The 56,747-nt window shown below is 70.9% G+C and carries 49 protein-coding genes (1 of these 49 running past the window's edge); 21 read left to right on the top strand and 28 right to left on the bottom strand.

Features of this window, described 5'->3' with window-relative positions; translation table 11 throughout:
- Positions 1-1,037, bottom strand: partial view of a glycoside hydrolase family 13 protein gene (locus tag H4N64_RS08825; RefSeq protein WP_186281567.1) — the 5' portion only. Its footprint begins 574 nt before the window's first position; the window shows 1,037 of its 1,611 coding nt (coding positions 1-1,037); the start codon lies at positions 1,035-1,037; its stop codon lies beyond the left edge, outside the window.
- Between the two features lie 143 nt (positions 1,038-1,180).
- Complete coding sequence (locus H4N64_RS08820) at positions 1,181-2,452, bottom strand: ABC transporter substrate-binding protein (protein WP_186281566.1); 1,272 nt, start codon at positions 2,450-2,452, stop codon at positions 1,181-1,183.
- A gap of 122 nt (positions 2,453-2,574) precedes the next feature.
- On the opposite strand from H4N64_RS08820, the gene H4N64_RS08815 reads away from it, so the two are divergent.
- The 3 genes from H4N64_RS08815 to H4N64_RS08805 are packed head-to-tail and all read left to right on the top strand — an operon-like array spanning position 2,575 to position 6,161.
- Positions 2,575-3,090 (top strand): helix-turn-helix transcriptional regulator, encoded by a 516-nt coding sequence (locus tag H4N64_RS08815; protein WP_186281565.1) that lies wholly within the window; start codon positions 2,575-2,577, stop codon positions 3,088-3,090.
- Entirely contained in the window at positions 3,087-3,839 is a 753-nt protein-coding gene (locus tag H4N64_RS08810; RefSeq protein WP_186281564.1) for an ABC transporter ATP-binding protein, read from the top strand. The genes H4N64_RS08815 and H4N64_RS08810 overlap by 4 nt, the downstream gene beginning before the upstream one ends.
- Positions 3,840-3,878: 39 nt before the next feature.
- Complete coding sequence (locus H4N64_RS08805; RefSeq protein ID WP_186281563.1) at positions 3,879-6,161, top strand: ABC transporter permease; 2,283 nt, start codon at positions 3,879-3,881, stop codon at positions 6,159-6,161.
- Between the two features lie 69 nt (positions 6,162-6,230).
- Here H4N64_RS08805 and pgi read toward each other — a convergent pair whose 3' ends face one another.
- The 12 genes from pgi to uvrC all read right to left on the bottom strand — a co-directional run bounded on the left by pgi (position 6,231) and on the right by uvrC (position 21,704).
- Positions 6,231-7,883, bottom strand: coding sequence for a glucose-6-phosphate isomerase (gene pgi / locus H4N64_RS08800; protein ID WP_186281562.1), 1,653 nt, complete (start codon positions 7,881-7,883; stop codon positions 6,231-6,233).
- 52 nt (positions 7,884-7,935) lie between these two features.
- Complete coding sequence (locus tag H4N64_RS08795; RefSeq protein WP_186281561.1) at positions 7,936-9,204, bottom strand: MFS transporter; 1,269 nt, start codon at positions 9,202-9,204, stop codon at positions 7,936-7,938.
- Positions 9,205-9,337: 133 nt separating this feature from the next.
- On the bottom strand, positions 9,338-9,625 hold the full coding sequence (locus H4N64_RS08790) for an RNA polymerase-binding protein RbpA (protein WP_004002138.1): 288 nt from the start codon (positions 9,623-9,625) through the stop codon (positions 9,338-9,340).
- Between the two features lie 246 nt (positions 9,626-9,871).
- Positions 9,872-10,102 (bottom strand): preprotein translocase subunit SecG, encoded by a 231-nt coding sequence (gene secG, locus H4N64_RS08785; RefSeq protein ID WP_015661252.1) that lies wholly within the window; start codon positions 10,100-10,102, stop codon positions 9,872-9,874.
- 102 nt (positions 10,103-10,204) lie between these two features.
- A complete protein-coding gene (gene tpiA / locus H4N64_RS08780) occupies positions 10,205-10,981 on the bottom strand; it encodes a triose-phosphate isomerase (RefSeq protein ID WP_186281560.1) in 777 nt (258 codons plus the stop codon).
- A 5-nt stretch (positions 10,982-10,986) separates the two neighbouring features.
- The gene (locus H4N64_RS08775; RefSeq protein WP_186281559.1) at positions 10,987-12,198 is read right to left on the bottom strand and encodes a phosphoglycerate kinase; all 1,212 of its coding nucleotides are present in this window, start codon (positions 12,196-12,198) and stop codon (positions 10,987-10,989) included.
- 134 nt (positions 12,199-12,332) lie between these two features.
- Complete coding sequence (gap, locus tag H4N64_RS08770; RefSeq protein ID WP_186281558.1) at positions 12,333-13,340, bottom strand: type I glyceraldehyde-3-phosphate dehydrogenase; 1,008 nt, start codon at positions 13,338-13,340, stop codon at positions 12,333-12,335.
- A 227-nt stretch (positions 13,341-13,567) separates the two neighbouring features.
- The gene (locus tag H4N64_RS08765; protein ID WP_186281557.1) at positions 13,568-16,522 is read right to left on the bottom strand and encodes a M14 family metallopeptidase; all 2,955 of its coding nucleotides are present in this window, start codon (positions 16,520-16,522) and stop codon (positions 13,568-13,570) included.
- A gap of 157 nt (positions 16,523-16,679) precedes the next feature.
- Positions 16,680-17,669: a DNA-binding protein WhiA gene (whiA, locus tag H4N64_RS08760; RefSeq protein ID WP_151478450.1), complete on the bottom strand. Its 990-nt coding sequence runs from the start codon at positions 17,667-17,669 to the stop codon at positions 16,680-16,682.
- Complete coding sequence (locus H4N64_RS08755; protein WP_186281556.1) at positions 17,660-18,709, bottom strand: gluconeogenesis factor YvcK family protein; 1,050 nt, start codon at positions 18,707-18,709, stop codon at positions 17,660-17,662. The genes whiA and H4N64_RS08755 overlap by 10 nt, the downstream gene beginning before the upstream one ends.
- Positions 18,706-19,662 carry an RNase adapter RapZ gene (rapZ, locus tag H4N64_RS08750; protein WP_186281555.1) on the bottom strand — a complete coding sequence of 319 codons (957 nt, stop codon included), beginning with the start codon at positions 19,660-19,662 and terminating at the stop codon, positions 18,706-18,708. Before rapZ ends, H4N64_RS08755 begins: the two co-directional genes overlap by 4 nt.
- On the bottom strand, positions 19,659-21,704 hold the full coding sequence (gene uvrC / locus H4N64_RS08745) for an excinuclease ABC subunit UvrC (RefSeq protein WP_186281554.1): 2,046 nt from the start codon (positions 21,702-21,704) through the stop codon (positions 19,659-19,661). The genes rapZ and uvrC overlap by 4 nt, the downstream gene beginning before the upstream one ends.
- A 209-nt stretch (positions 21,705-21,913) precedes the next feature.
- Between uvrC and H4N64_RS08740 the strand changes: the two genes are divergently transcribed.
- A complete protein-coding gene (locus H4N64_RS08740) occupies positions 21,914-22,900 on the top strand; it encodes a hypothetical protein (RefSeq protein WP_186281553.1) in 987 nt (328 codons plus the stop codon).
- 33 nt (positions 22,901-22,933) lie between these two features.
- On the opposite strand, the gene H4N64_RS08735 is transcribed toward H4N64_RS08740, so the two are convergent.
- A complete protein-coding gene (locus H4N64_RS08735; RefSeq protein WP_186281552.1) occupies positions 22,934-23,362 on the bottom strand; it encodes a Rieske (2Fe-2S) protein in 429 nt (142 codons plus the stop codon).
- A gap of 197 nt (positions 23,363-23,559) precedes the next feature.
- Between H4N64_RS08735 and H4N64_RS08730 the strand changes: the two genes are divergently transcribed.
- The gene (locus tag H4N64_RS08730; protein ID WP_186281551.1) at positions 23,560-24,603 is read left to right on the top strand and encodes a LacI family DNA-binding transcriptional regulator; all 1,044 of its coding nucleotides are present in this window, start codon (positions 23,560-23,562) and stop codon (positions 24,601-24,603) included.
- On the top strand, positions 24,600-25,523 hold the full coding sequence (locus tag H4N64_RS08725) for a PfkB family carbohydrate kinase (protein WP_186281550.1): 924 nt from the start codon (positions 24,600-24,602) through the stop codon (positions 25,521-25,523). The genes H4N64_RS08730 and H4N64_RS08725 overlap by 4 nt, the downstream gene beginning before the upstream one ends.
- 59 nt (positions 25,524-25,582) lie before the next feature.
- On the opposite strand, the gene uvrA is transcribed toward H4N64_RS08725, so the two are convergent.
- The gene (gene uvrA / locus H4N64_RS08720; RefSeq protein ID WP_186281549.1) at positions 25,583-28,621 is read right to left on the bottom strand and encodes an excinuclease ABC subunit UvrA; all 3,039 of its coding nucleotides are present in this window, start codon (positions 28,619-28,621) and stop codon (positions 25,583-25,585) included.
- A gap of 222 nt (positions 28,622-28,843) precedes the next feature.
- Here uvrA and H4N64_RS08715 point away from each other — a divergent pair, with 222 nt between their 5' ends.
- Together H4N64_RS08715 and H4N64_RS08710 are read left to right on the top strand one after the other, a co-directional pair.
- Complete coding sequence (locus H4N64_RS08715) at positions 28,844-29,530, top strand: maleylpyruvate isomerase family mycothiol-dependent enzyme (protein WP_186281548.1); 687 nt, start codon at positions 28,844-28,846, stop codon at positions 29,528-29,530.
- A gap of 9 nt (positions 29,531-29,539) precedes the next feature.
- A complete protein-coding gene (locus H4N64_RS08710) occupies positions 29,540-30,196 on the top strand; it encodes an MBL fold metallo-hydrolase (protein ID WP_186281547.1) in 657 nt (218 codons plus the stop codon).
- A gap of 237 nt (positions 30,197-30,433) precedes the next feature.
- Here H4N64_RS08710 and aroQ read toward each other — a convergent pair whose 3' ends face one another.
- On the bottom strand, positions 30,434-30,907 hold the full coding sequence (gene aroQ / locus H4N64_RS08705; RefSeq protein ID WP_186281546.1) for a type II 3-dehydroquinate dehydratase: 474 nt from the start codon (positions 30,905-30,907) through the stop codon (positions 30,434-30,436).
- 104 nt (positions 30,908-31,011) lie between these two features.
- Here aroQ and H4N64_RS08700 point away from each other — a divergent pair, with 104 nt between their 5' ends.
- Together H4N64_RS08700 and H4N64_RS08695 are read left to right on the top strand one after the other, a co-directional pair.
- Positions 31,012-32,058 (top strand): S66 family peptidase, encoded by a 1,047-nt coding sequence (locus H4N64_RS08700; RefSeq protein ID WP_186281545.1) that lies wholly within the window; start codon positions 31,012-31,014, stop codon positions 32,056-32,058.
- Between the two features lie 95 nt (positions 32,059-32,153).
- Complete coding sequence (locus tag H4N64_RS08695; RefSeq protein ID WP_186281793.1) at positions 32,154-33,425, top strand: MFS transporter; 1,272 nt, start codon at positions 32,154-32,156, stop codon at positions 33,423-33,425.
- Between the two features lie 109 nt (positions 33,426-33,534).
- On the opposite strand, the gene H4N64_RS08690 is transcribed toward H4N64_RS08695, so the two are convergent.
- From H4N64_RS08690 to H4N64_RS08665, 6 genes are all read right to left on the bottom strand, one after another.
- Positions 33,535-33,837, bottom strand: a complete 303-nt coding sequence (locus H4N64_RS08690; RefSeq protein WP_186281544.1) for a hypothetical protein — start codon at positions 33,835-33,837, stop codon at positions 33,535-33,537.
- 128 nt (positions 33,838-33,965) lie between these two features.
- Complete coding sequence (locus H4N64_RS08685) at positions 33,966-34,967, bottom strand: TerC/Alx family metal homeostasis membrane protein (protein ID WP_186281543.1); 1,002 nt, start codon at positions 34,965-34,967, stop codon at positions 33,966-33,968.
- Positions 34,968-35,221: 254 nt separating this feature from the next.
- The gene (locus tag H4N64_RS08680; protein ID WP_186281542.1) at positions 35,222-37,225 is read right to left on the bottom strand and encodes a TerD family protein; all 2,004 of its coding nucleotides are present in this window, start codon (positions 37,223-37,225) and stop codon (positions 35,222-35,224) included.
- Between the two features lie 62 nt (positions 37,226-37,287).
- Positions 37,288-37,866 carry a TerD family protein gene (locus tag H4N64_RS08675; protein WP_186281541.1) on the bottom strand — a complete coding sequence of 193 codons (579 nt, stop codon included), beginning with the start codon at positions 37,864-37,866 and terminating at the stop codon, positions 37,288-37,290.
- Between the two features lie 152 nt (positions 37,867-38,018).
- The gene (gene uvrB / locus H4N64_RS08670; RefSeq protein ID WP_186281540.1) at positions 38,019-40,151 is read right to left on the bottom strand and encodes an excinuclease ABC subunit UvrB; all 2,133 of its coding nucleotides are present in this window, start codon (positions 40,149-40,151) and stop codon (positions 38,019-38,021) included.
- A 39-nt stretch (positions 40,152-40,190) separates the two neighbouring features.
- Positions 40,191-41,057: an MHYT domain-containing protein gene (locus H4N64_RS08665; RefSeq protein WP_186281539.1), complete on the bottom strand. Its 867-nt coding sequence runs from the start codon at positions 41,055-41,057 to the stop codon at positions 40,191-40,193.
- A 278-nt stretch (positions 41,058-41,335) separates the two neighbouring features.
- On the opposite strand from H4N64_RS08665, the gene H4N64_RS08660 reads away from it, so the two are divergent.
- The 3 genes from H4N64_RS08660 to fdhA all read left to right on the top strand — a co-directional run bounded on the left by H4N64_RS08660 (position 41,336) and on the right by fdhA (position 44,101).
- Positions 41,336-42,208: a glycerophosphodiester phosphodiesterase gene (locus H4N64_RS08660; protein ID WP_186281538.1), complete on the top strand. Its 873-nt coding sequence runs from the start codon at positions 41,336-41,338 to the stop codon at positions 42,206-42,208.
- A gap of 72 nt (positions 42,209-42,280) precedes the next feature.
- Positions 42,281-42,835 (top strand): methylated-DNA--[protein]-cysteine S-methyltransferase, encoded by a 555-nt coding sequence (locus H4N64_RS08655; protein WP_186281537.1) that lies wholly within the window; start codon positions 42,281-42,283, stop codon positions 42,833-42,835.
- Between the two features lie 36 nt (positions 42,836-42,871).
- Positions 42,872-44,101, top strand: coding sequence for a formaldehyde dehydrogenase, glutathione-independent (gene fdhA, locus H4N64_RS08650; protein ID WP_186281792.1), 1,230 nt, complete (start codon positions 42,872-42,874; stop codon positions 44,099-44,101).
- Positions 44,102-44,182: 81 nt separating this feature from the next.
- Here fdhA and H4N64_RS08645 read toward each other — a convergent pair whose 3' ends face one another.
- Positions 44,183-44,611 carry a VOC family protein gene (locus H4N64_RS08645; RefSeq protein WP_186281536.1) on the bottom strand — a complete coding sequence of 143 codons (429 nt, stop codon included), beginning with the start codon at positions 44,609-44,611 and terminating at the stop codon, positions 44,183-44,185.
- Between the two features lie 100 nt (positions 44,612-44,711).
- Between H4N64_RS08645 and H4N64_RS08640 the strand changes: the two genes are divergently transcribed.
- Both H4N64_RS08640 and H4N64_RS08635 read left to right on the top strand, forming a co-directional pair.
- A complete protein-coding gene (locus H4N64_RS08640) occupies positions 44,712-45,620 on the top strand; it encodes a pseudouridine-5'-phosphate glycosidase (protein ID WP_186281535.1) in 909 nt (302 codons plus the stop codon).
- On the top strand, positions 45,617-46,561 hold the full coding sequence (locus H4N64_RS08635) for a PfkB family carbohydrate kinase (protein ID WP_186281534.1): 945 nt from the start codon (positions 45,617-45,619) through the stop codon (positions 46,559-46,561). Before H4N64_RS08640 ends, H4N64_RS08635 begins: the two co-directional genes overlap by 4 nt.
- 27 nt (positions 46,562-46,588) lie before the next feature.
- Here the strand turns inward: H4N64_RS08635 and H4N64_RS08630 are convergent, their stop codons facing one another.
- Positions 46,589-47,383, bottom strand: a complete 795-nt coding sequence (locus tag H4N64_RS08630; RefSeq protein WP_186281533.1) for a methyltransferase domain-containing protein — start codon at positions 47,381-47,383, stop codon at positions 46,589-46,591.
- 221 nt (positions 47,384-47,604) lie between these two features.
- Here H4N64_RS08630 and H4N64_RS08625 point away from each other — a divergent pair, with 221 nt between their 5' ends.
- On the top strand, positions 47,605-48,732 hold the full coding sequence (locus tag H4N64_RS08625; RefSeq protein WP_186281532.1) for a magnesium and cobalt transport protein CorA: 1,128 nt from the start codon (positions 47,605-47,607) through the stop codon (positions 48,730-48,732).
- A gap of 55 nt (positions 48,733-48,787) precedes the next feature.
- On the opposite strand, the gene H4N64_RS08620 is transcribed toward H4N64_RS08625, so the two are convergent.
- Positions 48,788-49,216 (bottom strand): CBS domain-containing protein, encoded by a 429-nt coding sequence (locus H4N64_RS08620; RefSeq protein WP_186281531.1) that lies wholly within the window; start codon positions 49,214-49,216, stop codon positions 48,788-48,790.
- 126 nt (positions 49,217-49,342) lie between these two features.
- Positions 49,343-49,984 carry a nucleoside/nucleotide kinase family protein gene (locus tag H4N64_RS08615; RefSeq protein WP_186281530.1) on the bottom strand — a complete coding sequence of 214 codons (642 nt, stop codon included), beginning with the start codon at positions 49,982-49,984 and terminating at the stop codon, positions 49,343-49,345.
- A 60-nt stretch (positions 49,985-50,044) separates the two neighbouring features.
- Here H4N64_RS08615 and H4N64_RS08610 point away from each other — a divergent pair, with 60 nt between their 5' ends.
- From H4N64_RS08610 to H4N64_RS08600, 3 genes are all read left to right on the top strand, one after another.
- Positions 50,045-50,740 (top strand): DUF2293 domain-containing protein, encoded by a 696-nt coding sequence (locus H4N64_RS08610; protein WP_186281529.1) that lies wholly within the window; start codon positions 50,045-50,047, stop codon positions 50,738-50,740.
- 159 nt (positions 50,741-50,899) lie between these two features.
- Positions 50,900-51,379, top strand: a complete 480-nt coding sequence (locus tag H4N64_RS08605; protein ID WP_186281528.1) for an anthrone oxygenase family protein — start codon at positions 50,900-50,902, stop codon at positions 51,377-51,379.
- A 91-nt stretch (positions 51,380-51,470) separates the two neighbouring features.
- Entirely contained in the window at positions 51,471-52,958 is a 1,488-nt protein-coding gene (locus H4N64_RS08600) for a glutamate synthase subunit beta (RefSeq protein WP_186281527.1), read from the top strand.
- An 11-nt stretch (positions 52,959-52,969) separates the two neighbouring features.
- Here H4N64_RS08600 and H4N64_RS08595 read toward each other — a convergent pair whose 3' ends face one another.
- Positions 52,970-53,446 (bottom strand): carboxymuconolactone decarboxylase family protein, encoded by a 477-nt coding sequence (locus tag H4N64_RS08595; RefSeq protein WP_186281526.1) that lies wholly within the window; start codon positions 53,444-53,446, stop codon positions 52,970-52,972.
- Positions 53,447-53,493: 47 nt separating this feature from the next.
- On the opposite strand from H4N64_RS08595, the gene pdxR reads away from it, so the two are divergent.
- Both pdxR and H4N64_RS08585 read left to right on the top strand, forming a co-directional pair.
- A complete protein-coding gene (gene pdxR, locus H4N64_RS08590; RefSeq protein ID WP_186281525.1) occupies positions 53,494-54,948 on the top strand; it encodes a MocR-like pyridoxine biosynthesis transcription factor PdxR in 1,455 nt (484 codons plus the stop codon).
- Between the two features lie 197 nt (positions 54,949-55,145).
- Positions 55,146-56,747: PEP/pyruvate-binding domain-containing protein (locus tag H4N64_RS08585; protein ID WP_186281524.1), on the top strand; the 1,602-nt coding region annotated here is incomplete at its 3' end.

The raw sequence follows: 56,747 nt of genomic DNA, 5'->3' as shown, positions 1-56,747 counted from the left end.
CTGCCCTCGGTGGCGGGTTCGCCGTAGCGGGTGACGGTGCGGACCTGGTCGTGGTTGTTGAGGACCCAGGTGACCGTCGAGCCCGTGCCGGCTATGTCCTGCATGGCCTCGGAGATGACCTTGCGGAACGCGTCGGCGTCCCAGGGGGCGCCGAGCAGGTCGAAGAAGAACGCCTGGTGGAGTTCGTCGGGGCGGACGTACAGGGCGTGTTCGCGTGCCGTCGGCACGGACACCTCGCCGACCAGGAGCCGTTCGCGGCCGTCGCGGGCGGTGTACTCCTCGCAGACGGCACGCCACCGGCGCCACACATCGTGCACCTCGGGCTGGTTCCAGGCGAGCGGGTTGACCGAGTCGCGGGTGCGGGCGTCCGCCTCGGGGTCGTCCGAGTCGGGCAGGTCCGGGTGCTTGAACAGGCCGGCGGCGACGTCGATACGGAAGCCGTCGACGCCCCGGTCGAGCCAGAAGCGGAGAGTGCTCTCGAAGTCGGCGGCGACCTCGGGGTCGCGCCAGTTCCAGTCGGGCTGTTCGGGCGTGAACATGTGCAGGTACCACTGGCCGTCGTCGACCCGGGTCCAGGCCGGGCCGCCGAACATGGCGTGCCAGTTGTTGGGCGGCTCCGCGCCCTCGGGACCCCGGCCGTCGGCGAAGTGGAAGCGGGCGCGGGCCGCGCTGCCGGGGGCCGCGTCGAGCGCGGCGCGGAACGCCGGGTGCTCGCTGGAGCAGTGGTTGGGGACGATGTCCAGCAGCACCTTGACGCCGAGCCGCCGGGCGGCCGCCATCAGCAGGTCGAACTCGGCGAGGTCGCCGAAGAGGGGGTCGACATCGCGGTAGTCGGCGACGTCGTAACCGTGGTCGTGCTGCGGCGAGGGATAGAAGGGGCTCAGCCAGATCCCGTCGACGCCGAGCTTCTTCAGATACGGCAGTCCGGCCCGGACCCCGGCGAGATCGCCGACGCCGTCGCCGGTGCTGTCCAGGAAGCTGCGGACGTACACCTGGTAGATCACCGCGTCACGCCACCAGCGGTACTTACTCAACATGTATGCATGTTAGGTAGGCGTGTCGGAGGGGTGTCAATGAAGAGAACAGAGGTTACCGCCGAGTTGGGGTGTTATATGTGGATTTTACGGGCACTCCGAGCCCAGATGAGATACCCGCGTTACCTAACAAGTAACTAGGAGACCTATCGGCCGGAGACGGCGGCCAGCTCGCGCGCCAGTCTCCGCACCGCCGCCTCGGGCGTCGTCCGCCCGGTCATCGCGTCCCGCACGACCGCCTGCACCACCAGGCTGACCTGGTCGTAGCGCGGGCTCTTGGGGCGCGGAGCGGCCGTGAGCACGCTCTCGCGCAGGGTCGGGAGGTACGGGAACTCCCTGATGAGTTCGGCATCCTCGTAGAGGCCGGCCCGCACCGGCGGCAGCGCACCACGCGTGAGCACCTGGCGCTGGACGCGCTCACTGGTCAGGTACGCCATCAGACGCGCCGCGGAGTCGGGGTTCTCGGCATGCGTGCTCACGGCCAGATTGGAGCCGCCGAGCACACTGGTCCCCGGCCCGTCGGGCCCCGGCAACGGCACGGCACCGACCTTCCCGGCGACCGGCGACCCCTCGGCGGAGGCGACGACATACGCGTAGGGCCAGTTGCGGAGGAACAGCAGACGTCCGTCCTGGAATGCCTGCTTGGACTCCTCCTCCTTGTAGGCCAGCGCCCGCTCGGGGATCCAGCCCTCGCGCACCCCGCGCGCCAGGAATCCGATGCCCTCGCGGGCGGCGGCCGAGTCGACGGTGACGCGCTCGCCCTCGCCGCCGAGGATGGACCCGCCCGCCGAGTACACGGCCTCGGCAGCGTTCACGGTGAGCCCCTCGTACGGCAGGAACTGGCCGGCGTAGCCGTCGAGCCCGTGTTTCGGGGCGACGGTCTTCGCGAGGTGCTCCAACTCGTCCCAGGTGCGCGGCGGTTCGACGCCTTCCTCGGCGAGGATGTCCTTGCGGTAGAGGAGGAGGCCGGCGTTGGTGACGTACGGGACGGCATACAGCTGTCCGTCGTAGGTCGCCGTGTCGACGACCGGGGGCAGGAAGGTTTCCAGCGGGAAGCGGTCGCGGGGCAGCGGCCGTATCCAGCCCGCCGCCGCGAACTCGGACGTCCAGTTCACGTCGATGTTCAGCACATCGAACCGGCCGCGGCCGTCGTCGCGCAGGTCGGTGGCCATCTGGGCGTGGGTCTCGTCGGCGGAGTCCGGCAGCTCGACGAGGGTGACCCGTTCCCCGGGGTGCGTGCGGTTCCAGCCCTCCAGGAGGGGACCGAGATAGCCGGTGAGATCGCCTGCGGTGGCCAGGGTGAGCGGACCGCGCCCGCCGTCGGCCGCCTCACCGGACCGCACACCGGAGGCGGCATAACCGGTCAGCACCACGAGCAGGACGAGAAGGCCCCTACCGGCGGTGTGGATCCACCGCATAGGTTCCTCCCTGTACACCGGCACGGGCGTCGTCGCCCGGGTCAGAGGCCATGTATACCTGTTAGGTATGCGCGATACTAGGGTCTGTCGCATATTACCGAGGACCGAGGAGGACAGCACGAGTGCGCCTGCCCCTCCTGGCACTCCTCGCGCGCGGCCCCGCCCACGGCTACGAGCTCAAGCAGGACCTTGAGCAACTGCTGGGCTCGGCGTACCCTCAGCCGAACGTCGGCCAGATCTATGTCACCCTCGGCCGCCTCGAGAAGTCGGGACTGATCGAGGGCGAGGACGTCGAACAGGCCAGCCGACCCAACAAGAAGGTCTACCACCTCACCGAAGCCGGGCGGGAGGCGCTGAGCGCCTGGTTCGAGGAGACCGAGGACGAGCCGCGGGTGCGGGACGAGTTCTTCATGAAGCTGGCCCTCGCTCCCCGGACGAACCTCGCCGACCAGATCGCCCTCATCAACAAACAGCGGCGCCAGTACCTCACCACCATGCGCAATCTCTCCAAGCTGGCCGCCGCCGAAGACCGCGACAACCGCATCGCCCATCTGCTCATCGAGGGCGCGATGCTGCATCTCCAGGCCGACCTCGACTGGCTGGAGCGCTGCCAGGAAGAGCTGGAGGAGCTGGAATGAGCGACGGTCCCGCTCCTGTGCTGCACGCCGAGGGCCTGGTCAAGACGCACTACGGCGAGGGCGCCCCGGCCCACGCCGTGCGCGGCGTCGATCTGCGCGTGGCGCCCGGCGAGTTCACGGCGATCACCGGCCCGTCCGGCGCCGGGAAGTCGACGCTGCTGCATCTGCTGGGCGGACTGCAACGGCCCGACAGCGGCAGCATCCACCTGGACGGCGTGCCGACGGGCACCTGGAGCGAGGCCCGCTGGGCGGTCGAGCGCAGAAAGCGCATCGGGATCGTCTTCCAGTTCTTCAACCTGGTCTCGAACCTGTCCGTCGCCGACAACGTCGAGCTGCCCGCTCTCCTCGCCGGCGTCCCGCCCAGAAAGGCACGCGCCGAGCGGGAGGAGCTGCTGGCCGAGCTGGGCCTCGCGGGCAAGGAGCGCAGCATGCCGGGCGAGCTGTCCGGCGGTGAGCAGCAGCGGGTCGCGCTGGCCCGCGCCCTGGTCAACCATCCCCCGCTGCTGCTCGCCGACGAGCCCGCGGGCAGCCTCGACAGCAAGGGCACCCGCGAGGTGATGCGGCTGCTGTCCCGCTTCCACCAGCGCGGTCAGACGATCCTGCTGGTCACCCATGACGCCCGTCTCGCCAGCGCCGCGGACCGGGTGATCAGCTTCTTCGACGGCCGCATAGCCGACGACGCGACGCTCGACGACGGCACCCCGCCGCGCCGCGCCGGCATATCCGGCGTACTGGAGCTCAGGGACTGATATGCGGGCCTACGACGATCCCCGGGGGGCCTGAGCCGGATGCGAGCCACCCTGCGCTGGGCGCACTCCGATCTGCGCGCGCACCGCGGCGAGGCGCTGTTCCTCGTCCTCGCCACCGCGGGCGTCGTCGTCTCGCTGCTGCTGGCCACGGCACTCTTCGGCTACGCCACCAACCCCTGGCAGCGCGTCTTCACCCAGTCCCGCGGCGCCCACGTATGGCTGCACACAGGCCCCTCCGCCGACGCGGGCAGACTCAACGCCCTCGACGGCGTCGCCTCCGTCGCCGGCCCCTACCCCACCGCCGCCGCCACCCTCGCCTCCCGCGGCGCCCGCGCCTCGGTCGAACTGCGCGGCACCCCCGACCAGCCCGCCATCGGCCGCCCGCTGCTCACCTCCGGGCACTGGCTGGACCCGGCCACCCCCGACGGCGTCGTCCTGGAAACCCGCCTCGCCCACACCCTGCTCGCCGCCCCCGGAGACACCCTCACCCTCCCCGGCACCGCACGGACCCTCACCGTTCTCGGCGTCGCCGACAGCGCCGAGCCCCGCTACCGGCCCGGCGAACGGCCCGGACTCGTCTGGGCCCTGCCGTCCGCCGTGCGCGACCCGAACGGCCAGGTCACAGGGCTGCGCCTGACCGACCCCGAGGACACCGACTACGCCGTCCAGCGCGCCGTCACCGTGCTGGGCGCCGGCGCGGTCGGCGAGGTCACCACCTGGCAGCAGGCGCGCGCCGAGGAACAGGGCGACAACCGGCTGCTCGGCCAGGTGCTCGGCCTGTTCGGCCTCGGGGCCCTGGTCGCCGCGGGGCTCGCCGTGCACGGCGCGATCGGCACCCGCATCCGCGGCCACCTCCGCGACATCTCGATCCTGAAGGCCATCGGCTTCACCCCGGGCCAGGTCGTCCGCGTCTATCTCCTCCAGCACCTCGCCTACGCCCTGCTCGGCGCCGTGTCCGCGGCCGCGCTCACCGAGGCCCTGGGCAACCGGCTCCCCGGCCGCCTCGGTGACGCGATCGGCGTGTGGCAGGGCCTGCCCGGGCACGCGGTGGCCCTGTTCGCGGTGCCGGCCTGCGTGATGCTGTTCATCGCCGCGACCACCGGCCTCGCGGCCTGGCGGGCGGGACGGGTGCCGCCGGTGCCGGTGCCCCGGCCGACGGCTTCGACCGGGGGCGGTCTTTCGGCACCGGTCCGGCGGATGCTGGGGATACGGCTGTCCCCCGCGCTGGTGCTGGGCTGGCACACCGCGTTCACCCGACGTCCGCGCACCCTGGGCACCGTCGCCCGGCTCGCGCTGCCGTTGCTGCTGATCGTGGTGGCGCTCAGCGCGTGGAGCACCATCGACCGCTTCCAGAGCAGACCCGAGCAGATCGGCCTGCCCACCGCGCTCACCGTCCACACGGACTCCGGCATCGGCGCCCGGGACGCCCGCGCGCTGCTGGAAAACGACCCCGAGGTCGCCGCTGTCTACCCCGGCGTCGAGGTCGCGGCACTGGTCCCGGGCCAGACCTCCACGATCGCGCTGCGCGGCCTCGGCACACGCGGGGACCCGTACCCGTACGCCCTGGCCGAGGGCCGTCCCGCGAACGGCCGTGACGAGGCGGTCGCCGGGCAGGGGCTGCTGAATCTGCTGGACGTGCGGGTCGGCGACTGGGTGCGGATGACCGTGGGCGACCAGCCGCAGATCCTGCACATCGTCGGCCGCAGCATCGAACCGGAGAACGCCGGGAGGGTCATCTCGACCTCCCTCGACACACTGCGGGAGAACGACCCGGGCCTCGCCCCGAGCCGCTACGAACTCCGGCTCCGACCGGGCGCCGACGCCTCCGAGGTCGCGGGCCGGCTGGGCGCGGCCGGTCACGGGCACGTGGATGTGCACGCCGTGCCCAACCCCGCCGACGGCCTTTCGCCCTTGCGCGCAGTCGTGGTCGGGCTGATCACGGTGCTGGCGCTGATCGGCCTGATCGAACTCCTGACGGCCATCGGCGGCATGGTCCGCGACGGCGAACGGGATCTGCTGGCCCTGAAGGCGATCGGCCTGTCCCCTCGGCAGATCACGGGGATCACGGTCACGGCGACGGCGTGTACGGCCTTGGCCGCGGTGTTCGCCGGCACGGCGCTGGGGGCGCCGCTCGGGCGGTGGCTGATCGACGCGCAGGGCAGATCGAGCGGCATCGGGGCCGGGATAGCGGACGGCCCGTCCGCCGCTCTCCTGCTGCTGTTCGGAGCGGCGGCGGTCGCCGGAGCGGCAGCGGTCGCCGCGGTCCCGGCGACCCGGGCGGCGAGACGAAGACTGACGGACACGCTCAGCTCGGTCGCCTGAAGTGCCCCAGCCCTGAGGCGGAACATACGGCGGTCGAAGCGGGCGGCCGACCGCCGCCCGCTTCTCGGGTCACCGTCCGCGCAGCTCCCGGTACTTGGCGACCAGCGCCTTGGAAGACGCGTCCAGGCCGGGGACCTCGGCGCCTTCGGTGAGCGCGGGCTCGACCCGCTTGGCGAGGACCTTGCCGAGCTCCACGCCCCACTGGTCGAAGGAGTCGATGTTCCACACGGCGCCCTGCACGAACACCTTGTGCTCGTAGAGCGCGATCAGCTGGCCGAGGACCGACGGGGTCAGCTCTCGGGCCAGGATCGTGGTCGTCGGGTGGTTGCCCTTGAACGTCTTGTGGCTGACCAGCTCCTCCGGCACACCCTCCGCGCGCACCTCCTCCGGCGTCTTGCCGAAGGCCAGCGCCTGGGTCTGGGCGAAGAAGTTCGCCATCAACAGGTCGTGCTGCGCCTTGAGTTCCTCGCTCAGCTCGGCGACCGGCTCGGCGAAGCCGATGAAGTCCGCCGGAATCAGCTTGGTGCCCTGATGGATCAGCTGGTAGTAGGCGTGCTGCCCGTTGGTGCCGGGCGTGCCCCAGACGACGGGTCCGGTCTGCCACTCCACGGGCCGCCCGTCCCGGCCGACGTACTTGCCGTTGGACTCCATGTCGAGCTGCTGGAGGTAGGCCGTGAACTTGGACAGGTAGTGGCTGTAGGGCAGCACGGCATGCGACTGGGCGTCATGGAAGTTGCCGTACCAGATGCCCAACAGGCCCAGCAGCAGCGGAACATTGGACTCGGCGGGGGCGCTCTTGAAGTGCTCGTCGACCAGCCGGAACCCGTCGAGCATCTCCCGGAAGCGGTCCGGGCCGATGGCGATCATCAGGGAGAGGCCGATCGCCGAGTCGTAGGAGTAGCGGCCGCCGACCCAGTCCCAGAACTCGAACATGTTCGCCGTGTCGATGCCGAACTCCGCCACCTTCTCGGTGTTCGTCGACAGCGCCACGAAGTGCTTGGCGACGGCTTCCTGACCGGCGTTCAGCTCCCCCAGCAGCCAGTTGCGCGCCGAGGTGGCGTTGGTGATCGTCTCGATGGTGGTGAAGGTCTTCGAGGCGATGATGAACAGCGTCTCCGCCGCGTCGAGGTCGCGGGTGGCCTCGTGCAGATCGGCGCCGTCGACGTTCGACACGAAACGGACCGTCAGCTCGCGGTCGGTGAACGCGCGCAGCACCTCGTAGGCCATGGCCGGGCCGAGGTCGGAGCCGCCGATGCCGACATTGACGACGTTCTTGATGGGCTTGCCCGTGTGACCGGTCCACGCGCCGGAGCGGACGCGGTCGGCGAAGTCGCTCATCTTGTCGAGGACGGCGTGCACCCCCGGCACGACGTTCTCGCCGTCCACCTCGACGACCGCCTCGCGCGGGGCGCGCAGCGCGGTGTGCAGGACCGCCCGGTCCTCGGTGGTGTTGATCTTCTCGCCGCGGAACATGGCGTCGCGCAGCCCGAACACATCGGTGGCGACGGCCAGCTCACGCAGCAGGCGCAGCGTCTCGTCGGTGACGAGGTGCTTGGAGTAGTCGACATACAGGTCGCCGACCTGGAGCGTGTAGCCGGCGCCGCGGCCGGGGTCGGCGGCGAACAGCTCGCGCAGCCCGACCTCGCCGAGCTCCTCGCGATGCTTGGCCAGCGCGGTCCACTCGGGCGTCTGGTTGAGCCTGGTACGGCCGTCTTGGTTCATCTCGGACTTCAGCCTTCTTTCGTACCTGTCCCCGCTGTTCCAACCTAGTTGATCAGCGGGTGACGTGAGCTGTCGTGCTGTCGTCGTGCGGGGCAACAACAAGTACGTCCACCTTGAGTACTGGTATCAGCGCGATGACGGACAGGACGAAGAACGCGGCCGCGAGCAGGGCCGGGCTGTTGAGTCCCCATGCGGTGGCGATGGCGCCGCCGAGCAGCGCGCCCAGGGGTGCCCCGGCGACACCGAGGGTCCGGAACGCCGAGCTGACCCGCCCGAGCATGTCGGCCGGACTGCGCTGCTGCATCAGGGTCGTGGTGTTCACGTTCCACACCATGCCCATGAACCCGAACACGGCCAGGGCGAGCGCCAGCGCGACCAGATGGCGTACCGAGCCCATCACGACGAGCGCGCCGATCTGCACGACCCCGGCGAGCAGCACCGCCCGCACCCGCCCCGCCCGGGCGACGAGCGTACCCCCCACCAGCCCGCCGGTGAGGCTGCCGGCCGTGTACGCCGTCATGGCCACCGCGTATCCGGTGTTGCCCGCGTCCAGCCAGCCCGTCACCAGCAGCACCAGGGTGGCGATCAGGGCGCCCATGCCGATGTTGCACAGGGCGGTGGCGGCGCACAGCCCGCGCAGGGCCCGGTCCCGCCCCAGAGTGCGCAGCCCTTCCGTGATCTCCCGGCGCAGGGTGCTGCCCGCAGGTCTGGGCCCTCGCTCGGGCGGCGCTGTCCGCAGCGAGGCGACCAGCGCGGCCGCCACCAGGAAGGTCACCGCGTCCGCGGCGAAGGGCGCCGCCGCCCCGGCCGTGATCAGCAGCGGTACGACCGGCGCGCCCAGCAGGCCGCCCGCGAGGCGCTGCCCGGTCATCAGGCGGGCGTTGGCACTGCCCAGCTCGGTGCGGTCGACCAGGGCGGGCAACAGGGCCGTCGAGGCGTTGTCGAAGAGGGTCTGGAGCGTGGTCAGGGCGAAGGCCAGCGCGATGAGCAGGGCGATCGAGGCGTGTCCGAGAGCGACGGCGACCGCGAAACCCGCGACCAGCAGCCCTCGTAGCGCATCGATCATCCACATCGCGCGCCGCTGGTCCACTCGGTCCGCGACGGCGCCGCCCAGCAACCCGAAGACGATCCAGGGCAGATAGCCGCAGGCGGTCACCGCGGCGATGAGCAGCGGGCGGTCCGTCAGCGTGGCGGCGAGCAGCGGCAGCGCGGCCGTACGCAGGGCGTCGCCGAAGCTGGAGAGCACGGCGGCGCTCCACAACCGCCCGAAACCCCCGCGCCACGCCGGTGCGCGCACGTCCCCCGACTCGACCGTCGCCACGTCTCCCCCTCACGATTCGCCCGATGAACAAACCGTAGAGGGCACCACTGACAATCGGCCGGGGCGCGGGGAGCGGCAGGCCGCGAAACAGCTTCGGCCAGGCACCGAGCGGTGCCTGGCCGTTCCTCAACTTCTAGATCTCGCCCCGCAGTTTGGCGAGCGCCTCGGCGAGGATCGCCTCGCCGTCCGCGTCGCTGCGCCGCTCCCGTACATACGCCAGGTGCGTCTTGTAGGGCTCGGTGCGCGGTGGGTCCGGCGGGTTGTCCCGGTCCTGCCCGGCGGGGAAGCCGCAGCGCGGGCAGTCCCAGGTGTCGGGAACCTGCGCGTCGCTGGCGAAGCTGGGCTGGGTCTCGTGCCCGTTGGAGCACCAGAAGGAGATGCGCAGCCGCGGCGCGGACTCGCCGCGCTCGGCCTCGCCCATCGGCCCCGCCCCGACCCGGCTTCCCCGGATCGCGTTGCCACTTGCCACGGTGTAACTCCCTGCGTGATGGTGCCGCGAAGCGAGTCGGCGTTTCGCTTCGTTGCGAGCGCCTCAGTCTACGTAAGGCCCAACGCGCGTCCAGTGATTGGAGTTACAGGCCCCACATCTAGACGCAAGCCCCATGATAGGCCGCGCTCAGCTGCGCGTACCGAACATGGGGCCTTACGTACGGATTGTGCGTGCCGGTCAGTTGTTCACCTTCATCAGCAGGCCGAGCACGACAATGCACGCGAACCACAGCAGACCGACCACGACGGTGATCCGGTCGAGGTTGCGCTCGGCGACCGAGGAGCCGCCGACGGACGACTGCATGCCGCCACCGAACATGTCGGAGAGGCCGCCGCCCTTGCCCTTGTGCATCAGCACCAGCAGCATCAGCAGACCGCTGAACACGATCAGGGCGATCGAGAACCCCATAACCACGGCTGGACCAACTTCCTCGGATCTGGATGGACGACAGGGGCACAGCCACCGGGCTGTGCCCCCGCAAGGGTACGACGGATCCGCGCTACCGCATACTTACTGGTCGCGGAAGCGCACGATCTTGACGAACTCGTCGGCGTCCAGGGAAGCGCCGCCCACCAGGGCGCCGTCGATGTCGGCCTGCGCCATGATCTCGGCGACATTGCCGGACTTCACGGAGCCGCCGTACTGGATGCGGACCTTGTCGGCCACGTCCTGCGAGTACAGCTCGGCGAGCTTCCCGCGGATGGCGGCGCAGACCTCCTGGGCGTCCTCGGCACCGCAGACCTTGCCGGTGCCGATGGCCCAGACGGGCTCGTAGGCGATCACGATGGTCTCGGCCTGCTCGGCCGGGAGGTCCTTCAGACCGCCCTCGACCTGGGCGAGGGTGTGCGGGACGGCGTTGCCGGCCTCGCGGACGTCCAGTTCCTCGCCGACGCACATGATCGGGGTCAGGCCGTGCTTGTAGGCGGCCTTGACCTTGGCGTTGACGATCTCGTCGGTCTCGTTGTGGTACTGGCGGCGCTCGGAGTGGCCGATGGCCACGTATGTGCACTTCAGCTTGGCCAGCATCGGGCCGGAGATCTCGCCGGTGTAGGCGCCGGAGTCCTGCGCGGAGATGTCCTGGGCGCCGTACTTGATCTTCAGCTTGTCGCCGTCGACCAGGGTCTGCACGGAGCGCAGGTCGGTGAAGGGCGGCAGGACGGCGACCTCGACGGCCTCGTAGTCCTTGTCCGCGAGGGCGAAGGCGAGCTTCTGGACGTGGGCGATGGCCTCAAGGTGGTTGAGGTTCATCTTCCAGTTGCCCGCCATCAGCGGCGTGCGCGTGCTCATCAGGGTCAGTCCTCCAGTGCGGCGAGGCCGGGGAGCGTCTTGCCCTCAAGGTATTCGAGGGAGGCGCCGCCGCCGGTCGAGATGTGGCCGAATGCGGTCTCGTCGAAGCCGAGCGTACGCACGGCCGCGGCGGAGTCTCCGCCGCCGACGACGGTGAACCCGTCCGAGTCGACGAGGGCCTGGGCGACCGCCTTGGTGCCCTCGGCGAAATCGGGGTGCTCGAAGACGCCCATGGGGCCGTTCCAGAAGACGGTCGCGGCGTCGGTGAGCTTTCCGGCGTACAGCTCGCCGGTCTTCGGGCCGATGTCCAGGCCCAGCTGCCCCTCGGGCATCTGGTCCGCGTCGACGGCGGTGTGCTCGGTGGGCGCCTTGGCCTTCAGGTCCGGGAAGCCCGGGGAGACCACGACGTCGACCGGGAGCACCAGCTCGACGCCCAGCTTCTCGGCGCGCTCCAGGTATTCGGTGACGGCTGGGATCTGGTCCTCCTGGAGCAGCGAGGTGCCGACCTCGTAGCCCTTGGCCTTGAGGAAGGTGAAGGCCATGCCGCCGCCGATGAGGATGCGGTCGGCCTTGCCGAGCAGCTGGTCGATGACGGCCAGCTTGTCGGAGACCTTGGAGCCGCCGAGGGCCACGGCGTAGGGCCGCTTGACGTCCTCGGTGAGCTTCTTCAGGACGCCGACCTCGGTGGCGATGAGGTAGCCGGCGTAGTGCGGCAGCCTGCCCGGGAGGTCGTACACGGACGCGTGCTTGCGGTGCACGGCGCCGAAGCCGTCGCCGACGTAGACGTCCGCCAGGGCGGCGAGCTGCTCGGCGAAGGCGGCGCGCTCGGCGTCGTCCTTGGAGGTCTCGCCGGCGTTGAAGCGCAGGTTCTCGATGACGGCGACCTGGCCGTCGGCGAGGCCCGCGACGACCGCCTGGGCGGACTCGCCGACCGTGTCGGTCGCGAAGGCGACGTCGGCGCCGAGGAGTCCACCGAGCCGGGCGGCGGCCGGGGCGAGGGAGAAGGCGGGGTCCGGGGCACCCTTGGGGCGGCCCAGGTGGGAGGCCACGACCACCCGGGCGCCGGCCTCGGCGAGCGCCTTGACGGTGGGCAGGACCGCGCGGATACGGCCGTCGTCGGTGATCGTGGTGCCGTCCAGCGGCACGTTGAGGTCGGCGCGGACGAAGACCCGCTTGCCGGTGACGCCTTCGGCGAGGAGTTCGTCGATCGTCTTCATTGAGAGGGCTCCCGAGAAGTGTTCGTGATGCTCGTGATCCTAAGAGGGCTGGTCTGTACGTGAGTCAGGGCCCGGGCGGCGCGTCCCTGCGCCGCCCGAGCCCTGCTGTCACATCGAAGTGCCTGCTCCGGAGATCAGAGCTGGTTGCCGACGAAGACCGTGAGGTCGACGAGGCGGTTGGAGTAGCCCCACTCGTTGTCGTACCAGCCGAGGATCTTCACCGACGTGCCCTCCTGGACCATGGTCAGGGAGGAGTCGAAGGTGCAGGACGACGGGTCGCTGACGATGTCCGAGGAGACGATCTCGTCCTCGGTGTAGGACAGGTAGCCCTGCAGCTCGCCCTCGGAGGCCTTCTTGAACGCGGCGTTGACCTCGTCCTTGGTGACCTCGCGGGACAGCTCCACGACGAGGTCGGTGGCCGAGCCGGTCGGGACCGGAACGCGCATCGCGATGCCGTCCAGCTTGCCCTTCAGCTGCGGCAGGACCAGTGCGGTGGCCTTGGCGGCACCCGTGGTGGTCGGGATGATGTTCTCCGCGGCGGCACGGGCGCGGCGCAGGTCCTTGTGCGGGAAGTCCAGGATGCGCTGGTCGTTCGTGTACGCGTGCACGGTCGTCATCAGGCCCTTGACGATGCCGAAGTTCTCGTCGAGGACCTTGGCCATCGGCGCCACGCAGTTGGTGGTGCAAGAGGCGTTGGAGATGACGTGGTGGTTCGCCGGGTCGTACTTGTCCTGGTTGACGCCCATCACGATGGTGATGTCCTCGTCCTTGGCCGGAGCCGAGATGAGGACCTTCTTCGCACCGCCCGCGATGTGCTTGGCGGCGTCGTCCTTCTTGGTGAAGATGCCGGTCGACTCGATGACGATGTCGACGCCCAGCTCGCCCCACGGGATGTCGGCGGGGTTGCGCTCGGAGAGCACCTTGATGGTGTGGCCGTCGACCGTGATCGTGTCGGCGGTGTGGGTGACCTCCTGCTTGAGGCGGCCCAGAATCGTGTCGTACTTCAGCAGGTGAGCGGTGGTCGCGGTGTCACCCAGGTCGTTGACAGCCACGATCTCGATGTCAGCACCCTGCTCCAGCAGCGCGCGGAAGTAGTTGCGACCGATACGACCGAAGCCGTTGATGCCTACGCGGATCGTCACGAACCGATCTCCTCGTTGGTACGCCGGCCATGCGGTGCCGGCGAGCTGTATTTGGGATGTCCCCGACCGCCTACGACCCTACCTCCCTGAGGCCCCCGAGGTGACATCGAGATGCCCCATACACGGGCAGGCGGTCCGTACCCGCCAGTAGGGGTACGGACCGCCCCCGGGCTTCAGCGCCCTGTCACCTCCTCATCGCGGAGAGTCGGGGCCTTGCGGACCCTGGCTCACCCGTCGAGGGCGGTGAGCGCCTCGCCGATCAGGGCCGCACGGTCGGCCGGGGCGACGACGTGCTCCAGGCCGAAGCCCAGCAGCACGGTGTCGTCCGTGGTGACCGCGCCGTACGTCTGGAAGAGCCGGCCGACCCGCGCCCAGTCCTTGACGACCGCGGGGCTGCCCGCGGGCGGGCCCGGGACGCTCCAGGCGCCGAGCGCCGTCTCGAAGCCCTCGGTCTCGACGGCGGTGCCGCCGATCACGACGGAGGCGTTGTCGACGAGGACGCCACGGCCGCCGGAGCCGGGGTCGGTGATGTAGCCGAGCGAGACCTCGACGGTTTTGCCCGCGTAGGCGGACAGGTCGAAGGAGACCTCCTGCCAGCCTGCCGACGCCCCGGTGAAGCTGTTCCAGGAGCCGCTGGTGCCGGAGGGGGTGCAGGCGCCGCCGGCGAGCGTCAGATACCGCTTGAGTGCGGGGTGGGCCTGGATGAAGTACCCGGCCGAGCACTCCTCGGGCACCGCGGTGCTGGTCGCGCCACCCTTCTCGGGCAGCGTCGTCCAGTCGTCGCCGCCCGCCGTACGGGCCTCCAGCACGGCGTGGTCGTAGCCAGGCTCGGTGCTCCACAGAATGCGGGTGGTCAGCGTGGGTGCCTGCGCGGCGGTCACCGAGGTGAGGTCGATGGTGCGGGTGAGGCGGTTCCAGGCGTAGTCGCTGTGCGTGACGGCCGCCATGGAGCTGCCCTCGTACGGCCCGTACGGGTTGACCGTGCCGGGGTAGCGGCCCGCTCCGGCGCTCGCGAACTGCGGGAACCTGTCCACGGGCAGGGTCTCGGAGGTGACGCTGTAGGAGCCGGCCGCGTTCAGCGGGTTGCCCGGCGCCCCGGCCAGCGCGCCCTTGGCGCCCGCGAGGTCACCGGCGCCCTCGAAGGCGGTGGCCCCGGGCAGCGACGTACGGCTGTAGGCGCCGAGGTAGTACTGGCTGAAGTCGTTGGACAGGGTGCCGCCGCCGAGGTCGACGTTGCCGCCGGCCTGCTCGCCGGCCTCGATCAGCTTGCCGCCCTCGTTGAGGAAGGCGCGCAACTGGAGCTGGGTGGCGTTGCCGGGGATGCCGGCGCCCGTGTAGTGGACGACGGTGTCGAAGTGGCTCAGCACGCCGAGCGCGTCGGGCGCGCCCTGGGTGGCGACGTCCCAGACGACGGCCTTGTAGCCGTTGGCCTTGAGCGCGTCGACGTAGGTCTGCGCCTGGGTGGCGGCCGCGCCCTCCTCGGCTACGACGAGGGCGTCCGCGCGCGGGCGTTCGGCGACGGTATAGGTGAAGTGGTCGCTGGAGACCGGCTTTCCGCTCCTGGTCTCGCCGGTGAACCACACCTCGACCTTGTCACCGGCATCGCCGTCGGCGACCTTGGCGCGGTACTCGTCGAAGTAGAGGTTGTCCGCACCGCCGTAGGTCTCGCCGCCCTTCCAGGACCGCAGCGCCATGTCGTGCGTACGGCCGCCGTTGACGCGGTACTTGAGCTCCTTGTCGCGCACGGACTTGCGTACGACGACGGAGACCTTCTGGTCGGCGCCGCGGGAGTACGACGTGGTGAACGGCGCCGGGGTGAAGTCGGCGGCCTTCAGGCCGAGCGAGGAGGACGGCTGGTCCGGGTGGCCGGCGGACTCGGCGACGGAGAGCGCGAACGGGAGGTTCTTGGCGACCTCCTGCTGGATCAGCTTCTCGTCGTCCGGGAAGTTGAAGATGGACTGGCAGTCGCCGGGGAGCCAGGCGTCGTTCGGGTCGACGTTCGAGGCGGTCTGGCAGGTCGACATCTCGGGCGTGAACATCGCCAGGCCGTTGACGTTGGAGGCGTGTCCGTCCGCCTCGCCGTTGGTGGTGTACAGCTCCGAGGAGACCTGCGGGTGGTAGCCGGGCACCGCGGGGTTGTCGGGGGTGCCGGCGAGCGCCTTGTAGAGGACGTCGTCCGGGGTGTCGGTGGCCACCTGCCAGCCGACGCCGTAGAGGAGGAGCTCGGCGGCCGAGTGGTAGTTGATGCCGAGTTCGAAGCCGATGCGCTTCTGGAAGGCGTCCAGCGCCTTGGTCTCCGGCTCGGAGCCCGGGGCGTCACCGCGGTAGGTCTGGCTGGTGGGGTTGGGGGAGGAACCCTCGTCGTCATAGCCCCACTTGTAGGCGAAGTTGCGGTTGAGGTCGACTCCGTCGCCGGTGCCGATGGCGCCGTCGCCGTTGACGTCCCGCATGTTCTTGCGCCACAGGCGGTCGCCCGTGTCCTTGAAGGTGTAGTCGTAGCCGTCGGGGTTGGCCGAGATCACGAACCACAGCTCGGTGGTGTCGACGATCTTCTTGATCCGCTTGTCCGTGCGGTAGTTGTCCAGGTAGTGGTGCATCAGCCGCCGGGTCATCTCCGGGGTGATCCACTCCCGCGCGTGCTGGTTGGACATGTACAGCACGGCGGGCTTGGCGCCGTCCTTGGACTTCTTGGCGTTCTTGGTGAGCTTCAGCGCCAGGATGTCCTGGCCCTGGACGGTCTTGCCGATGGAGACGACCTTGGTGAGGCCGGGGTTCTCCTGGCCGGTGCGGAAGATCTCCTCCTTCAGGCCGCCGCTGCCGCTGAAGGGCCGGAAGACGCTCTCGGCGGCCGCCTCGACGCGCTGCTCGGCCTTGGCGGACAGGGTGTGCTCGGTGAGCTCTACGCCCTGCTTCTCCAGCTTGTCGGCCTGCTTGTCGGTGAGGTAGACCTCGATCGTGGCGGTGCCCCTCTCGGGCGCCCGCTCACTGAGTTCATGGCCGTCCTGTCCGGCGGCCAGCAGCAGCGGGATCTGCTTCTTGGTGACCTCGGCGCGGAAGACCTTGACCTCGTCCGAACCGGATGGGTCCGAACTGTCGTTCTGTGCCTGGGCGATGGGTGCGAAGCTCGCTCCGCCGATCAGGAGCGCGCCGACAGCGAGGATCGATCTCGCTCTGTGTCTCATGAACCCCCCTAGCGTGGGTTCGCCACGTCAGCGAACAGATGCCAGGCTCATGACACTCCATGATCGAGTCAAGGGCGCCTCAGGACACGAAAACGCCGGTGACCATCACCCAAGTGGGCGCGGTCACCGGCGTGGTGACGATGGGTCAACCTTCAGGTCAGCCCGCGAGGTTGTCGGCCATCTCCTCGGTGAGGGTGGACTCGGTGCCGGGGATGCCGAGGTCCTGGGCGCGCTTGTCGGCCATCGCCAGGAGGCGGCGGATACGGCCGGCGACGGCGTCCTTGGTCAGCGGCGGGTCGGCGAGCGCGCCGAGCTCCTCCAGGGAGGCCTGCTTGTGCTCCATGCGCAGCCGGCCGGCGGCGGCGAGATGCTCGGGGACCTCCTCGCCGAGGATCTCCAGCGCGCGCTGGACGCGGGCACCGGCGGCGACGGCCGCGCGCGCGGAGCGGCGGAGGTTGGCGTCGTCGAAGTTGGCGAGACGGTTCGCCGTGGCGCGGACCTCGCGGCGCATCCGCCGCTCCTCCCAGGCCAGCACCGACTCATGGGCGCCGAGGCGGGTCAGCAGGGCGCCGATCGCGTCACCGTCACGGACGACGACCCGGTCCACGCCGCGCACCTCACGGGCCTTCGCGGCGATGGACAGCCGGCGGGCGGCTCCGACGAGCGCGAGCGCGGCCTCGGGGCCCGGGCAGGTCACCTCCAGGGAGGAGGAGCGGCCGGGTTCGGTGAGCGAGCCGTGCGCCAGGAAGGCGCCGCGCCAGGCGGCCTCGGCGTCACAGGTGGCCCCGGAGACGACCTGCGGGGGCAGGCCGCGGATCGGGCGGCCCCGCCCGTCGACCAGGCCGGTCTGCCGGGCCAGCTGGTCACCGCCGGCGACCACGCGCACGACGTAGCGCGAGCCCCGGCGCAGTCCACCGGGCGCCATCACGATCAGTTCGGAGCTGTGGCCGAAGATCTCCAGGATGTCCCGCTTGAGCCGACGGGCCGCCATCGCGGTGTCCAGCTCCGCCTCGATCACGATGCGCCCGCTGACCAGATGGAGGCCGCCGGCGAACCGCAGAATGGCGGAGACCTCCGCCTTCCTGCAGCAGGTCCGGGTGACGGGGAGCCGGGAGATCTCGTCCTTCACCGCTGCCGTCATCGCCATGGGCCGATCCTTCCATGCATCCGAAAAATACGGTCGTACGCGGCGGCCAGCAGCTCCGGGTCGTGCCGCGGAGATCCGTCCCTCCGGGCGACCGGAGCCAGCTCGACCGCGGCCCCGAGCCGCTTGGCGGCCTCGGTCAGCACCTCGCGGTCGGGCACGGCAGCCTCGTCGGCCAGCACCACGTCCAGGGCGAGTTTAGGGGCGTGTCGTCCCAAAACCTCCAAATGACGCTGCGGGGAGAAGCCTTCGGTTTCTCCGGGCTGCGGGGCGAGGTTCAGCGAGAGTACCCGGCGGGCCTTCGTCTCCGTGAGGGCGTCCAGCAGTTCGGGCACGAGCAGATGCGGGATCACCGAGGAGAACCAGGACCCGGGGCCCAGCACCACCCAGTCCGCGTCCTGGACCGCCGCGACGGCCTCGGGGACGGCGGGCGGGTCGTGCGGCACCAGGTGCACGGACTGCACCTCACCGGGGGTGAGGGCGACGGTGGCCTGTCCGCGCACGGTGTCGACGTCCTCGGGCCGCTCCGGGTCGTGCCCCTTGACCAGGGCCTGGAGCTCCAGGGGTACGGCGGACATGGGCAGCACGCGCCCGTGCGCCCCGAGGAGCTTGCCGACCAGGTCAAGGGCCTGGACATGGTCGCCGAGCTGCTCCCACAGGGCGACGATCAGCAGATTGCCGACCGCGTGGTCGTGCAGGTCGCCCTGGGAGGTGAAGCGGTGCTGGATCACCCGCGACCAGGTCTGGCCCCAGTCGTCGTCGCCGCACAGCGCGGCCAGCGCCTTGCGCAGATCGCCGGGCGGCAGCACACCCAGCTCGTCGCGCAGACGCCCGCTGGAGCCGCCGTCGTCGGCGACCGTGACCACGGCGGTCAGGTCACCGGTGATCCGGCGCAGCGCGGCGAGCGAGGCCGACAGGCCCATGCCGCCGCCGAGGGCGACGACCTTGGGCTGAGTACCGCGGCGGCGCGGTCGGCCGCCACGGGCCTCGACGGGCCGGCCGATCCGGCCAACCCTGATCAGCCGCGGAGTACGTCCTGTCATTCCCGTCCCATGTCCCGGTGGACGACCACCGTCTCCACACCCTGCGCGGCGAGCCGTGCGGCGAGCTTCTCCGAGGTGGCCACCGACCGGTGCTTGCCGCCGGTGCAGCCGACCGCGATGGTCACATAGCGCTTGCCCTCACGACGGTAGCCTGCGGCAATCAGCTGGAGCAGCTCGGAGTACCGGTCGAGGAACTCCTTGGCGCCGGGCTGGTTGAAGACGTACGCCGACACCTCCTCGTTCAGACCGGTGTACGGCCGCAGCTCCGGGACCCAGTGCGGGTTCGGCAGGAAGCGCATGTCGACGACCAGGTCGGCGTCGACGGGCAGGCCGTACTTGAAGCCGAAGCTCATCACGGTGGCCCGCAGCTCGGGCTCCTCCTCGCCCGCGAACTGGGCGTCCATCTTGGCGCGCAGCTCATGCACGTTCAGGCTGGAGGTGTCGATCACCAGGTCGGCGTCGCCGCGCAGCTCGCGCAGCAGTTCGCGCTCGGCGGCGATGCCGTCGACGATCCGGCCGTCGCCCTGGAGGGGGTGCGGGCGGCGCACCGACTCGAAGCGGCGCACCAGGGCGTCGTCGGAGGACTCCAGGAAGACGATCCGCCGGGTGACGCCCCGGGTGTCGAGGTCGGCGAGCGACTCGCGGAGGTTGTCGAAGAAGCGGCGGCCGCGGACGTCGACGACGACCGCGATCCGGGCGACATTGCCCTGGGAGCGGGCGCCGAGCTCCACCATGGTGGGGATCAGCGCGGGCGGCAGGTTGTCGACGACGAACCAGCCGAGGTCCTCCAGACACTTCGCGGCTGTCGAGCGGCCGGCTCCGGACATACCGGAGATGATCACCAGCTCGGGGATGGTGGCCTCGGGGACCGCGGCGTTCTCGCCGGCCGTACTCACCTGTGCTCCGTCTTCCTTGGGTCGTTCTTGTGGCGTTTGCTTGTCCTGCTCGGTCATGTCTCCTGCCCCCGTCGTTCGTCCGGGGTGCCCGCGGTCACGGGCTCCCCCGGGGTGCCCTCGGTCACCTCGGGCGCCCCGTCTTCCATGTCTTCCATGATCTCTCCAGTCGCCGTGTTCACGGCGAGCGCGGCCGGGGCCGCCTGGGCGAAGGCCGCGGCAATGGTCTCGGCCGTTTTACGACCTATGCCCGGAACCTCGCAGATCTGGCTGACTGTCGCCGATCGCAGCTTCTTCACCGAACCGAAGTGCTTGATCAGCGCCTGTTTACGGGTCTCGCCGAGGCCCGGTACGTCGTCCAGCGGGCTGGACCGGAAGCGCTTGGCGCGCTTGGCGCGCTGGTAGGTGATGGCGAAGCGGTGGGCCTCGTCACGGACGCGCTGGAGCAGATACAGGCCCTCGCTGGTGCGCGGCAGGACCACCGGGTCGTCCTCGCCGGGCAGCCAGACCTCCTCCAGGCGCTTGGCCAGGCCGCACACGGCGATGTCGTCGATGCCGAGCTCGTCCAGGGCTTTCTTGGCGGCGGCGACCTGGGGCTGCCCGCCGTCGACAACGACGAGCTGGGGCGGGTAGGCGAACTTCTTGGGGCGGCCGTCGTCCTCGGTGAGGGCGTCCTCGCCCTCGGCCCACTCGCCCGTCTTCTCCTTCTCGGCGATGTACCGCTTGAAGCGGCGGGAGATCACCTCGTGCATGGACCGGACGTCGTCCTGCCCTGCGAAGCCCTTGATCTGGAAGCGGCGGTACTCGCCCTTGCGCTGGAGGCCGTCCTCGAAGACGACCATGGAGGCCACGACGTCGTCGCCCTGGAGGTGGGAGATGTCGTAGCACTCGATCCTCAGCGGGGCGCTGTCCAGGTCGAGGGCGTCGGCGATCTCCTCCAGGGCACGCGAGCGCGTGGTCAGGTCGGAGGCGCGCTTGGTCTTGTGCAGGGCGAGGGCCTGCAGGGCGTTGCGCTGGACGGTCTCCATCAGCGCCTTCTTGTCGCCGCGCTGCGGGATCCGCAGCGAGACGTTCGACCCGCGGCGTTCGGTGAGCCACTCCTGGACCGGCTCCACCGGCTCCGGCAGGGCCGGGACGAGGACTTCCTTGGGCACGGAGTCCCCGCTCTCCTCGCCGTAGAGCTGCTGGAGGGCGTGTTCGACGAGGGCGCCGGTGGTGATCTCCTCGACCTTGTCGGTGACCCAGCCGCGCTGGCCGCGCACGCGTCCGCCACGGACGTGGAAGATCTGCACGGCCGCCTCCAGCTCGTCCTCGGCGACGGCGATCAGGTCGGCGTCGGTCGCGTCGGCGAGCACGACCGCGTTCTTCTCCATAGCCTTCTTCAGGGCCTCGATGTCGTCGCGCAGACGGGCGGCCCGCTCGTACTCCATCTCGTCGGCCGCCTGCATCATCCGCTTCTCCAGGCGGCGCAGGTACGTGCCCGTGCGGCCGGCCATGAAGTCGCAGAACTCCTCGGCGAGTTCGCGGTGTTCCTCGGGCGAGACCCGGCCGACGCAGGGCGCGGAGCACTTGCCGATGTAGCCGAGCAGACAGGGGCGGTCGGTGCGGGCGGAGTTCTTGAAGACACCGGCCGAGCAGGTGCGCACGGGGAAGACGCGCAGCAGGAGGTCCACGGTGTCGCGGATCGCCCACGCGTGCGCGTACGGCCCGAAGTAGCGCACGCCCTTCTTCTTGTGACCGCGCATCACCTGCACGCGCGGGAACTCCTCGTTCATCGTCACCGCGAGGTACGGGTAGCTCTTGTCGTCGCGGTACTTGACGTTGAACCGGGGGTCGTACTCCTTGATCCAGGAGTACTCCAGCTGGAGCGCCTCCACCTCTGTGGACACCACCGTCCACTCCACGGACGCCGCTGTGGTGACCATGGTGCGGGTGCGGGGGTGCAGGCCCGCCAGGTCCTGGAAGTAGTTCGCCAGGCGCTGGCGCAGGCTTTTCGCCTTTCCGACGTAGATCACCCGGCGGTGCTCGTCACGGAACCTGTAGACCCCGGGGGAGTCCGGGATCTGTCCCGGCCTGGGGCGGTAGCTGGAGGGGTCGGCCATGTTTCACACCCTACTGGCGAGGGGTGACAGCGCGACGAGGCTGTGGACAACGCCGGCGGGCCCGCGGCCACGTCTGTGCGCCGGTTGGGCATCAGGTGTTGTCGGGGCTTGGTCAACACGCTTCAATGCGGGGGAACTCGGGCCCGGTCTTGCCGCCCGCGCGAACGGTCCGACCAGCCGTCGTGAACGCTGCCCAGAAAGGCCCCTTCATGCCGCACGCGCCTCAGCAGGCGGACGCCGCCGTCCTCACCGCGGAGCCGGACATGGACGGGGCTACGAAGCCGCATTCGGAACTGGATGCGGTGCTCAGCGGCGGCCCCTTCCATGTCGCCCTGCGTGCCGCCATCGCCGCGCGCGGGCTGCCGCTCCAGCGCGTGCAGCACCATCTGTCGCGCTACGGGGTGAAGGTCGGCGTCACGAGTCTGAGTTACTGGCAGCAGGGCGCCCGCAGGCCGCAGCGTCCCGAGTCGCTGCGCGCGGTACGGGCGCTGGAGGAGATCCTCCAGCTGCCGGAGGAGTCGCTGATCCGGCTGCTCGCCGAGGGCGACGAACCGGCGGCGGGGCGGACCGCGGCCCGTTCCTACCGCTCCCTCGTCGAGGCCGATGGCGTCCTGGAGCGGCTGCTGGCCGAGCTGGACGTCCCGGTCGACGGCGGGCTGCACACCCTGGGGCTGCACGAGCGGGTGCGGATCGGTGCACGGCGGGAGCTGGCGGGCCGCGAGTCGCACCACATCGTGCGCGCCCACAGGGACGGCGTCGACCGCTTCATGGCTGTGTACCACGGCGACCCCGGCTGCGCGCCCGAGCTCATGCGCGTCCAGGCCCTGGAGAACTGCCGCACGGGCCGCGTCCGGCACCACCACGACACCGGCGTCCTCGTCGCCGAGCTGCTCTTCGACACCCGCCTGCGCTCCGGCGAGACCTTCCTCTTCCGGTACGGCGTCGAGGACGGCACCTCAGGGGTGTCCCGCGAGTACGCGCGCGGGTTCGGCCTCGCGGGCGGCCAGTACGCCCTCCAGGTCCGCTTCGAGGAGCACCATCTGCCGGTGCGCTGTCATCGCTTCGCCCAGCACTCGGCGGCGGCGCCGCGCAGTGGCCGTCAGGAGCTCCCGCTCAGCCGGCAGTACCACTCGGTCCATCTCGTCGAGCCTCGGCTGCGGACGGGGATCGTGGGGATCGGGTGGGACTGGGAGTGAGCGGGCTCGGGTGAGCCCTCGCCGGGCGGCGGCTCAGGCGGTGGCGGCCGGTCCCGTCACGATCCGGCCGCCCTTGGCCTCCACCGGCAGCTCCTTCAGCGGCACGCCGGCCGGCTCGCGCAGCACCTCGCCGCTCGTCGCGTCGAACTCGCTGCCGTGGCAGGGGCAGATGAGCTTCGTCCCCTCCAGCTTGTTGATGGGGCACAACGCGTGCGTGCAGATCGTGCTGTACGCCTTCAGGGTGCCGTTCGCGTCCCGGCTGACGACCACGTTGTGATCCCGGTACAGCTTCGCGCCGCCCTTGGCGACCTCGCTCTCGGCGCCGAGGTCGACCGGCGCGGTCGGCTCGGCGTCCTTCGTCTCCCCGCCCGGTGAGCAGGCGGCGAGGCCGAGCCCGGCCACGGGGGTGAGGGCCGCTCCGCGCAGGACGGTACGACGGGTCGGGGACGGGCGGCCGGGCATACGGGTCTCCACTGGTCAGGGGCGGGCAGGGCGACGATACCGGCCGGGGCGGGCGGGACGGACGCCGGGGCGAGGTGCCGTCGGCGCTTGCGCACCCGCTGACGTAAACGCTTGCGCAAGCGTTTACGTCAGCCGCCGGATGGGATACCTTCCCGGCCAGAAGCAGCTGACGACAGAGCCCGAAGGGGAGGAATCCGATGCCGACCATGGCCGACGTGGCCCGTGACGCGGGCGTCTCCGTGGCGACCGTCTCGCACGTCCTCAACGGCACCCGCCCGGTGCTCCCCCACACCCGTCAGGCCGTCCTGGACGCCATCGACCGGCTCGGCTACACGCCGAACTCCCTGGCCCGCTCCCTGGTCACCGCGCGCACCCGGTCCATCGGCCTCGCGGTGTCGGCGATCAGCAATCCCTACTTCACGGAGATCCTCCAGGGCGTCGAGGCGGGTGCCCTGGAGCATGGATACAGCCTGCTCATCGCGGATCCGCACGACGACCCCGAGCACGAGCGCAAGGTCGTCCAGCTGCTGCACGAGCGGCGCGTGGACGGCATGATCGTCGCGCCGTCCGCGGATCCGCGCGAGCTTCTGGCCTACCTGCGGCGGCACGACGTACCGACGGTGTTCCTCGACCGGCTGGTGGACGACGAGGCCGCGCCGCACTTCGACCAGGTGTGCGCGGCGAGCGCCGAACCGACGGCCCGTCTGGTCACCCATCTCGCGGAGCTCGGCCACCGGCGGATCGGACTGGTCGCGGGGCGCCCCGGGCTCAGCACCACCAGCGAGCGGATCACCGGCTACCGGCACGGGCTCGCGCACGCCGGTCTCGCCCATGACGAACGCCTGATCGCGCACGGCGACTCCGAGTCCGCCGGTGCCGAGCGCGCCACCGCGGCCCTGCTGTCCCTCGCCGCACCGCCCACGGCCCTGGTGACCGCCAACAACGCGATGACCATCGGTGCCCTGCGCGCCCTGCGCGAGCGCGGCCTGTCCGTGCCAGACGATCTCGCCCTGTGCTGCTTCGACGACTTCGCGTGGGCCGACCTGTTCGCACCCCGGCTCACCGCGATCGCCCAGCCCAGCAAGGAGATCGGCGCCCAGGCCGTACGCGTCCTCCTGGACCGCCTCGCCGAGCCGGGCCGGCCCGCCCGGACCGTGCGGCTCGACTGCGCCTTCGTCCACCGCACCTCGTGCGGCTGCCCCGAACAGCTCCACAACCCCGCGAAAGGAACCACCTCGTGATCGTCGTCGCCGGTGAGGCCCTGATCGACCTCGTGCCGCAGGGCACGGGCGCCCTCGCGAGCCTGCGGCCGGCGCTCGGCGGCGGCCCCTTCAACACGGCCGTGGCCCTCGGCCGCCTCGGCTCCCCCACCGCCTTCTGCTCCCGCACGTCCTACGACGCCTTCGGCGAGGCCCTGCTGGACGGGCTGCGACGGGACGGGGTCGACGTGTCGGCCGTACAGCGCGGGACCGAGCCGACCACGCTCGCGGTGGCCACCGTGGACGCGGACGGCTCGGCCGCCTACTCCTTCTACGTCGACGGCACCGCCGACCGGCTGTTCACGGCGCCCGCCGCCCTCCCGGACGGCACGCGCGCGGTGTCCTTCGGGACCTGCTCGCTCGTCCTGGAACCGGGCGCGACCGCGTACGCGGAGCTGATGCGGGCGGCGGCCGCGCAGGGCGTGTTCACGGCCCTCGACCCGAACATCCGCCCGGGGCTGATCCCCGACCCGGACAACTACCGGGCCCGATTCCACGGCTGGCTGCCGTCGGTGTCGCTGCTCAAGCTGTCCGCGGAGGACGCCGAGTGGCTCGGCGGCACCCCGCGCGAGTGGCTCGCGGAGGGCCCCGAGGCCGTGGTGATCACCCACGGCGGCGACGGGCTCACCGTCTTCACCCAGGACGGCGGGGAGTACTCGGTGCCGGGCGAGAAGGTCGATGTCGTCGACACGATCGGAGCCGGGGACACCGTGAACGCGGCCCTGCTGCACGGACTGTCCGTCCGGGACGCGCTGTCCCCTCAGGCGGTGGCGCGGCTCGGCGCGGACGAGTGGACGGCCCTGCTGCGTTTCGCGGCACGCGCGGCGGCGATCACCTGCTCACGCGCGGGCGCGGAACCGCCGTACGCCTCCGAACTGGCCGGTGTGCTCGAAGGCAGGTGAGATGCGACGCGCCCCCGCGGGAGGTCTCCGCGGGGGCGCGCTGCTCAGTGCTGACGGGCTCAGGCCTTGCGGGCCCGGGTCGTCTTCTTCGCCGGTGCCGCCTTCTTCGTGGCTCCTGCGGCCTTCTTGGTGGCCGTGTTGTTGACGGCCTTGGTGGTCCGGGCGGTGGCCGTCTTCTTCGCCGTCGCCTGGGCCGCGACCGCCTTCCTCGCCGCCGCCCCGCGCGGGGCCTTCACGGAGGACGCGTCGCTGATCCGGTCGGCGCCGAGGATCTCCCGCAGGAACTTGCCGGTGTGGCTGGCCGGGACCGCGGCGACCTCCTCGGGCGTGCCCTCGGCGACGACCAGACCGCCGCCTGCGCCGCCCTCGGGGCCCATGTCGACGACCCAGTCGGCGGTCTTGATCACATCGAGGTTGTGCTCGATGACGATCACCGTGTTGCCCTTGTCGACCAGGCCGGCCAGGACCCTCAGCAGCTTGCTGATGTCCTCGAAGTGCAGACCGGTGGTCGGCTCGTCGAGGACGTAGACCGTGCGTCCGGTGGAGCGCTTCTGGAGCTCGCTGGCGAGCTTGACGCGCTGGGCCTCACCGCCGGACAGGGTGGTCGCCGACTGGCCGAGGCGGACATAGCCGAGACCGACGTCGTTGAGCGTCTTGAGGTGGCGGTTGATCGCCGGGACGGCCTCGAAGAAGTCCATGGCTTCCTCGATCGGCATGTTCAGGACCTCGGAGATGGACCTGCCCTTGTAGTGGACCTCCAGGGTCTCCCGGTTGTACCGGGCGCCGTGGCAGACCTCGCACGGGACGTAGACGTCCGGGAGGAAGTTCATCTCGATCTTGATGGTGCCGTCGCCCGCGCAGTTCTCGCAGCGGCCGCCCTTGACGTTGAAGGAGAATCGGCCGGGCAGATAGCCGCGGACCTTCGCCTCGGTGGTCTCGGCGAACAGCTTGCGGATGTGGTCGAAGACGCCGGTGTACGTCGCCGGGTTGGACCGGGGGGTGCGGCCGATGGGCGACTGGTCGACGTGCACGACCTTGTCGACGAGGTCGTCGCCGTCCACGCGCGTGTGCCGGCCCGGGACGTTCCGGGCGCCGTTGAGCTCGCGGGCCAGGTGCGTGTACAGGATGTCGTTGACCAGCGTCGACTTGCCGGATCCTGACACACCGGTGACCGCCGTGAAGACGCCCAGCGGGAACGAGACGTCGATGTCCTGGAGGTTGTTCTCCCGGGCGCCGTGCACCGTGAGCCGGCGGGTCGGGTCCTGCGGGCGCCGGATGTCGGGCAGCGGGATGGACTTCTTGCCCGCCAGGTACTGGCCGGTCTGCGATTCGGTGTTGGCGAGCAGTTCCTTCAGGGAGCCGCTGTGCACGACCTTGCCGCCGTGCTCACCGGCGCCGGGGCCGATGTCGACGACCCAGTCGGCGACCTTGATGGTGTCCTCATCATGCTCGACGACGATGAGCGTGTTGCCCATGTCGCGCAGCCGGACCAGGGTCTCGATCAGCCGGTGGTTGTCGCGCTGGTGCAGACCGATGGACGGCTCGTCGAGGACGTACAGCACGCCGACGAGGCCGGAGCCGATCTGGGTGGCCAGGCGGATGCGCTGGGCCTCGCCGCCCGAGAGGGTGCCGGCCGCGCGGTTCAGCGAGAGGTAGTCCAGGCCGACGTCGACCAGGAACCGCAGCCGTTCGTTGACCTCCTTGAGCACGCGCTCGGCGATCTTCTTGTCGCGGGCGTTGAGCTTCAGCTCGCCCAGGAAGTCCGCGCAGTCGCTGATGGACATCGCGGAGACCTCGGCGATCGACTTCTCCATGATGGTGACCGCGAGGACGACCGGCTTCAGGCGTGTACCCGCACAGGTGGGGCAGGGCACCTCGCGCATATAGCCCTCGAAGCGCTCCCGGCTGGCGTCGGACTCGGCCTCGCTGTGCCGGCGCTTGACGAAGGGGACGGCGCCTTCGAAGGGCGTCGTGTACACACGCTCGCGGCCGTACCGGTTGCGGTAGCGGACCTCGATCTGTGTCTTGTGCCCGTACAGCAGGGCCTTCCTGGCGCGCTGCGGGAGCCCCCCGAAGGGGATGTCGGTGCGGAATCCCAGCGCGTCGGCGAGGGCGCCGATCAGTCGGCCGAAGTAGTCCTTGGTGTGGCCGTGCGACCAGGGGTGGATGGCGCCCTCGTCGAGGCTCTTGTCCTCGTCCGGGACGATCAGCTCGGGGTCGACCTCCATGCGCGTACCGATGCCGGTGCACTCGGGGCAGGCGCCGAAGGGCGAGTTGAAGGAGAAGGAGCGCGGCTCCAGCTCCTCGAAGGAGAGGTCGTCGTACGGGCAGTACAGGTGCTCCGAGTACATGCGCTCGCGCTCGGGGTCGCCCTCGGGGAGGTCGACGAAGTCCAGCACGACCATGCCGCCGGACAGGCCGAGGGCGGTCTCGACGGAGTCGGTCAGGCGGCGCTTGGCGGAGTCCTTCACCGTGAGGCGGTCGACGACCACCTCGATGGTGTGCTTCTCCTGCTTCTTCAGCGTGGGCGGGTTGGAGAGCTGGATCGTCTCGCCGTCCACCCGCGCACGGGAGTAGCCCTTGGTCTGGAGATCGGAAAAGAGGTCGACGAACTCGCCCTTGCGCTCGCGCACCAGCGGCGAGAGCACCTGGAAGCGGCTGCCCTCCGGAAGCTCCAGGACCTTGTCGACGATGGCCTGCGGCGACTGGCGCGAGATCGGGCGGCCGCACTCGGGACAGTGCGGCTTGCCGATGCGCGCGAAGAGCAGCCGCAGATAGTCGTAGACCTCGGTGATGGTGCCGACCGTCGAGCGCGGGTTGCGCGAGGTCGACTTCTGGTCGATGGAGACCGCGGGCGACAGGCCCTCGATGAAGTCGACGTCCGGCTTGTCCATCTGGCCGAGGAACTGGCGGGCGTACGAGGACAGCGACTCCACGTAGCGCCGCTGGCCCTCCGCGAAGATGGTGTCGAAGGCCAGCGAGGACTTGCCCGACCCCGACAGGCCCGTGAAGACGATGAGCGAGTCGCGCGGCAGGTCGAGCGAGACATTCTTGAGGTTGTGCTCGCGCGCGCCACGGACGATGAGACGGTCGGCCACGCCGGTCCGCACCTTTCTTGAGAGAAGTGACAGGGGCGAGGCCCCCGTCCTTCTCAGACTAGGGGGAGCCACTGACAACGCCGGTCGGATTCCCGGATGCGTAACAATCCCCGGCCACCCAGCATGCCCGACGCCACTTCCGACCCTATAGCACGTGCATTCGAATAAGGGCGCCGCTTCACCACCTTCACCCAAAGGTGTAGCGGGACTAAGGTCAGCAGCATGATTGATCACGCTCATGACCTGGCGTCTGTACGTGACGCGACCGAACGGCTGCTCACCGCTGCCGCCAAGCTGGACAACGCCTCGGTCGCCGAGCCGTCACGGCTGCCCGGCTGGACCCGCGGCCATGTCCTCGCCCACCTCGCCCGCAACGCGGACGCCCTCGTGAACGTGCTCGAAGGGCGCCCCATGTACGCCTCCGCCGAGGCGCGGGACGCCGACATCGAGCGGGACGCGCCGCGCGCCCTCGACGTCCAGCTCGCGGACGTGCGCGAGAGCGCGGCCCGGTTCGCACGGGCTGGGGAGGTGCCCGCGGACTGGTCGCGGACGGTGGAGCTGCGCAACGGCGTCACGGACTCCGCGTCCCGGGTGCCCTTCCGGCGCTGGGTCGAGGTGGAGCTGCACCACGTGGACCTCGGGATCGGGTACGAGTTGGAGGACCTTTCGGAGGAGTTCACCCAGCGCGAGATCAACTTCCTCGCGGAACGGTTCCGGGGCAACCCCGAGGTTCCCGCCGTGATGATCGTGGAGGACGACGGCCGGCAGATCCCCACCGGCCGTCACGAGGGAGACCCGGTCACCGTCAGCGGCCGCCAGGCCGATCTGCTCGGCTGGCTCTGCGGCCGCCGCGACGGATCGGCGCTGACCGCCGTCGGCGGGCCACTCCCGACACTCCCCCCGCTATAGGCTGCCGCCATGACGTACAGCGGAGAGGTGACGGTCGGGGGCCCGGCGGACGTGCACGAGCTCAAGGACCTGATGATCACCAAGATCGCGGTCGGTCCGATGGACAACAACTGCTATCTGCTGCGCTGCCGGGCGACGGACGAGCAGTTGCTGATCGACGCGGCGAACGACGCGGAGACGCTGATCGGCATGATCGGTGACGACGGCATCGCGTCGGTCGTCACCACCCATCAGCACGGCGACCACTGGCAGGCGCTCGCGCAGGTCGTCGCGGCCACGGGCGCGCGCACATACGCGGGGCGCAACGACGCCGAGGGCATCCCCGTACCGACCGACGTCCTGGTCGACGACGGGGACGTGATCCGCGTGGGGCGCGTGGAACTCACCGCACGCCACCTCGTCGGGCACACACCGGGCTCGATCGCCCTCGTCTACGACGACCCGCACGGGCACCCCCATGTGTTCACCGGGGACTGCCTGTTCCCGGGCGGCGTGGGCAACACCCGCAAGGACCCGAAGGCGTTCGCCAGCCTGATCCACGACGTCGAGACGAAGATCTTCGACGTGCTCCCGGACGAGACCTGGGTCTACCCGGGCCACGGCAACGACACGACGCTGGGCGCGGAGCGGCCGCAACTGCCGGAGTGGCGCGCGCGAGGGTGGTGAGAGGCGTCGCCGTGGCAAGTCTCGGCCGCGCGCCCCGTGTGAACCCTTCGCACGCACCCGCGCCCTGCGCGCGCTCCCGGCGCATGCCGTTGCGCAGTCAACTGGTAGCAGCCCGCACAGGATGACGGCTCCTGGGCGGTACGGGCCGCCGGTCTCATTCCCCGCCCTCGACCGGCGGCCCCGGTGCGCGCACGGACCGCGCGCCGGTAAGGAGCGCGCGTCCATGGGAGGCGGGTCTTACGCCTTGGCCTGCGCCGCGCCCACCAGCGCCGCGACGCGCTCGACGCCGAAGACATAGCCCTGCACCCCACAGCCGGCGATGACCCCGTCGGCGCGCGCCGATACGTAGGAGTGGTGGCGGAAGGACTCACGCTGGTGGATGTTGGAGATGTGGACCTCCAACACCGGCATGCCGTCACAGGTGTTGAGCGCATCCAGGATCGCGACGGACGTGTGCGAGTAGGCGGCCGGGTTGATGACGATCCCGCAGTGGTTCAGCCGCGCCTCGTGGATCCAGTCGACCAGCTCGCCCTCGTGGTTGGACTGGCGGAAGTCCACCGTCCCGCCGTGCGCGGCCGCCGCCTTGGCGCACATCGCCTCGACGTCGGCGAGGGTGTCGGAGCCGTAGATCTCGGGCTGACGCTGGCCGAGCAGGTTCAGGTTGGGGCCGTTGAGGATCATGATCGGGGCGTTGGCCAGGGTGCGGGGCACGGTTCCTCCGGTCCGTTCGGTGTGGAGCGGCCCTTGGAGGACCGCTGCTCAGACCCGGTTTATCACGGTGCGCGGGCGGAGCGGCGGCCCGTACCCTGCCCGACATGACGACGATCTCGTATCCCCCCAAGCCCTCCCCCGGCGACCGCATAGCCGTCATCTCCCCCGGCAGCGGCCTGCCCGGACTCTTCCCGCGCCCTTTCGAACTGGGCCTGGAGCGGCTGCGCAAGGAGTACGACCTCGAACCGGTGGAGTACCCGGCGACCCGCAAGATGGGATCGACACCCCAGGAACGGGCCGAGGACATCCACGCCGCCTTCGCCGACCCGGACATCAAGGCGGTGATGGCGTCGATCGGCGGCGACGACCAGATCACCGTGCTTCCCTTCCTGGACCGGGAGTTGATCCGGGCGAACGCGAAGCCGTTCTTCGGGATGAGCGACAACACGAACCTGCTGGCGTTCCTGCGCAATGCCGGAATCGTCGGCTATCACGGCGCGACGGTGATGACCGCGCTGGGCCGCCCGGTCGCCATGAGCCGGCTGACGGCGGACTCGCTGCGCGCGGCGCTGTTCACATCGGGCGAGTACGAGTTGAGCCCCGCCGACCGCTGGAACGACATCGACCGCGACTGGGCCGACCCGGCAACCTTCGACGCCGAGCCCGGGACAAAGCCGGGCGCCGGCTGGACCTGGGTGAACGCCGAGCGTGTGGTGGAGGGCCGCAGTTGGGGCGGCTGTCTGGAGATCCTCGGCTGGCTGCTGATGGCCGACCGTGAGATCCCACGCGACCTGACGGAGTTCGACGGCGGCGTCCTGCTCCTGGAGACCTCGGAGGAAATGCCCAGCGGCACCGAGATCTTCCGCACCCTGCGCAACATGGGCGAGCGCGGACTCCTCCAGCGCTTCTCCGCACTGCTGATGGGCCGCCCGAAGACCTGGTCCTTCGAGCACCCCAACAGCCCTGAGGAAGCGGCGCGTTACGCCGAGGAACAGCGCGAGGCCGTCCTTCGCGCCGCGCGAATATACGCCCCCCACACCGCGATCGTCTTCGATGTGGACTTCGGCCACACCGACCCGCAGCTCGTGATCCCCTACGGCGGTCTCGTACGGGTCGACGGTCCGGCCCGGCGCATCACCGTCGCGTACTGAGGCGCGGCGGGCGCTTCCCCACGCCCCCATAACCAGCGGTCACCGTGGGTAGTTGACGCGGCATGCACGACGTACGCACCGTAAGGGCGCCCTCCATGCTCCGGCTCGCGGCCGCCTCGCTCGCCGGGACGGCCATCGAGTTCTACGACTTCTTCGTCTACGGGACCGCCGCGGCGCTGGTCCTGGGACCGCTGTTCTTCCCCACGTTCTCGCCGGTGGCGGGGACACTGGCCGCGTTCGGGACGTTCGGGGTGGGGTTCTTCGCACGGCCGCTCGGCTCCGTGCTGTTCGGGCACATCGGGGACCGGCACGGGCGGCGGCCGGTCCTCGTCGCCTCCTTGTTGCTGACGGGCGCCTCCACGGTCGCGGTCGGCTGTGTGCCGACGTACGACACGATCGGGGTGGCCGCTCCCGTGCTGCTGCTCGTGCTGCGCTTTCTGCAGGGCCTCGGGCTCGGCGGGGAGTGGGGCGGGGCCGTCCTGCTGACCGCGGAGCACGCGCCCGCCGAGCGGCGTGGGCTGTGGTCGAGCTTTCCGCAGGTGGGCCCGGCGGTCGGCTTTCTGCTCGCGAACGGCGTGACGCTGGCGCTGGCGGCGACGCTGTCCGAGGCGCAGTTCGCCGCGTGGGGCTGGCGGGTGCCGTTCTGGGCGGCGGGCGTGCTGGCCGTGGCGGGCCTGTGGCTCAGGTCGTCGCTCGCCGAGAGCCCGCAGTTCCTGGAGATCGACGACCACGCGCGCGTGCCGCTCGCCGAGGTCGTGCGCGACCACTGGCGGCTCGTGCTGCTGACGGCCGGCGCCCTCGCGGTGGGGTACGCGATCTTCTACGCGGTGACGACCTGGTCCCTCGCCTATGCGACCGAACGGCTCGGGGTCAGCCGTACGGTCATGCTGGTCTGCATCATGGGCGCGGTGCTGGTGAAGGGGTCGCTCACCCCGGTGGCGGCGCTGCTCGGGGACCGGTACGGGCGGCGGCCGATGTGTCTGGCGGGGTGCGCGGCGGCCGCGGTGTGGATGTTCCCGATGGTCGCGCTGCTCGCCACTGGCGCGCCGCTGCTGATGTTCCTCGGCTTCCTGGGCGCGATGCTCGCGTTCATCACGATGTTCGCCGTCATCGCCGCCTATCTGCCGGAGCTGTACGAGCCGCGGGTGCGCTGCACGGGTGCCGCGGTCGGCTACAACCTCGGCGGGGTCCTGGGCGGCGCGCTCACGCCGATCGCGGCGACCGCGCTGGCCGAGCAGGGCGGCCGGGTGCCGTGGGGTGTGGGGGCGTATCTGACCGGGATCGCGCTGCTCAGCCTGGGCTGTTTCGCGCTGCTGCCGGAGACGCGTCCGGCGCGGGCGGTGGCGCCGGCGCCGGTCATGGATTGACCGCGAGTTCCGGATAGGCCGCGAACAGCCGAGCGATCATGCGGCGATCGCCGCAAAGGCGGACGGGCCCGGCATGTCGGCCATGCGCGGCCCGATCACCTCTGCCGGGCTACTTGAGGTCGCTCGAATCCAGCAGATCGCAGTTGATGAAGCGGGGTTCACGGGTGCACAGCGCACCTAGTTGCTCGGCCATCTTGGTCGTCTCGGGGCGCTCGCTGTTGCGCATCGCCTCCTCGTACGACTCGAACTCGATCAGTGAGAGGTAACGCCCGGGCGTGTCACGGTCCTTCAGGAGGATGCGGTGGGTGGGGCCGCCCTCCTGGCCCGTGTTGCGCTGCCGTGCCTCTTCCAGCAGCTGTTCCATTTCGTCGAGCCGCTCGGTCTCGAAGTCGATGATCTGCACGAACTTCACGGATACCTCCGCCGCCCACTGCGCCCCCGGGCCGGGGAACGCGCTCAGAACAAAGCAAGCACCGGGAGCGGTGCACGGCAATCGCCGCGCACCGCTCCCGGTGATGGTTGTTTCTACGCCCGAAGCCGTCAGGCCTCGATGCTGTCCTTCGGAGCGCCTTCGCTCTCCTTCTGCGCCGCCTCGGCCGCCGCCTGCTTCTTGGAGGCGCGGAGGCTGGTGATCGTGGTGACGATCAGGACGGTGCAGATCACGCCCAGCGAGACCGGAATGCTGATCTCCGGGACATGCACCCCGGACTCATGCAGCGCGTGCAGCACCAGCTTGACGCCGATGAAGCCGAGGATGACCGACAGGCCGTAGCTGAGGTGGACCAGCTTCTTCAGCAGGCCGCCGATCAGGAAGTACAGCTGCCTCAGCCCCATCAGCGCGAAGGCGTTGGCGGTGAAGACGATGTACGGGTCCTGGGTCAGACCGAAGATCGCGGGGATGGAGTCCAGGGCGAACAGGACGTCCGTCGTACCGATCGCGAGCATCACGACCAGCATCGGGGTCATGACCCGCTTGCCGTTCTGCTGGATCCACAGCTTGGTGCCGTGGTAGCGGTCGGCGACTCCGAAGCGGCGCTCGGCGGCCTTGAGGAGCTTGTTCTCCTCGTACTCCTCGTCGTCCTCGTCGGCCCGGGCCTCCTGGATGAGCTTCCAGGCGGTCCAGATCAGGAAGGCGCCGAAGAGGTAGAACACCCAGGAGAAGCTGGCGAGGATCGCGGCGCCGGCGGCGATGAAGATCGCGCGCAGCACCAGCGCTATGAGCACACCGACGAGGAGCACTCGTTGCTGGTACTGCGAGGGCACGGCGAACTTCGCCATGATCAGGACGAAGACGAAGAGGTTGTCGACGCTCAGCGACTTCTCGGTGATGAAGCCCGCGAAGAACTCACCGGCGGGCTGGCCGCCGCCGAAGACCAACAGGCCGAGGCCGAAGAGTCCGGCCAGGACGATCCAGACGACGGTCCAGATCCCGGCTTCCTTGATGGACACGTCGTGCGGCTTGCGGCCGATGAAGAAGTCGACCGCGATGAGGGCGGCGAGACCCACGATCGTCAGGACCCACAGGGTCACGGAAACATCCACTGCGCCTCCGGCAGTACGTAACGGCAAATGTCAGCGTCGTCGCTGCCGGAGGTCTCTTCCACCCTCGAAAGGGCCGACGCCCCGGGATCTGGCCTGATCCGTATTGACGGGTACGCCGCAGTAGACAGGGAGTACTCCCCTCCGCACGAAAGAGAGTACCCAATCACCAAGGAAAGGTAAAGAGTGAAGTAAAGAAAGGACCAAAAACCCAGTTCAGAGTGGCTTTACGGTTGCTTTGTAAAGGCCGGGTCAGGTCACCGGTTCCAGGAGCGGCGGGCTGCGGCGACCTGGGTGAGGACCTGCTGGAGCACCTGGCTGCCGGGCGGCACGAGCGGCGGCTCGTAGGTCCAGGCGTGCCCCACCCAGGGGTCGGCGAGATGGTCCTCGGGCACCGGGGTCAGTCGCAGCAGCGAACGCCACAACGGGTCCAGCAACGGACCGTAGGCGGAGGCCTCCTCGCGGTCGGCGACCATCATCAGGTGGACGCCGACGGACGGGCCCTCGTCCGCGAGATAGCGCAGCTGGTTCACGGCGCGGTCGTCGAAGCCGTGCGGGAAGTCGTTGACGATCAGCAGTTGCTCGGAGGTGTCGAAGCCGGGCGGCAGCGACTCGGACGCGCCGCCGCGGACCGCCATCTGCACCAGGTCGACCCGCTGGGTGAGCCGGCCGAGGACCTCCGTCACCCCCGCCGCCCCCACGGCGGGCGGCGCCGCGAGCACACCGGTCTGCACCAGCGGGGCGAGCGCCTGGGCGCCGGAGCCGGCCGGGTCGATGACATGGACCGTGAAGTCGCCCGCCGGATGGACGGCGAGCAGCCGGGCCGCGTGCGCCACGGCCGTCTCCAGGGCGAGCCGGCGCAGGTCGTGGGAGTCGTGGAACGCGCCGTCGAGCGATCCGGGCGTTCCGCTGTCGATCCACAGACCGCGCTCCAGCGGCAGCCGGACCAGCATCGGTATGCGCAGCGGGTCGCTCTCGGGCAGATGCAGATCGCCCAGGCGCAGCGCCATGGGCGTCTCCATCGGCACGCGGTAGGCATGCCAGACGGGGTTGTCCCAGCGCGCGTACGCCGGCGGCAGCGCGGGCTCGACGACGTCGGACTCGGCGGTGAGCTGGGCGAGGTCCCGGTCGAGGGTGGCCCTGGCCTGGTCCACGAGCTGGGCGTGCTTGGCCTGGGCCGCCTCGCGCGCGGCGTCGCCCTGGCCGCCGATCCGGCTGCGCGGGTCGGACAGGACCTGGTCGAGCTCCTTCTCCATGCGCGAGTCGGCGAAGTCGACGGCACTGCGGTACGCGGCCGTCGTCCGGGCCAGGTCCTCGAACATGCCCCACACCTGGTTGTAGAGCCGCTCGTCCATGGACCAGCCGGTGGCGTCGCCCGCGACGGGCTGCCCGGGCTGACCCGGCTGGGCCGGGGGCACGGGCGGGGCGGGCGGCGGCGGAGCGGTGTTCTGCCGTCCCGGGTGGCTGTAGTTGATGCCGCCGTTGGCGGCGGGCGGATCCGCGGGCGCCGCCGGGTAGCCGGCTGCGGGGGTGTGGTGCGGCGGCTGCCCGCCGTACGGCGGTGTGGCGGGCGGCGGCGGTACGGCGCCGGAGGCGCCCTGGGTGCCGTACGGCGACGTGGGTGCGGTGCCGCCCTGGTCGGGGCCCATGGCCGGCGTGGCCTGCTGCCGGGAGCGGTCGCCCTGCGGGGGCGCCGGGACCGAACGGGCCAGGCCCTGGGCCACCGCGTCGTTGATGCCGTTCGCCAGCAGGCCCGCCTCGGGCAGGTTCTGGTCGGCGAGGAGCTCGGCGAGGCCGCCCGCGTAGCCCTGGCCGACGGCGCGCACCTTCCAGGCGCCCTGGCGGCGGTAGAGCTCCAGGGCGACGACGGCCGACTCGGCGTCCAGGCCGGTGATGGTGTAACTGGCCACCTCGGAGCCGTCGAGGCCGGTGACCGCGACGAAGGGGGCGGCGACCGCGCCGAAGCGGACCGGGCCCCCCACGCCGGTGGGCAGGGCGAGCAGCACACTGACCCGGTGCACGACCTCCGGCACGGCGTCCAGGTCCACCGCGAGTCGATGGTCGGCGGCCGCCTGCCGGGAGACCTCCAGGCCCGGCAGGGTGGGCGCGCCCGGATGGGCCACCCACTCCGTGCCGTGGACCTTGCCGTTCTCGTCGCTGAGCGTGGCGCCCGCCACGATCGGCGCGCCGGCCGAGACCCGGATCTCAAGACGGGCCTGGGAGAGCGGGTGGTTCTGCCCCCGCACCAGCTCGGCCGTCATCGCCTTCGTCCCCCTGTGTCGCTGTGCCTCGTGTGGTGAAGTGTGCTGCTCGTCCGCTCGGCCTACAGGTGCGGCAGGATCGCCGGCATCAGGTCCTGGAAGGTACGGCCGTTGGCCGGCGTTCCGAGGGCCGTCATCGTCCAGCCCGGGCCGGTGCGGTGCACCTTCGCCATGATCTGGGCGGTGTAGGCGCCGCCACCCGCGAGGGTGTAGCGGGCGAGCTCCTGGCCGTTGGTCTCGTCGACCAGACGGCAGAAGGCGTTCTGCACCTCCTGGAAGGTCTGGCCCGTGAAGGAGTTCACGGTGAAGACGATCTGGTCGATGTGGACCGGGATCCGCTGCAGGTCGACGAGGATCGCCTCGTCGTCGCCGCCCTGGCCGACACCGCCGACCAGGTTGTCACCGGTGTGCCGGACCGAGCCGTCGTCGCTCACCAGGTGGCGGAAGAAGACCACGTCGACCGGCTGCTTGTCGGCGAACAGGACGGCGGAGGCGTCCAGGTCGACCTCCCGGGTGCGCGAGCCGAACAGGCCACGCCGGGGGGCCGCCTGCCAGCCGAGACCCATGCGCACCGCGGTCAGGCTGCCGCCGTCGTTCTTCTGCAGACTGATGGCCTGACCCTTGGTCATGTTGACGGTCACGCGCTGATTCCCCTCTCGAACTGTCCCCTGTTGCCGCGGAGTCCGCGGATGACGAGAACCCTACGCAGGGGCACTGACAGTGCCGAACCCAGGTCCGCACTTTGTGTCGGTCTTGCAACACTGCGCGCCCCCGCGCGGTCACCCCTGTCCCGTCAGGCCAGGCCCGCCTCCTTCATCTGGCGCAGTTCCTTCTTCATCTCGGAGACCTCGTCGCGCAGCCTGGCCGCGATCTCGAACTGGAGGTCGGCCGCGGCGGCGCGCATCCGCGCGGTCATCTCCTCGATCTGCTCGGTGAGCTCGGCGGCGGGACGGTCGGTGGGCACCGTCTCCTTGGCCTTGCCCTTCGCCGCGCCCTTCGCCGCCTTGCCGCCGAGCGAGGGCACCGGGGCCTTGGCGCCCTTGCCGTCCTTGGTCTTGCGGTAGCCGGAGCCGAGCAGCTGCTCGGTGTCGACGTCCTCGCGGGCGATCTGCGCGACGATGTCGTTGATCTTCTTGCGCAGCGGCTGCGGGTCGATGCCCTTGGCCTTGTTGTACGCGATCTGCTTCTCCCGGCGGCGGTTGGTCTCGTCGATGGCCTTCTCCATCGCCGGGGTGATCTTGTCGGCGTACATATGGACCTGGCCGGAGACGTTGCGCGCGGCGCGGCCGATGGTCTGGATGAGGGAGGTGCCCGAGCGCAGGAAGCCCTCCTTGTCCGCGTCGAGGATGGCCACCAGGGAGACCTCGGGCAGGTCGAGGCCCTCGCGCAGGAGGTTGATGCCGACCAGCACGTCGTACTCGCCGGCGCGCAGTTCGCGCAGCAGTTCCACGCGGCGCAGGGTGTCGACGTCGCTGTGCAGATAGCGCACCTGGATGCCGAGTTCGAGGAAGTAGTCGGTGAGGTCCTCGGCCATCTTCTTGGTGAGCGTGGTGACCAGGACCCGCTCGTCCTTCTCGGTGCGCGCCCGGATCTCGTGCACCAGGTCGTCGATCTGACCCTCGGTGGACTTCACCACGACCTCGGGGTCGACCAGGCCGGTGGGGCGGATGATCTGCTCGACGGTGCCGTCGGAGCGCGAGAGCTCGTACTGGCCCGGGGTCGCCGACAGATACACCGTCTGGCCGATGCGCTCCTGGAACTCCTCCCACTTCAGCGGGCGGTTGTCGAGGGCGGAGGGCAGCCGGAAGCCGTGCTCCACGAGGGTGCGCTTGCGGGAGGCGTCGCCCTCGTACATGGCGCCGATCTGCGGCACCGTCACATGCGACTCGTCGATGACGAGCAGGAAGTCGTCCGGGAAGTAGTCGAGCAGGGTGTTGGGCGGCGAGCCGGGCAGCCGGCCGTCGAAGTGCATCGAGTAGTTCTCCACGCCGGAGCAGCTGCCGATCTGGCGGAGCATCTCGATGTCGTACGTGGTGCGCATGCGCAGGCGCTGGGCCTCCAGCAGCTTGCCCTGCTTCTCCAGCTCGGCGAGGCGCTCCCCCAGCTCCTTCTCGATGTCGTTGACGGCCCGCTCCATGCGCTCGGGTCCCGCGACGTAGTGGGAGGCCGGGAAGACGTACAGCTGTTGGTCGTCGCTGATGATCTCGCCGGTGACCGGGTGCAGGGTGGACAGTGCCTCGATCTCGTCGCCGAACATCTCGATGCGGACGGCCAGCTCCTCGTAGACCGGGAAGATCTCGATGGTGTCGCCGCGCACCCGGAAGGTGCCGCGGGCGAAGGCCATGTCGTTGCGCGTGTACTGGATGTCCACGAAGCGGCGCAGCAGCTGGTCGCGGTCGATCTCCTCGCCGACCTTGAGGGGGACCATGCGGTCCACGTACTCCTGCGGGGTGCCGAGGCCGTAGATGCAGGAGACCGAGGCGACCACGACGACATCGCGGCGCGTGAGGAGCGAGTTGGTGGCGGAGTGGCGCAGCCGCTCGACCTCCTCGTTGATCGAGGAGTCCTTCTCGATGTAGGTGTCCGACTGCGGGACGTACGCCTCGGGCTGGTAGTAGTCGTAGTACGAGACGAAGTACTCGACGGCGTTGTTCGGCAGGAGTTCCCGGAACTCGTTCGCCAGCTGGGCGGCCAGGGTCTTGTTCGGCGCCATGACCAGGGTGGGGCGCTGGAGCTGCTCGATCATCCACGCGGTGGTGGCGGACTTGCCGGTGCCGGTCGCGCCGAGCAGGACGACGTCCTTCTCACCTGCCTGGATGCGCCGGGCGAGGTCGGCGATGGCCTGCGGCTGGTCGCCGCTGGGCTGGTAGGGGCTGACGACCTCGAAGGGCGCCACCGTGCGTTCGATGCTGGAAACGGGCCGCATGGATCCACCGTACGGCCACCCACTGACAACGCGGACCGGTCACCGTTTCTGCGGGGTGCGGGAGCGGCGTTCGCCGAGGTTGCGGCGGGCGCGGAGCTGGGGGCGGCGGTCGGTGTGGGCGGCGGCGCTGTGGGCGGGGATGCCGGGCTTGTTGTCGACGGGGGCCGGCTCGGGCTTGCCCATGACCATCAGCGGGTCGAGCATCACGACGACCCCGGCCAGCAGCAGGAAGGCGAGCGGACCGATCATCAGGGGCGCGAGCAGGGCCGCGGGCGAGTCGCCCGTCGGGGGGTCCTGGGCGCCGTGCAGATGGACGCTGAGGGCAGCCATGCCGGTGTAGTGCATCCCGCTGACGGCGAGCCCCATGACGAGGCTGGCGCCCACGCTCCACAGGAAGCCCCTGACCTGTCCGGCGGCCCACAGGGCGGCGGTGGCCGCGGCCATGGCTATGGCGACGGAGGCGGCGACGGTGAGGGTGTTGTACTCCAGCTTGCCGTTGAGCTGGAGGCCCGCCATGCCGAGGTAGTGCATGGAGGCAATGCCGAGTCCGGTGATCGTGCCGCCGGTGAACAGGGCGGTGCCGCGCGCGCCCTTGTAGCCGACGATGAAGATCCCGGTGCCGACCATGACGATGGCGACGGCGAGGCTCGCGAACGTCATCGGTTTGTCGTAGTGGATCGGGGTCTCCTCGACCGTGAACCCCATCATCGCGACGAAGTGCATGGTCCATATGCCGGAACCGATGGCCGCCGAGCCGAGGACGAGCCAGCCGGGGCGCCAGGAGCGGGTGACGAGCATCGCTCTGGTGGTGCAGCGCAGGCCGAGGGCGCCGCCGAGGCAGGCCATGAGGTAGGCCACCAGCGGTGTGACGAGGCCGTAGCTGAATCCGTCGACCGTGCCCTGCATGCGCGGCTGTCCTTCCGCCCTCTTGCGTCCCGGAATGTGCTGATATGCGCCCCCTCCCAGGACCGCCCGGGCGGTCAGGTCGAGTGCAGAGAGTATGACTCCCACCGGAATGGTCGAACGATTTTCCGGCAAAGAAACACGGCCCTGCCCCAGTTGTGCGGCAGCGGTGAACGGACTTGGGCATCCCCATTCAATCCATGGCCATTCCGCAACCCCCTATCGTTGACGCTCTGCTGTCACAGTGATGCTGTCCGTGATGCCCGTCAGAAGGAGTACGCATGCACGCGCGCGCAGTTGCCGCCATGACCACCGCGCTCCTGGGAACAGCCGCCTTCCTGCTGCCGTCCTCCGAGGTCCGGGCGGACGCCACCGGGACACCACCGACGGTCCTCGCCCACCGCGGCGCCTCGGCCTACGCGCCCGAGAACACCCTCGCGGCCGTCGACAAGGCGGCGGAGCTCGGCATCAAGTGGGTCGAGAACGACGTCCAGCGCACCAAGGACGGCGAGCTGGTCGTCATCCACGACGACAACCTGAGGCGAACGACCGACGTCGAGGAGGTCTTCCCCGGCCGGGCGCCCTGGAAGGTGAAGGACTTCACGGCCGCCGAGATCGCCCGCCTGGACGCCGGAAGCTGGTTCGGCCCCGCGTACGCGGGCGCGCGCGTGCCGACACTGGAGCGGTACATGGACCGCGTCGAGCGGCACCGCCAGAGGCTGCTCCTGGAGATCAAGAACCCCGGCCTGTACCCGGGTATCGAGCGGCAGACCCTGAAGGTGCTCGGCAACGAGGGCTGGCTCGACCGGAGCCACCTGGGCCGGCTGATCGTGCAGAGCTTCAGCGCGGACAGCGTGCGGACCGTCCATGATCTCAAGCCGGCCGTGAAGACCGGTTTCCTCGGCACTCCGGCCGTGGCGGACCTGCCCGGGCTGGCCGGCTTCACCGACCAGATCAACCCCTCGTACGGCTCGATCTCCACGGGCTACGTCGCCGCCGTACACGCCTTCACCGGACCGCACGGCAAGCCGCTGGAGGTCTTCACCTGGACCGTCGACGACGCGGCGAACGCCCGGCGGGTGGCCGGGTACGGCGTCGACGGCATCATCACCAACAAGCCCGACGTGGTGCGGGACGCGGTGCGCGGGCGCTGACGCCGGGTCCGGGAAGCCGGTCCGGCGCCGGCTCCCCGGGCGTTGTCAGTGCCGGGCCGTACGGTGGGACGCATGGACAGCCATGGGCACAACGAGCAGCGGGTCGCCTGGACCGTCGTCGGCACCGACATCGGTCCGCTGCTGCTGGCCGCGACCCGCGAGGGCCTGGTCAACGTCGTCTTCCACGCCACCGGCGCGGTACGCGACAAGGCCCTGGACCGGCTCGCGTCGCGGCTCGGCGGCGAGCTGGTCGAGGCGCCGGACTCCCCTGTGCTCGCCGAGGCGATACGCCAGCTGAAGGCCTACTTCGCGGGCGAGCGGCACGACTTCGAGCTGCCGCTGGACTGGTCCCTGATATCGGGCTTCAACCGGCAGGTGCTGCGCGAGCTGGCCTCGGGTGTGCCGTTCGGCTCGGTCGTCGGCTACGGCGCCCTGGCCGGGCGGGTGGGCCAGCCGGGCGCCGCCCAGGCGGTCGGCATGGCGATGGGCGCCAATCCGCTGCCCGTGGTCGTGCCCTGTCACCGGGTCGTGGAGAGCGACGGCGGGATCGGTGGTTTCGGGGGCGGTCTGGAGACCAAGCGGAAGCTGCTCGCCCTGGAAGGTGTGCTGCCCGAGCCGCTGTTCTGAGCCGTCGGACGCCGCCCCTGCGCGACGGCTGGCCGGATCCCTCCTGCGAACAGGGCAGTCGCGTATCTCAAGCCGGGCGCGGTGGAGGTCAGGACCATCGACTATCCGACGCTCGAACTCCAGGACGGGCCGGGAGTGGCTCCCGACAACGTCGGCCGCAAGCGCCGGCACGGAGTCATCCTCAAGGTGCTCGCCAGCAACATCTGTGGAAGCGACCAGCACATGGTGCGCGGGCGGACGACCGCGCCGGAGGGGCTGGTTCTCGGACACGAGATCACCGGAGAGGTCGTCGAGCGGGGTCCGGACGTCGAGACGATCGACGTCGGCGACATCGTCTCCGTACCGTTCAACATCGCCTGCGGACGGTGCCGCAACTGCAAGGAGCGCAAGACCGGGATCTGTCTGAACGTCAACCCGGCCCGCCCCGGGGCGGCTTATGGCTATGTCGACATGGGTGGCTGGGTCGGCGGCCAGGCCGAGTACGTCATGGTCCCGTACGCGGACTTCAATCTGCTGCGGTTCCCCGACCGGGACCAGGCCCGGGAGAAGCTGCTCGATCTGACCATGCTGTCGGACATCTTCCCGACCGGCTTCCACGGCGTGGTCAGCTCCGGCGCCGGTGTCGGCTCCACGGTGTACGTCGCCGGGGCCGGTCCGGTCGGTCTCGCGGCGGCCGCGTCCGCGCAGCTGCTGGGCGCCGCAGTCGTCATCGTCGGCGACCTCAACGCCGAACGCCTGGCCCAGGCGCGGAGCTTCGGCTGCGCGACCGTCGATGTCTCGCGCGGCGGCGTGGACGAGCAGATCGCCGAGATCCTCGGCGAACCCGAGGTGGACGCCGCGGTCGACGCGGTCGGCTTTGAAGCGCGGGCTCACGGCCCCGACGCCCCGGAGGCCCCCGCGACGGTCCTGAACTCGCTGATGGGCATCACGCGCGCGGGCGGCGCCCTGGGCATCCCCGGGCTCTATGTCACGGACGACCCCGGCGGGGTCGACGAGGACGCGAAGTCCGGGACGCCGAAGGTGCGCCTCGGCCTCGGCTGGGCCAAGAGCCACCGATTCACCACCGGACAGTGCCCGGTGATGACGTACCACCGGAGTCTGATGATGGCGATCCTGCACGAGCGGGTGCACATCGCCAAGGCGGTGGGCGCGACCGTCATCGGTCTGGACGAGGCACCACGCGGCTACGCCGAGTTCGACCAGGGCGCCAGCCGCAAGTACGTGCTCAATCCGCACGGGGCGCTGGACCGCGTACGGCCCGTGTGAGGCACCGAGCGGGGTGCCCACGCGCGCGTGGGCACCCCGTGCGCCGTCTAGTGGCTGTGACCAGCACTTTCCCAACAGGCCCTAGTCGTAGTGCCGCGCCTCGAAGACGTTCCCGTCCGGGTCGCGGAAGTAGAAGCTGCGCTTGGCCGGGCCGCGGGCGCCGAAGGAGTCGTGGGAGATCTCCGAGATGGGCACCTCGCCTTCCACGAGGCGGGCGAGGAGGGCGTCGAAGGCGTCCGCCGGCAGGGCGACGCACACGTGGTTGACCGGGTGTCCCGCGCTCTTGTCGGCGCCCGGGAGCATCTTCATGTGTTCCGCCATGGTCTGCGGCATAAGGTCGATGATGGTGTCCTCATTGAGGCGCACCGAGGGAAACGACACTTGCCCCGCGGCGAACTCGGCGAGCCGCACGGGCTGCGTGCCGAGGATCCTCTCGTAGAACTCGGCCGACCCGATCGGGTCGCTCACCCAGAGGACGACATGGTCGATTCGTGCGGTGTGGTCGCTCATACGTCCCAGGCTGGTGTCGTCCCCCACAGGCCGCAAGTGGTTTGACCGGGCGCCGGGCTCGCCAGGGATGAGTCAGGACCGACGTACAGGAGGCAGGCGCGTGGTGCTGGTGGTGTCGGAAGAGGTGCGGGACGCGATCGACGCGCGTCGACCCGTGGTGGCCCTGGAGTCCACGATCATCGCGCACGGGCTGCCGCGCCCGCGCAACCTCCAGGTGGCCCTGGAGCTGGAGGACGTCGTACGGCGGGAGGGCGCCGTTCCCGCGACGATCGCCGTGCTGGACGGGCGGCCCCATGTGGGCCTGGACAAGGAGCAGTTGGAGCGGGTCGCCAACGAGGACGGGATCCGCAAGCTGGGCCACCGTGATCTGCCGCTCGCGGTGGCGGTAGGGGCGAGCGGGGCGACCACGGTGTCGGCGACGGCCCTGCTGGCGGCCCTGGCGGGCGTACGGGTGTTCGCGACGGGCGGGCTCGGCGGGGTGCACCGGGAGTGGACGGTGACGCAGGACGAGTCGGCCGATCTGGGCCTGCTGGCGCGCACCCGGATCACGGTGGTCTGCGCGGGCGTGAAGTCGATCCTGGACGTGCCGGCGACGCTCCAGCGGCTGGAGACGCTGGGTGTCGCGGTGGCCGGGTACGACACGGACCGCTTCCCCGGCTTCTATCTGTCGGACTCCGGTCACCCGGTGGACTGGACGCTCCGCTCGCCCGCGGAGGTGGCGGAGGTGATGCGGGCCCAGGACGGGCTGGACGGCCCCGAGTCGGCGCTGATCGTCGCCAATCCCGTACCCGAGTCCGAGCAGCTCGATCCCGGGCTGCACGCGCGTGTGCTCGCCGACGCGCTGCACGCGTGCGAGGAGGAGGGTGTCACCGGTCAGGCGGTCACCCCGTTCCTGCTCGACTACCTGGTGCGGCACACCGACGGGGCCTCGCTCAGCGCCAATCTGGCGGCGGTGCGCGGCAACGTACGGCTGGCGGCGCGGATCGCGGCGGCCTGGGCCCGGGCGTGACGACTGCGGTGGACGGTGCCCTGCTGGTCGTCGGCGATGTCGTCACGGACGTGATCGCCCGGCACCGGGGGCCGCTCGCCTCGGGCACGGACACGGCCGCCGCGATCCGTACGGTGCCGGGCGGCGCGGGCGCGAATGTGGCCTGCTGGGCCGCGTACCGCTCGGACGCGGAGGTACGGCTGCTCGGGCGGGTGGGCGCGGAGGCTGCGGCCTGGCACGAGTGGGAGCTGGCCGCCTGTGGGGTACGGCCGAGTCTCGTGGTCGATCCGCGGGCGCCGACCGGCACGGTGATCTGCCTGGTGGACAGCGGCGCGGCGGCCGAGCGGACGTTCCTGACGGACAGCGGCGCCTCGCTGCGGCTGGACGCCGGTGACTGGTCGGACGCGCTGCTCGACGGGGTCGCCCGGCTGCATCTGTCGGGCTATCTGCTGTTCTCCGTGCCGAGCCGCGCGCTGGTGGCGGCGGCCCTTGAATCGGCACGCACGCGTGGCGTGCCGGTGAGCCTGGACCCTGCCTCGGCCGGGTTCCTGGTGGAGCTGGGCGTGGACCGTTTCCTGGCGCTTGTCGAAGGGGTCGACGTGCTGCTGCCCAGCCGTGACGAGGCGTGCCTGCTGACGGGGTTGCCCGACGCGGCGGACGCGGCGGCGAAGTTGAGTCGCCAGGTGCCGCTGGTGGTCGTCAAGCAGGGCGCGGCCGGTGCGCTGGTGGCTCGGGGCGGGACGGTGTGCGCCCAGGTGCCGGCGGCGCCGGCGACCCCGACGGACACCACGGGGGCGGGCGACGCCTTCACCGGCGCGTTCCTGGCCGCGCTGCTCCGGGGCGCCGAGCCGGAGGAGGCGGCGCGGGAGGGGTGCCGGGCGGGGGCGCTGGCGGTGGAACGGGTGGGCGGCAGGCCGCCGGGGGCGGACGGACCGGTGCGGGCCGGTTGCGACCCGCACTGACGAACTCGGTCAACTCCCCCTCCGCGCTTACGCCTTGCGCCCCCACGCCGAGATCATCGGGGCTGTTGCCAGGTCCATGGCTCCCGAGGCGACATTGCTGAGGTGGCGGTCGACCTCCTCGTCGGTGGCGAGACCCGCGGAGACGAGCTGGTCGCGGATCTGGCGGATCGTGGCCGACTCCAGGGCGTCGCAGGCGGGTGAGGTCATCGGGAAGCAGGCGTCTGCCTGCACCCGCTGAAGCCCGGCCTCCCGCAGCAGACGCGGCAGCCTGCGCCCGTAGGAGAGGTCGGCGCCACGGTCGGCGAGCAGCTTCCAGAAGCCCTGCCGCAGCCGGTTCGCCAACTGCTGGTCGGGGCCGTACTCGTCGGGGCAGACCAGGGGCTGAAGGGCGGGATCGGCGTCCTCGACCAGCAGCCGTCCGCCGGGCCGCAGGGCGGCGACCATCGACCGCAACGCCCTTTCCCGGTCCGGGACATGAACGAGGACGAGCCGGGCATGCACCAGATCGAAGCCCTCTCCGGGCGGCGCCTCGGTTCCCACGTCGTGGACGCGCACCTCGACGGGCGGCCGGGCGGCCGCGGCGACCCGCGAGGTGTCGATGTCCGTTGCCATCACCCGCCCGGTCGGTCCTACCTTCTTGGCCAGCCACGACACCACGGAGGTGCCGCCGGCGCCGACCTCCCAGCAGCGCCAGCCGGACCCGATGCCGAAAGATTCGAAGTGCCGGAAGGTCGTGGGATCGAAGAGAGTGGCGAAGGCGTCGAAGCGTTCGCCCGCCTCGCTCTGCCGGTTGTCCAGGAGATACCCGTCGGATCGCGTCATGCCGCGATCATCCCAGTTATCCGTCTTGTCCGGAGTGGTCGACGCGCACCCTGGCCCCGTTCGCGACCCGGCCGCATCGGCTTTGTCCACAGCCGGGAACCAAGCGGAATGCGCTGTTCCCACAGGCTTACCCGGCTCTCGCGCCGAACTGGCAGACTGGCTCGACCAGCGCGAGAAGAGCGGCGCGAGGAGATCCACGCACGGCACGCAAGGAGATCCAGATGTCCATGGCAGGAAATCTGCGGAAGGTCACGAGCCTCGGCAGGGTCGGCGGGCTGCGCAAGGTGGCGCGGCTGGCCCGGCGGCGCCCCCGCGTCGACCTGAGCCATCCGGCTCGCTCCCCGCTGGGCTCCTCCGTGGTGAACTGCGTGAGCTATCGCGAGGGCCTGCGGGTCCCCGCGAGCGGCGATCTGGTCGACATCGTGGAGCGGGTGCGCAAGCACGGCGACGGTTTCGTCTGGCTCGGTCTGCACGAGCCGACGGATCAGGAGTTCGCGGGCATCGCCGAGCTCTTCGAACTGCATCCGCTGGCCGTCGAGGACGCGATCGAGGCCCATCAGCGTCCGAAGCTGGAGCGCTACGACGAGACGCTGTTCGCGGTGTTCAAAACGGTCTGCTACGTCGAGCACGAGGAGCTGACGGCGACCAGCGAGGTGGTGAACACCGGCGAGATCATGGTCTTCACCGGCCACGACTTCGTGATCACCGTGCGGCACGGGCGGCACGGCTCGCTGGGTCCGCTGCGCGAGGAGCTGGAGTCCGAGCCCGAGCAGCTCGCCAAGGGCCCGGCCGCGGTGCTGCACGCCATCGCGGACCATGTGGTCGACGACTATCTGAGCGTCACCGACTCGGTCCAGGCGGACATCGACCAGGTGGAGACGGATGTGTTCGCGGAGGCGGGCGCCCGGGTCGACCCCGGCAGGATCTACCAGCTCAAGCGTGAACTGCTGGAGCTGAAGCGGGCGGTGGCACCGCTCACGCGACCGTTGGAGGAGCTCACCACCCGGCCGATACGGGTGGTCGACCCGGAGATACAGGCGTACTTCCGCGACGTCACCGATCATCTGCTGCGGGTCAAGGAGCAGATCGCCTCCTTCGACGAACTGCTCAACTCGATCCTCCAGGCACACCTCGCGCAGGTCACGGTCGCCCAGAACGAGGACATGCGGAAGATCACGGCCTGGGCCGCACTGGTCGCCGTGCCGACGATGGTGTGCGGGGTCTACGGCATGAACTTCGAGCACATGCCGGAGCTGCACTGGAAGTTCGGCTATCCGCTGGTCATAGGGGCGATAGCCGTGGCGTGTCTGACGCTGTACCGCGGCTTCCGGCGCAACGGCTGGCTGTGACGGCGCGACCGCGTCCCCGGCGGCGGGCGAACGGCCGGGGACGCGGGGCAGGCCCTCAGCGCGACGGGGTCCTGGCGTAGACGCTCTCGGCCCAGGAGCCGATCTGCTCCTCGGTCAGGTGCTGGGCCAGGTCGGCCTCGCTGATCATGCCGACCAGGCGCTTGTTCTCGATGACGGGGAGCCTGCGGATCTGGTGCTCCTGCATCTCCCTGAGCACATCGCCGACGTCGGCGTCCGCCTCGATCCAGCGCGGGGTCCCCTGGGCCATCTCGCCGGCGGTGACCTTGGCCGGGTCGTGTCCCATGGCCACGCAGCCGACGACGATGTCGCGGTCGGTGAGGATGCCGCAGAGGCGTTCGTTCGAGTCGCTGATGGGCAGGGCTCCGACGCCGAGGTCGCGCATCATCTGGGCGGCCCGGTCCAGCGTCTCGTGCGCCGGGATCCACTGTGCTCCGCGGTGCATGATGTCTCCGGCAGTGGTCATGGGGTACCTCCCGATGCCGGACGGCCGGCGCGGCGCAGGGCGCACCGCTAGTCCCGGCGCCCTACATTCTCGCCGCGCCGGACAGCGACCGCACCTCCAGGACGGGACCTCGGCCAGGTCCCCTGGTCAGCCGCTCCAGGCCGGGTGCCGGGGGTCGTCGGCACGGACCAGGACGTCGGCGGTGCCGGCCGGGTCGGTCTCGTCCTCGTAGCGCGCGAAGGCGGGGAGGGTCCAGTGGTCGGGTTCGGGAGTACGGCGGCGCAGGGCGCCCGGGGAGAGGAGGACGTGGACGGACAGGTCGAAGGGGAACCAGTGCCGCAGCAGCAGCGGGCCGTGCATCAACAGGACGCCACCAGGAGGGAGTTGGACATACGAACTACGGGTGGCTCGGTCGGTGGCCGGGTCCCACAGGTCGGGCAGGACACGGCCGTCGCCGCCTGATTCGAGCGGGCCGAAGACCTCGCGCCACAGGGCGCCGGTGTCCAACCAGCCATCGTAGTACGCCTCCACGTCCTGCCGGCCGTGTTCCAGGCGGATGGAGGCGGGGCGCAGGAAGCCCTCGGCACCGACGACCAGCGAGGGGCGGCCGCGGGTGCGCAGGGCTTCGGCGACGCGCTCCGCGAGGTCACCCGGGCGGGCCGCGGGGGCGCCGTCGAAGGCGATGCGCGGCCAGGGGCTCCCGTCGGCGGGCTTCAGGTCGAGCAGCCGCTCGGCGAGGAGGTCGACGAGCCGTTCCCAGGTGATCGCTTCGAGTCGCACAGGGCCCATGATGCGTCAGGGGCGGAGAGTGGGGTGGTGTTCGTGCACGTCGGGGGAAAGGAACCGCGTATGGAGCACTTGGCAACTCCCCCGCATCGCGGCGGACTTCTCGTGATCCAGCCGATCGGGCGACGGCACTGCGCGGAGTGCCGGGGCGGTCCGCTGTCGCTGCTCGTACTGGAGGACGGGACGCCCCGGTGCCTCGACTGCGCGGACCTCGGGCACCTGGTCTTCCTGCCGCGCGGCGACACCGCGCTGACGCGCCGGTCCCGGGAGGAGAGCGCGCTGTCGGCTGTGGTCGTGCGGTTCAACCGGCGCAAGGGGCGCTACGAGCGGCAGGGCGTCCTCGTCGAGGAGGCAGGGCTGGCCAGGGCCGAGGAGCGGTGCCTCGCGGACGCCGAGGCCAGACGGCGCCGGAGGCTGCGGGACTCGGGGCGCAGGGCGGCCGAGGACGCGCGGTTCGCGGAGGCGTTCGCGGCGGAGATACGGCGACTGTTCCCTGGCTGCCCGCCGGACCGGGCGGCCGCGACCGCGGCGCACGCCTCGGTGCGGGGCAGCGGACGGGTGGGCCGGAGCGCGGCGGGGCGGGCGCTGTCCGAGGGGGCGGTGATCTCGGCGGTCGTGGCGTCGGTACGGCATATGGACACGCCGTACGACCAGTTGCTGATGAGCGGGGTGCCGCGGCACGAGGCCCGGCGGCAGATCGCGGCGGCGGTGGAGACGGTGCTGACGCGCTGGCGGGAGCCGGAGGCGGAGGCCGACTGAGCGCGCCCCACCCGCCTGGAGCCCGCCCCGACACCTCCTGGACTCTCGCTTATGGCCGCGCGGCGCTCGGCCATGGGATGCGGCCCCGCCGGAGATTTCACTTGTGGTGACGGGTGGTGCCGGGGAGGATCCCGGCGGGACAGGGGAGTTGACATTGTCATGATCGAGGGACCGTACTTCGTACTGACCGTGCTGGGTGGGCTGGGAACCGGGCTGGCGGCCGGGGTGTTCTGCGCGTTCTCCACCTTCGTGATGAAGGGGCTCGCCGCGCTGCCGCCCGCGCAGGGCGTCGCGGCGATGCAGGCGATCAACGTGGCGGCGCTGACTCCCGCCTTCATGATCGTGTTCCTCGGCTCGGCGGTGCTGTGCGCCGTTCTCGCCGTGGTGACGTTCGTGCTGTTGCCGGACGAGGGGACCGTGGAGCTGCTGCTGGGCAGCGCGCTGTATCTGTTCGGTGCGTTCGGGGTGACCATGGTCGCCAACGTGCCCCGCAACGACGCGCTGATGAAGATGGAGGCGGGCACCCGCGAGGCCGCCGCTTTCTGGACCACGTACGTGCGCGAGTGGACGGCCTGGAACCACGTCCGCATGGTCGCCTCGGCCGCCGCCGCGATCTCCTACGTGCTGGCCCTCACCTGAGCGAAGCGCAAGGGGCTGATGAGACGTATCGTGGCCGGAAGAGTGCCGCCCGATGACGCACGGCCCCACCCCGCACACAAGGGAGACGGCCATGGCCGATCCCAAGGGATTCATGACCACGCCCCGCCAGGACTGGCCCCGCCGGCCGGTCGAGGAGCGGGTCCGGGACTGGGACGAGGTGTACGTCCCCGGGGCGCTGCTGCCCATCGTCAGCAAGCAGGCCGACCGGTGCATGGACTGCGGCATCCCCTTCTGCCACGAAGCCTGTCCGCTCGGCAATCTGATCCCCGAGTGGAACGATCTGGTGTCCCGGGAGGACTGGCGGACGGCCGCCGACCGGCTGCACGCCACCAACAACTTCCCCGAGTTCACCGGGCGGTTGTGCCCGGCGCCGTGCGAGGCGGGATGTGTGCTCGCCATCAACCAGCCCGCGGTCACCATCAAGAACGTCGAGTGCGCCATCGCCGACCGCGCCTGGGAGCTGGGGTTCGCCCCGCCCCGGCCGCCGGACCGGCTGTCGGGGCGTACGGTCGCGGTGATCGGGTCGGGGCCCGCGGGGCTCGCGGCGGCACAGCAGCTGACCCGGGCCGGGCACACGGTCGCCGTGTTCGAGAGAGACGACCGGATCGGCGGGCTGATGCGGTACGGCATCCCCGAGTTCAAGATGGAGAAGGTCCAACTGGAGCGGCGCATCGAGCAGATGCGGGCCGAGGGGACCAAGTTCCGTACGTCCACGGCGGTCGGACGGGACATCGGGGCGGAGGAGCTGCGGACGCGCTACGACGCCGTGGTGATCGCCACCGGGGCCACCGCGTGGCGTGAACTGGACGTGCCCGGGCGGGAGTTGGCCGGGATCCAGCAAGCCATGGAGTATCTGCCGCTGGCCAACCGGGTGTGCGAGGGCGATATCGAGACATCGCCGATGTCCGCCGCCGGGAAGCATGTCGTCATCGTCGGCGGCGGGGACACCGGCGCCGACTGTCTGGGCACGGCGGTGAGGCAGGGCGCCGCGTCCGTGACCCAGCTCGACATCTACGGCCGGCCCGGCGCCGAGCGCGACGAGGACGCCGAGCCCTGGCCGACGTACCCCAAGATCTACCGGCTCTCGGCGGCGCACGAGGAGGCCCGGGAGCTGCGGACCGCCCCCGCGGCGGACGCGGACGCGCGGCTGTTCGCGGCGTCGACGCTCCGCTTCACGGGGGACGCGGAGGGGCGTGTACGGTCCCTGCACCTGGTCGAGGTCGACTCGAACCGTCGGCCCCTGCCGGGCACCGGGCGGGCGGTTCCGGCCGATCTGGTGCTGCTGGCGCTCGGATTCTCCGGGCCCGACCAGGAGGATGGGCTGATCGGGCAGTTGGGCCTTGAGCTGGAGCCCCGCGGCACGATCGCGCGGGACACCGGCTTCGCCACCAACGTGCCCGGTGTGTTCGCCGCGGGGGACGCCGCCCGGGGCCAGTCGCTGATCGTGTGGGCGATCGCGGAGGGGCGGGCGGTGGCCGCGGCCGTCGACCGTCATCTGACGGGGAGCTCGCGGCTGCCGTCGCCGATATCGCCGTACGACCGGCCGATGGCCGTGTAGTCGCGGGGGGCCTACCGCTCGTCCGTCCCCGCCACCTTCCCCGTCGACAGCGCCACCCGGTTCCAGGTGTTGATCGTGAAGATCAGGGCCAGCACCTGGGCCAGCTCCTGCTCGTCGAAGTGGGCCGCGGCCTCGGCGTAGACGGCGTCCGGGACACCGTCGGCGGAGACCAGCGTCACCGCCTCCGTCAGGGCCAGCGCCGCCTGCTCGCGCTCCGTGAAGAAGTGGCGGGCCTCCCGCCAGACCGCCACCATGTGCAGCCGGTCCTCGGTCTCACCTGCCTTGCGGGCGTCGTTGGTGTGCATATGGAGGCAGTACGCGCAGTTGTTGAGCAGCGAGGCGCGGATCTGGACCAGTTCGACCAGCGTCGGGTCCAGGCCCTCGCGGGCGGCGGCGTCGAAGCCGATGAGGGCGCGGAAGACCTTCGGGGCGGTCTTGGCGAAGTTCATCCGGGGCGCCTTGGCATTGACCAGCGTGTTCGTCGTCATGCCTCATAACCTACGGCCCGGAAAGACCCCCTGTAGGGTGCATTTTCGTGTCCGAATCATGGGTCAATTCCGCGGAGCGGATCGGCACCGATCTGCATCTGGAGCTGTCGGGACCGGGCGGCAGACGCGCCGCCCTCATCCGCGCGCTGCGGGACGCCGTGCGCAGCGGCCGGCTCGCCCCCGGCACGCGGCTGCCGCCGTACCGCTCGCTCGCCGCCGACCTGGGCGTCGCCCGGAACACGGTGGCCGACGCGTACGCGGAGCTCGTCGCCGAGGGCTGGCTGACCGCCCGCCAGGGCTCGGGCACCCGGGTCGCCATGGGGATACCTCCCACGCCCTTCAGGCAGTGGGGGAGCGCCGTACCGCCGCGCCACGCCGGGAACACGCCCGGTAGGACCCCTCCACGCGCGCGTGGCCCGCGCCACGACCTGCGCCAGGGCACCCCGGACGTGTCGGGCTTCCCGCGCGCGGACTGGCTCGCCTCCTATCGGCGGGCAGTGCAGCAGGCGCCCAACGAGGTGTTCGGACCCGGCGACCCGGCCGGTCGCATCGAGCTGCGGGAGGCGCTCGCGGAGTACCTCGCACGCGCGCGTGGCGTCCGCTGCGATCCGGGCCGGATCGTGATCTGCTCCGGCTTCGCCCACGCTCTGCGGCTGCTCTTCGAGGGGCGCGTGCTGCGCGGCCCGCTGGCCGTGGAGGCGTACGGGCTGCCCTTCCACCGGGAGCTGCTGACCGGCGCGGGCGTGCGGACCGTACCGCTGCCCCTCGACGAACACGGCGCCCGGGTCGACCGGCTCAGCCGCGAACGGGGCGTGCTGCTCACGCCCGCGCACCAGTTCCCGACCGGCGGCCCGCTGCACGCGAGCCGCCGCGCCGCGGTGATCGACTGGGCACGCGCGCGTGGCGCGGTGATCGTGGAGGACGACTACGACGGGGAGTTCCGCTACGACCGCAAGCCCGTCGGGGCCGTGCAGGGCCTCGACCCCGAGCGGGTGATCTTCATCGGCTCGGTCAGCAAGAGCCTGTCCCCGGCGGTCCGCCTGGGCTGGATGGTCCTGCCCGAGGAGTACGTCGAGGGCGTGCTCGCGGCCAAGGGCGAGCGGGAGGCCTGGGCGAGCTTGCTCGACCAGCTCTGCCTCGCCGACTTCCTCACGCGTGGGTCCTACGACCGTCATGTGCGGCGCATGCGGCAGCGGTACCGGGGTCGCCGGGACCGGCTCGTCGCGGCGCTCGCCGAGCGGGCGCCGCACATCGAGGTCACTGGGGTGGCGGCCGGGCTGCACGCGGTGCTGCGGCTGCCACCGGGGACCGAGGCGGCCACCGTCGCGCGGGCCGAGCAGCTCGGCGTTGCCCTGGACGGGCTCGCCGCGTTCCGGCATCCGGAAGCCGTGGAGAGGGCCGTACCGGCGCATGACGGCCTGGTCGTCGGCTATGCGGCTCCCTCCGAGCATGCCTACACGGCGGCCCTGGACGCCCTCTGCGCAACTTTTCCGGATCCGTAAATCTTCTCCGGTGTGTCCGAAAAGTAGCTTCCGGGCTACATGGATCGGAACAGCAGTGGGATCATCGGAGCAGGAGGCGTACCGCTGTCGTGTCCACACGGTTCGGCGGTGGTCCGTCCCATCCTTCGTTCCGCCGTCAGGCGCAGGGTCCACCCCGCGCGTCCCCCCTGTTGGCGGCCGGTCCTGGAGGGTGCTCGATGACGACGCTCGATGAACGTCACGGAGAAGGTGCGCGCGACGGGGAAGAGCCACGGGGCGAGGTGGCCCTCGGTCTGGTGCAGACGTACGGGCCGGCCACTGTCGCACTGGAGCAGCCCCTTGCCGCCGTCCCGGCCCGCGCCGGGTCCAAGGCCGCGAATCTCGCCCGCGCGGCCCGTGCCGGGCTGCCGGTGCTCCCGGGCTTCGTGATCCCCTACAAGGCAGAGGGCGACCCGAGTTCCCTGCGCCTCGCGTGGCAAACACTGTCCGACGGCGGCAGCCGCCCGCTGGTCGTGCGGTCCTCCTCGCCGCAGGAGGACACGGAGGAGTCCTCGCTGGCGGGCCAGTTCGCCTCGGTGATCGATGTGCACGGCTGGCGGGACTTCCGTGCGGCCGTACGGACCGTGCTGGACTCGGCGCGGATGCCGGACGGGTCCACCGCGCCGATGGCGGTGCTCGTCCAGCCGATGCTCACCGCCCGTGTCGGCGGGGTGATGTTCGGTGCCGATCCCGTCGAGGGGCGGGCGGACCGGATGCTGGTGAGCGCGGTGCGCGGCGGCCCGGACAGTCTGGTCAGCGGTGCGCAGGCGGGCACCAACTACTGGTTGAGCGGACGCGGGCGGGTGCTGCGCACCGAGCCCGCGGAGACGGACGCGCTGCTCACCAGGAGCGAGCTGTTCGGTCTTTCCCGGCTCGCGCGGCGGGCCCGGCGGGTGTTCGGCGGGCCGCAGGACATCGAGTTCGGGTTCGACGCGGAAGGTCGGCTGTGGCTGTTCCAGAGCCGCCCGATCACGGCGATGGCGGTGCGTCCCGCGCGCGGGGCGCGGCTGCTGGGGCCGGGGCCGGTCGCCGAGACGCTGCCGGACCAGCTCCAGCCACTGGAGGAGGACCTGTGGGTGACGCCGATGGCCCGCGGTCTCGCCGCCGCGCTGGACATCGGCGGCACCGCGCCGCGCCGACTGCTGCGGACGGCGCCCGTGGTGACGACGGTCGGCGGGCGCGCCGCCGGTGATCTGCGGCTGCTCGGCGCGGTGCCGCCGAAGCACCGGTGGCTGGCACTGCTCAATCCGGCGCCGGGGGCGCGCAGGCTCGCGGCGGCCTGGCGGGTGGGGCGGCTCGGGGCCGCGCTGCCGGGACTGGCGACGGACCTGGTGGCGGACATCGACCGCAGACTGGCCGAGGTGCCGGCGCCGACCGGCCTCTCGGCGACCGCCCTGGCCGACGAGCTGCGCTGGACCCGCCTGGCCCTGGTGTCACTGCACGCCCAGGAGGCCCTCGCGGGCGCGCTGCTGCGCGAGGCACCGACGGGACGCACGGCCGCGGGCACGGCGCTGGCAGCGCTGGCGGCGGCACGCGCGCGTGGCGTGCCGGACGACCAGGTCATCGCGACGGACCCGGTGGTACTCGCCCTTACGGCACCCAGCCTGCGGGGGCGCATGCGCTTGCCGGAGCCACCACCGACAGCGATACCGGCCCAGGACGACACGGGCACGGAGGCAGACCGGCTCGGGGACAGCACCGCCGCCGCGGAGGCGCACCGACCCCCGGACTACACGGGGGCAGAGGCGCACCGACCCCCGGACAGCACACACGCCGCGGAC

It is taken from the genome of Streptomyces cupreus (assembly GCF_014257025.1).
GTDB lineage: Bacteria > Actinomycetota > Actinomycetes > Streptomycetales > Streptomycetaceae > Streptomyces > Streptomyces cupreus.
Note: the sequence above shows the minus strand (reverse complement) of the source record. Positions and strands in the feature narration are given on the sequence as shown.

Excerpts from the sequence above, each read along its gene's own strand:
- pgi (WP_186281562.1), bottom strand. The coding sequence starts at position 7,883 with ATGAACCAAGACGGCCGTACCAGGCTCAACCAGACGCCCGAGTGGACC.
- H4N64_RS08710 (WP_186281547.1), top strand. The coding sequence starts at position 29,540 with ATGACGTACAGCGGAGAGGTGACGGTCGGGGGCCCGGCGGACGTGCAC.
- H4N64_RS08625 (WP_186281532.1), top strand. The coding sequence starts at position 47,605 with ATGTCCATGGCAGGAAATCTGCGGAAGGTCACGAGCCTCGGCAGGGTC.
- H4N64_RS08740 (WP_186281553.1), top strand. The coding sequence starts at position 21,914 with ATGCCGCACGCGCCTCAGCAGGCGGACGCCGCCGTCCTCACCGCGGAG.
- H4N64_RS08615 (WP_186281530.1), bottom strand. The coding sequence starts at position 49,984 with ATGGGCCCTGTGCGACTCGAAGCGATCACCTGGGAACGGCTCGTCGAC.
- H4N64_RS08605 (WP_186281528.1), top strand. The coding sequence starts at position 50,900 with ATGATCGAGGGACCGTACTTCGTACTGACCGTGCTGGGTGGGCTGGGA.
- H4N64_RS08595 (WP_186281526.1), bottom strand. The coding sequence starts at position 53,446 with ATGACGACGAACACGCTGGTCAATGCCAAGGCGCCCCGGATGAACTTC.
- H4N64_RS08790 (WP_004002138.1), bottom strand. The coding sequence starts at position 9,625 with ATGGGCGAGGCCGAGCGCGGCGAGTCCGCGCCGCGGCTGCGCATCTCC.
- H4N64_RS08620 (WP_186281531.1), bottom strand. The coding sequence starts at position 49,216 with ATGACCACTGCCGGAGACATCATGCACCGCGGAGCACAGTGGATCCCG.
- tpiA (WP_186281560.1), bottom strand. The coding sequence starts at position 10,981 with ATGAGCACGCGCACGCCGCTGATGGCGGGCAACTGGAAGATGAACCTC.
- H4N64_RS08765 (WP_186281557.1), bottom strand. The coding sequence starts at position 16,522 with ATGAGACACAGAGCGAGATCGATCCTCGCTGTCGGCGCGCTCCTGATC.
- H4N64_RS08655 (WP_186281537.1), top strand. The coding sequence starts at position 42,281 with ATGGACAGCCATGGGCACAACGAGCAGCGGGTCGCCTGGACCGTCGTC.
- secG (WP_015661252.1), bottom strand. The coding sequence starts at position 10,102 with ATGGGGTTCTCGATCGCCCTGATCGTGTTCAGCGGTCTGCTGATGCTG.
- H4N64_RS08600 (WP_186281527.1), top strand. The coding sequence starts at position 51,471 with ATGGCCGATCCCAAGGGATTCATGACCACGCCCCGCCAGGACTGGCCC.
- H4N64_RS08810 (WP_186281564.1), top strand. The coding sequence starts at position 3,087 with ATGAGCGACGGTCCCGCTCCTGTGCTGCACGCCGAGGGCCTGGTCAAG.
- H4N64_RS08645 (WP_186281536.1), bottom strand. The coding sequence starts at position 44,611 with ATGAGCGACCACACCGCACGAATCGACCATGTCGTCCTCTGGGTGAGC.
- H4N64_RS08775 (WP_186281559.1), bottom strand. The coding sequence starts at position 12,198 with ATGAAGACGATCGACGAACTCCTCGCCGAAGGCGTCACCGGCAAGCGG.
- H4N64_RS08820 (WP_186281566.1), bottom strand. The coding sequence starts at position 2,452 with ATGCGGTGGATCCACACCGCCGGTAGGGGCCTTCTCGTCCTGCTCGTG.
- H4N64_RS08805 (WP_186281563.1), top strand. The coding sequence starts at position 3,879 with ATGCGAGCCACCCTGCGCTGGGCGCACTCCGATCTGCGCGCGCACCGC.
- H4N64_RS08735 (WP_186281552.1), bottom strand. The coding sequence starts at position 23,362 with ATGCCCGGCCGCCCGTCCCCGACCCGTCGTACCGTCCTGCGCGGAGCG.
- H4N64_RS08680 (WP_186281542.1), bottom strand. The coding sequence starts at position 37,225 with ATGACGGCCGAGCTGGTGCGGGGGCAGAACCACCCGCTCTCCCAGGCC.
- H4N64_RS08715 (WP_186281548.1), top strand. The coding sequence starts at position 28,844 with ATGATTGATCACGCTCATGACCTGGCGTCTGTACGTGACGCGACCGAA.
- rapZ (WP_186281555.1), bottom strand. The coding sequence starts at position 19,662 with ATGACCGAGCAGGACAAGCAAACGCCACAAGAACGACCCAAGGAAGAC.
- H4N64_RS08660 (WP_186281538.1), top strand. The coding sequence starts at position 41,336 with ATGCACGCGCGCGCAGTTGCCGCCATGACCACCGCGCTCCTGGGAACA.
- H4N64_RS08755 (WP_186281556.1), bottom strand. The coding sequence starts at position 18,709 with ATGACAGGACGTACTCCGCGGCTGATCAGGGTTGGCCGGATCGGCCGG.
- H4N64_RS08700 (WP_186281545.1), top strand. The coding sequence starts at position 31,012 with ATGACGACGATCTCGTATCCCCCCAAGCCCTCCCCCGGCGACCGCATA.
- H4N64_RS08695 (WP_186281793.1), top strand. The coding sequence starts at position 32,154 with ATGCTCCGGCTCGCGGCCGCCTCGCTCGCCGGGACGGCCATCGAGTTC.
- H4N64_RS08665 (WP_186281539.1), bottom strand. The coding sequence starts at position 41,057 with ATGCAGGGCACGGTCGACGGATTCAGCTACGGCCTCGTCACACCGCTG.
- whiA (WP_151478450.1), bottom strand. The coding sequence starts at position 17,669 with ATGGCGATGACGGCAGCGGTGAAGGACGAGATCTCCCGGCTCCCCGTC.
- H4N64_RS08730 (WP_186281551.1), top strand. The coding sequence starts at position 23,560 with ATGCCGACCATGGCCGACGTGGCCCGTGACGCGGGCGTCTCCGTGGCG.
- H4N64_RS08610 (WP_186281529.1), top strand. The coding sequence starts at position 50,045 with ATGGAGCACTTGGCAACTCCCCCGCATCGCGGCGGACTTCTCGTGATC.
- H4N64_RS08630 (WP_186281533.1), bottom strand. The coding sequence starts at position 47,383 with ATGACGCGATCCGACGGGTATCTCCTGGACAACCGGCAGAGCGAGGCG.
- uvrB (WP_186281540.1), bottom strand. The coding sequence starts at position 40,151 with ATGCGGCCCGTTTCCAGCATCGAACGCACGGTGGCGCCCTTCGAGGTC.
- uvrC (WP_186281554.1), bottom strand. The coding sequence starts at position 21,704 with ATGGCCGACCCCTCCAGCTACCGCCCCAGGCCGGGACAGATCCCGGAC.